53 protein-coding genes (1 of these 53 cut by a window edge) are annotated in these 55,081 nt (G+C 64.8%); 25 read left to right on the forward strand and 28 right to left on the reverse strand.

The annotated features are described in order from the left end of the window. Nucleotides 1-91: 91 nt before the first annotated feature. Nucleotides 92-640, reverse strand: coding sequence for a C40 family peptidase (locus tag EJV47_RS22740; protein ID WP_165903890.1), 549 nt, complete (start codon nucleotides 638-640; stop codon nucleotides 92-94). A gap of 201 nt (nucleotides 641-841) precedes the next feature. Here EJV47_RS22740 and EJV47_RS22745 point away from each other — a divergent pair, with 201 nt between their 5' ends. Then, a complete protein-coding gene (locus tag EJV47_RS22745) occupies nucleotides 842-2,647 on the forward strand; it encodes a M61 family metallopeptidase (protein ID WP_126695514.1) in 1,806 nt (601 codons plus the stop codon). Nucleotides 2,648-2,914: 267 nt separating this feature from the next. Here EJV47_RS22745 and EJV47_RS22750 read toward each other — a convergent pair whose 3' ends face one another. From EJV47_RS22750 to EJV47_RS22770, 5 genes are all read right to left on the reverse strand, one after another. Further along, nucleotides 2,915-4,477: a S8 family peptidase gene (locus tag EJV47_RS22750; RefSeq protein WP_126695515.1), complete on the reverse strand. Its 1,563-nt coding sequence runs from the start codon at nucleotides 4,475-4,477 to the stop codon at nucleotides 2,915-2,917. A gap of 364 nt (nucleotides 4,478-4,841) precedes the next feature. Then, on the reverse strand, nucleotides 4,842-6,812 hold the full coding sequence (locus EJV47_RS22755) for a KUP/HAK/KT family potassium transporter (protein ID WP_126695516.1): 1,971 nt from the start codon (nucleotides 6,810-6,812) through the stop codon (nucleotides 4,842-4,844). A gap of 93 nt (nucleotides 6,813-6,905) precedes the next feature. Further along, a complete protein-coding gene (locus EJV47_RS22760) occupies nucleotides 6,906-7,478 on the reverse strand; it encodes a hypothetical protein (protein ID WP_126695517.1) in 573 nt (190 codons plus the stop codon). Between the two features lie 163 nt (nucleotides 7,479-7,641). After that, nucleotides 7,642-8,265, reverse strand: a complete 624-nt coding sequence (bamJ, locus tag EJV47_RS22765; protein WP_126695518.1) for a BamJ family beta-barrel-assembly machinery protein — start codon at nucleotides 8,263-8,265, stop codon at nucleotides 7,642-7,644. A gap of 328 nt (nucleotides 8,266-8,593) precedes the next feature. Beyond that, entirely contained in the window at nucleotides 8,594-9,592 is a 999-nt protein-coding gene (locus tag EJV47_RS22770) for an alpha/beta hydrolase (protein ID WP_126695519.1), read from the reverse strand. 263 nt (nucleotides 9,593-9,855) lie between these two features. On the opposite strand from EJV47_RS22770, the gene EJV47_RS22775 reads away from it, so the two are divergent. The 3 genes from EJV47_RS22775 to EJV47_RS22785 are packed head-to-tail and all read left to right on the forward strand — an operon-like array spanning nucleotide 9,856 to nucleotide 15,471. Continuing rightward, entirely contained in the window at nucleotides 9,856-10,809 is a 954-nt protein-coding gene (locus EJV47_RS22775) for an ABC transporter ATP-binding protein (RefSeq protein ID WP_126695520.1), read from the forward strand. 27 nt (nucleotides 10,810-10,836) lie between these two features. Beyond that, complete coding sequence (locus EJV47_RS22780; RefSeq protein ID WP_243651284.1) at nucleotides 10,837-14,511, forward strand: ABC transporter permease/M1 family aminopeptidase; 3,675 nt, start codon at nucleotides 10,837-10,839, stop codon at nucleotides 14,509-14,511. 36 nt (nucleotides 14,512-14,547) lie between these two features. Next, nucleotides 14,548-15,471 carry a hypothetical protein gene (locus tag EJV47_RS22785; RefSeq protein ID WP_126695522.1) on the forward strand — a complete coding sequence of 308 codons (924 nt, stop codon included), beginning with the start codon at nucleotides 14,548-14,550 and terminating at the stop codon, nucleotides 15,469-15,471. A gap of 79 nt (nucleotides 15,472-15,550) precedes the next feature. Here EJV47_RS22785 and EJV47_RS28210 read toward each other — a convergent pair whose 3' ends face one another. From EJV47_RS28210 to EJV47_RS22800, 4 genes are all read right to left on the reverse strand, one after another. After that, nucleotides 15,551-15,688, reverse strand: a complete 138-nt coding sequence (locus EJV47_RS28210) for a hypothetical protein (protein WP_165903891.1) — start codon at nucleotides 15,686-15,688, stop codon at nucleotides 15,551-15,553. Nucleotides 15,689-15,800: 112 nt separating this feature from the next. Then, on the reverse strand, nucleotides 15,801-16,418 hold the full coding sequence (locus tag EJV47_RS22790; protein ID WP_126695523.1) for a hypothetical protein: 618 nt from the start codon (nucleotides 16,416-16,418) through the stop codon (nucleotides 15,801-15,803). A gap of 84 nt (nucleotides 16,419-16,502) precedes the next feature. Continuing rightward, the gene (locus EJV47_RS28950; protein ID WP_126695524.1) at nucleotides 16,503-17,168 is read right to left on the reverse strand and encodes a methylated-DNA--[protein]-cysteine S-methyltransferase; all 666 of its coding nucleotides are present in this window, start codon (nucleotides 17,166-17,168) and stop codon (nucleotides 16,503-16,505) included. Nucleotides 17,169-17,297: 129 nt separating this feature from the next. Then, entirely contained in the window at nucleotides 17,298-18,104 is an 807-nt protein-coding gene (locus tag EJV47_RS22800; RefSeq protein ID WP_126695525.1) for a polysaccharide deacetylase family protein, read from the reverse strand. Between the two features lie 217 nt (nucleotides 18,105-18,321). Between EJV47_RS22800 and EJV47_RS22805 the strand changes: the two genes are divergently transcribed. Together EJV47_RS22805 and EJV47_RS22810 are read left to right on the forward strand one after the other, a co-directional pair. Next, the gene (locus EJV47_RS22805; protein WP_126695526.1) at nucleotides 18,322-18,840 is read left to right on the forward strand and encodes a hypothetical protein; all 519 of its coding nucleotides are present in this window, start codon (nucleotides 18,322-18,324) and stop codon (nucleotides 18,838-18,840) included. Next, nucleotides 18,833-20,239: a M64 family metallopeptidase gene (locus EJV47_RS22810; protein WP_126695527.1), complete on the forward strand. Its 1,407-nt coding sequence runs from the start codon at nucleotides 18,833-18,835 to the stop codon at nucleotides 20,237-20,239. Before EJV47_RS22805 ends, EJV47_RS22810 begins: the two co-directional genes overlap by 8 nt. A 116-nt stretch (nucleotides 20,240-20,355) precedes the next feature. Here the strand turns inward: EJV47_RS22810 and EJV47_RS22815 are convergent, their stop codons facing one another. The 3 genes from EJV47_RS22815 to EJV47_RS22825 all read right to left on the reverse strand — a co-directional run bounded on the left by EJV47_RS22815 (nucleotide 20,356) and on the right by EJV47_RS22825 (nucleotide 22,737). Next, nucleotides 20,356-21,525, reverse strand: a complete 1,170-nt coding sequence (locus tag EJV47_RS22815; protein WP_126695528.1) for an OmpA family protein — start codon at nucleotides 21,523-21,525, stop codon at nucleotides 20,356-20,358. A gap of 94 nt (nucleotides 21,526-21,619) precedes the next feature. Next, a complete protein-coding gene (locus EJV47_RS22820) occupies nucleotides 21,620-22,108 on the reverse strand; it encodes a hypothetical protein (protein WP_126695529.1) in 489 nt (162 codons plus the stop codon). A gap of 53 nt (nucleotides 22,109-22,161) precedes the next feature. After that, a complete protein-coding gene (locus EJV47_RS22825; protein WP_126695530.1) occupies nucleotides 22,162-22,737 on the reverse strand; it encodes a hypothetical protein in 576 nt (191 codons plus the stop codon). 260 nt (nucleotides 22,738-22,997) lie between these two features. Between EJV47_RS22825 and EJV47_RS22830 the strand changes: the two genes are divergently transcribed. The 3 genes from EJV47_RS22830 (at nucleotide 22,998) to EJV47_RS22840 (ending at nucleotide 25,690) form a co-directional block, all read left to right on the forward strand. Beyond that, the gene (locus tag EJV47_RS22830; protein ID WP_126695531.1) at nucleotides 22,998-23,486 is read left to right on the forward strand and encodes a DoxX family membrane protein; all 489 of its coding nucleotides are present in this window, start codon (nucleotides 22,998-23,000) and stop codon (nucleotides 23,484-23,486) included. Beyond that, nucleotides 23,473-23,835 (forward strand): hypothetical protein, encoded by a 363-nt coding sequence (locus tag EJV47_RS22835; RefSeq protein WP_126695532.1) that lies wholly within the window; start codon nucleotides 23,473-23,475, stop codon nucleotides 23,833-23,835. The genes EJV47_RS22830 and EJV47_RS22835 overlap by 14 nt, the downstream gene beginning before the upstream one ends. A gap of 124 nt (nucleotides 23,836-23,959) precedes the next feature. Further along, complete coding sequence (locus EJV47_RS22840) at nucleotides 23,960-25,690, forward strand: tetratricopeptide repeat-containing sensor histidine kinase (protein ID WP_165903892.1); 1,731 nt, start codon at nucleotides 23,960-23,962, stop codon at nucleotides 25,688-25,690. A 142-nt stretch (nucleotides 25,691-25,832) separates the two neighbouring features. Here EJV47_RS22840 and EJV47_RS22845 read toward each other — a convergent pair whose 3' ends face one another. Both EJV47_RS22845 and EJV47_RS22850 read right to left on the reverse strand, forming a co-directional pair. Next, a complete protein-coding gene (locus EJV47_RS22845; protein ID WP_126695534.1) occupies nucleotides 25,833-27,524 on the reverse strand; it encodes an MFS transporter in 1,692 nt (563 codons plus the stop codon). A 258-nt stretch (nucleotides 27,525-27,782) separates the two neighbouring features. Continuing rightward, a complete protein-coding gene (locus EJV47_RS22850) occupies nucleotides 27,783-28,913 on the reverse strand; it encodes a hypothetical protein (protein WP_126695535.1) in 1,131 nt (376 codons plus the stop codon). Nucleotides 28,914-29,242: 329 nt separating this feature from the next. Between EJV47_RS22850 and EJV47_RS22855 the strand changes: the two genes are divergently transcribed. Both EJV47_RS22855 and EJV47_RS22860 read left to right on the forward strand, forming a co-directional pair. Further along, a complete protein-coding gene (locus EJV47_RS22855; RefSeq protein WP_126695536.1) occupies nucleotides 29,243-29,542 on the forward strand; it encodes a nucleotidyltransferase family protein in 300 nt (99 codons plus the stop codon). After that, nucleotides 29,532-29,873, forward strand: coding sequence for a HepT-like ribonuclease domain-containing protein (locus EJV47_RS22860; RefSeq protein WP_126695537.1), 342 nt, complete (start codon nucleotides 29,532-29,534; stop codon nucleotides 29,871-29,873). Before EJV47_RS22855 ends, EJV47_RS22860 begins: the two co-directional genes overlap by 11 nt. 342 nt (nucleotides 29,874-30,215) lie before the next feature. Here the strand turns inward: EJV47_RS22860 and EJV47_RS22865 are convergent, their stop codons facing one another. The 3 genes from EJV47_RS22865 to EJV47_RS22875 form a co-directional block, all read right to left on the reverse strand. Continuing rightward, on the reverse strand, nucleotides 30,216-30,518 hold the full coding sequence (locus EJV47_RS22865; RefSeq protein WP_126695538.1) for a helix-turn-helix domain-containing protein: 303 nt from the start codon (nucleotides 30,516-30,518) through the stop codon (nucleotides 30,216-30,218). Beyond that, nucleotides 30,487-30,843, reverse strand: coding sequence for a type II toxin-antitoxin system RelE/ParE family toxin (locus EJV47_RS22870; RefSeq protein ID WP_126695539.1), 357 nt, complete (start codon nucleotides 30,841-30,843; stop codon nucleotides 30,487-30,489). Before EJV47_RS22870 ends, EJV47_RS22865 begins: the two co-directional genes overlap by 32 nt. A 175-nt stretch (nucleotides 30,844-31,018) precedes the next feature. After that, nucleotides 31,019-31,852, reverse strand: coding sequence for an Rpn family recombination-promoting nuclease/putative transposase (locus EJV47_RS22875; protein ID WP_126695540.1), 834 nt, complete (start codon nucleotides 31,850-31,852; stop codon nucleotides 31,019-31,021). A 216-nt stretch (nucleotides 31,853-32,068) separates the two neighbouring features. Here EJV47_RS22875 and EJV47_RS22880 point away from each other — a divergent pair, with 216 nt between their 5' ends. Both EJV47_RS22880 and EJV47_RS22885 read left to right on the forward strand, forming a co-directional pair. Next, the gene (locus tag EJV47_RS22880; RefSeq protein ID WP_165903893.1) at nucleotides 32,069-32,491 is read left to right on the forward strand and encodes a tetratricopeptide repeat protein; all 423 of its coding nucleotides are present in this window, start codon (nucleotides 32,069-32,071) and stop codon (nucleotides 32,489-32,491) included. A gap of 108 nt (nucleotides 32,492-32,599) precedes the next feature. Further along, nucleotides 32,600-33,334: a hypothetical protein gene (locus tag EJV47_RS22885; protein ID WP_126695542.1), complete on the forward strand. Its 735-nt coding sequence runs from the start codon at nucleotides 32,600-32,602 to the stop codon at nucleotides 33,332-33,334. Between the two features lie 280 nt (nucleotides 33,335-33,614). Here the strand turns inward: EJV47_RS22885 and EJV47_RS22890 are convergent, their stop codons facing one another. Beyond that, nucleotides 33,615-33,992, reverse strand: coding sequence for a hypothetical protein (locus tag EJV47_RS22890; protein WP_126695543.1), 378 nt, complete (start codon nucleotides 33,990-33,992; stop codon nucleotides 33,615-33,617). A gap of 260 nt (nucleotides 33,993-34,252) precedes the next feature. Beyond that, nucleotides 34,253-37,717 (reverse strand): methylmalonyl-CoA mutase family protein, encoded by a 3,465-nt coding sequence (locus EJV47_RS22895; RefSeq protein ID WP_126695544.1) that lies wholly within the window; start codon nucleotides 37,715-37,717, stop codon nucleotides 34,253-34,255. A 122-nt stretch (nucleotides 37,718-37,839) separates the two neighbouring features. On the opposite strand from EJV47_RS22895, the gene EJV47_RS22900 reads away from it, so the two are divergent. Further along, entirely contained in the window at nucleotides 37,840-38,346 is a 507-nt protein-coding gene (locus tag EJV47_RS22900) for a hypothetical protein (RefSeq protein WP_126695545.1), read from the forward strand. Nucleotides 38,347-38,387: 41 nt separating this feature from the next. Here the strand turns inward: EJV47_RS22900 and EJV47_RS22905 are convergent, their stop codons facing one another. From EJV47_RS22905 to EJV47_RS22915, 3 genes are all read right to left on the reverse strand, one after another. After that, a complete protein-coding gene (locus tag EJV47_RS22905) occupies nucleotides 38,388-38,990 on the reverse strand; it encodes a Uma2 family endonuclease (protein ID WP_243651280.1) in 603 nt (200 codons plus the stop codon). Between the two features lie 66 nt (nucleotides 38,991-39,056). Further along, a complete protein-coding gene (locus EJV47_RS22910; RefSeq protein ID WP_126695546.1) occupies nucleotides 39,057-39,911 on the reverse strand; it encodes a carboxypeptidase-like regulatory domain-containing protein in 855 nt (284 codons plus the stop codon). A 50-nt stretch (nucleotides 39,912-39,961) separates the two neighbouring features. Then, nucleotides 39,962-40,828, reverse strand: a complete 867-nt coding sequence (locus tag EJV47_RS22915) for a carboxypeptidase-like regulatory domain-containing protein (protein ID WP_165903894.1) — start codon at nucleotides 40,826-40,828, stop codon at nucleotides 39,962-39,964. 252 nt (nucleotides 40,829-41,080) lie between these two features. Here EJV47_RS22915 and EJV47_RS22920 point away from each other — a divergent pair, with 252 nt between their 5' ends. Then, nucleotides 41,081-41,284, forward strand: a complete 204-nt coding sequence (locus tag EJV47_RS22920; protein ID WP_126695548.1) for a hypothetical protein — start codon at nucleotides 41,081-41,083, stop codon at nucleotides 41,282-41,284. A gap of 171 nt (nucleotides 41,285-41,455) precedes the next feature. On the opposite strand, the gene EJV47_RS22925 is transcribed toward EJV47_RS22920, so the two are convergent. Further along, a complete protein-coding gene (locus tag EJV47_RS22925; RefSeq protein ID WP_126695549.1) occupies nucleotides 41,456-41,809 on the reverse strand; it encodes a hypothetical protein in 354 nt (117 codons plus the stop codon). Between the two features lie 134 nt (nucleotides 41,810-41,943). Between EJV47_RS22925 and EJV47_RS22930 the strand changes: the two genes are divergently transcribed. The 3 genes from EJV47_RS22930 (at nucleotide 41,944) to EJV47_RS22940 (ending at nucleotide 43,670) form a co-directional block, all read left to right on the forward strand. Further along, entirely contained in the window at nucleotides 41,944-42,744 is an 801-nt protein-coding gene (locus EJV47_RS22930) for an AraC family transcriptional regulator (protein ID WP_126695550.1), read from the forward strand. A gap of 73 nt (nucleotides 42,745-42,817) precedes the next feature. Then, complete coding sequence (locus EJV47_RS22935) at nucleotides 42,818-43,252, forward strand: hypothetical protein (RefSeq protein ID WP_126695551.1); 435 nt, start codon at nucleotides 42,818-42,820, stop codon at nucleotides 43,250-43,252. Further along, nucleotides 43,152-43,670, forward strand: coding sequence for a hypothetical protein (locus EJV47_RS22940; RefSeq protein ID WP_126695552.1), 519 nt, complete (start codon nucleotides 43,152-43,154; stop codon nucleotides 43,668-43,670). Before EJV47_RS22935 ends, EJV47_RS22940 begins: the two co-directional genes overlap by 101 nt. A gap of 5 nt (nucleotides 43,671-43,675) precedes the next feature. On the opposite strand, the gene EJV47_RS22945 is transcribed toward EJV47_RS22940, so the two are convergent. Next, on the reverse strand, nucleotides 43,676-45,523 hold the full coding sequence (locus tag EJV47_RS22945; protein ID WP_126695553.1) for a glycoside hydrolase family 15 protein: 1,848 nt from the start codon (nucleotides 45,521-45,523) through the stop codon (nucleotides 43,676-43,678). A gap of 153 nt (nucleotides 45,524-45,676) precedes the next feature. Continuing rightward, complete coding sequence (locus EJV47_RS22950) at nucleotides 45,677-46,531, reverse strand: hypothetical protein (RefSeq protein ID WP_126695554.1); 855 nt, start codon at nucleotides 46,529-46,531, stop codon at nucleotides 45,677-45,679. 129 nt (nucleotides 46,532-46,660) lie between these two features. Between EJV47_RS22950 and lepA the strand changes: the two genes are divergently transcribed. Then, nucleotides 46,661-48,448 (forward strand): translation elongation factor 4, encoded by a 1,788-nt coding sequence (gene lepA / locus EJV47_RS22955; protein WP_126695555.1) that lies wholly within the window; start codon nucleotides 46,661-46,663, stop codon nucleotides 48,446-48,448. Nucleotides 48,449-48,508: 60 nt separating this feature from the next. Here the strand turns inward: lepA and EJV47_RS22960 are convergent, their stop codons facing one another. Then, nucleotides 48,509-48,919 (reverse strand): DUF5684 domain-containing protein, encoded by a 411-nt coding sequence (locus EJV47_RS22960; RefSeq protein ID WP_207895971.1) that lies wholly within the window; start codon nucleotides 48,917-48,919, stop codon nucleotides 48,509-48,511. Nucleotides 48,920-49,078: 159 nt separating this feature from the next. Here EJV47_RS22960 and EJV47_RS28215 point away from each other — a divergent pair, with 159 nt between their 5' ends. The 6 genes from EJV47_RS28215 to EJV47_RS22985 all read left to right on the forward strand — a co-directional run bounded on the left by EJV47_RS28215 (nucleotide 49,079) and on the right by EJV47_RS22985 (nucleotide 54,069). After that, the gene (locus tag EJV47_RS28215) at nucleotides 49,079-49,246 is read left to right on the forward strand and encodes a hypothetical protein (protein ID WP_165903895.1); all 168 of its coding nucleotides are present in this window, start codon (nucleotides 49,079-49,081) and stop codon (nucleotides 49,244-49,246) included. A gap of 29 nt (nucleotides 49,247-49,275) precedes the next feature. Next, nucleotides 49,276-50,187, forward strand: a complete 912-nt coding sequence (locus tag EJV47_RS22965) for a bifunctional 5,10-methylenetetrahydrofolate dehydrogenase/5,10-methenyltetrahydrofolate cyclohydrolase (protein WP_126695556.1) — start codon at nucleotides 49,276-49,278, stop codon at nucleotides 50,185-50,187. A gap of 210 nt (nucleotides 50,188-50,397) precedes the next feature. Further along, nucleotides 50,398-50,979 (forward strand): 7-carboxy-7-deazaguanine synthase QueE, encoded by a 582-nt coding sequence (locus tag EJV47_RS22970; protein WP_126695641.1) that lies wholly within the window; start codon nucleotides 50,398-50,400, stop codon nucleotides 50,977-50,979. A gap of 10 nt (nucleotides 50,980-50,989) precedes the next feature. Further along, nucleotides 50,990-52,930 (forward strand): OmpA family protein, encoded by a 1,941-nt coding sequence (locus tag EJV47_RS22975; protein ID WP_243651281.1) that lies wholly within the window; start codon nucleotides 50,990-50,992, stop codon nucleotides 52,928-52,930. 322 nt (nucleotides 52,931-53,252) lie between these two features. Further along, nucleotides 53,253-53,618 carry a hypothetical protein gene (locus EJV47_RS22980; RefSeq protein WP_126695557.1) on the forward strand — a complete coding sequence of 122 codons (366 nt, stop codon included), beginning with the start codon at nucleotides 53,253-53,255 and terminating at the stop codon, nucleotides 53,616-53,618. Between the two features lie 94 nt (nucleotides 53,619-53,712). Further along, nucleotides 53,713-54,069 carry a hypothetical protein gene (locus EJV47_RS22985; protein ID WP_126695558.1) on the forward strand — a complete coding sequence of 119 codons (357 nt, stop codon included), beginning with the start codon at nucleotides 53,713-53,715 and terminating at the stop codon, nucleotides 54,067-54,069. 138 nt (nucleotides 54,070-54,207) lie between these two features. Here EJV47_RS22985 and EJV47_RS22990 read toward each other — a convergent pair whose 3' ends face one another. After that, nucleotides 54,208-55,081 carry the 3' portion of a citrate synthase gene (locus EJV47_RS22990; protein WP_126695559.1) on the reverse strand. Its footprint extends 419 nt past the window's final position, so only the last 874 of its 1,293 coding nucleotides appear in the window; its start codon lies off the right edge, out of view; it ends in the stop codon at nucleotides 54,208-54,210.

Genomic DNA, 55,081 nt, shown 5'->3' on the forward strand with positions numbered 1-55,081 from the left:
TGGTCAAATGGCTGGATGGCTAAATGGCTGGTCGTTCAACGAAACCGTTAGAACGACCAGCCATTTAGCCATCCAGCCATTTGACCATTTATCACAGTACCCGCCGGATGCCCAGGAAGCGCCGCTCGTAGTCGGTGCCGTCGACCTGGCTGATTTTTACGCCCGGGTCGCGCTTGGAGGAGGAGGAGTGCACGAAGCGCAGGGGCTGGCCGGGCTCCGAGATGACGATGCCCGCATGGCCGGGCGTGGTGGCGTCCTTGGCTGTGCCGGTGAAGATGATCAGGTCGCCCTTGCGGGCTTCGGCGCGGGGTACGGCCGAGCCGGTTTTGTACTGTAGCGCGGAGGAGTGCGGCACGTCGATGTTGAACTGCCCGTAGACGTAGGTGAGGAAGCCGGAGCAGTCGAAGCCGCCCTCGGGGGTGGTGCCAGCGTAGCAATAGGCCTTGCCGAGCTGGCGCAGGGCGAAGCTCACGAGCTGGTCGCGGCGGTCCTGGGAGGCGAGGCGGCGGGGGGCGGTGGCGGCGCGGTATACCACGGCGCGCACGGGGGGCAGGTCGCCGCTGGCGGGCACGGGGGCCTCGGGGCGTAGCTGCTGCCAGCCGAACACGGCCAGCAGAATGGTCATCAGGGCTCCAAACATGAGCCAAACGATACGCATAATTCGGGCCAGCCCGGGCGCAGGTGTGGAGACGCCGGCCGGCGTTTGCCTAACGCAAGGCGCGCGGCGGGCGTTGCGCGGGGCCCCACAGACCCGCGGCAGTGGGGATTTTCCGGCGTATTTTGCAGCCCCGCGGCACCGGCGCCGTCAGTGGCTGCGGATTCACTCACTCCACCGTTTTTCATGCTCAATACCACTTTGCGCCGCCTGGGCGCAACGGCGGCGCTGGGTTTGCTGGCCTCGGCTTCGGCCCTGGCGGCCCCCACGCTGCGCTACGTGCTGGCCATGCCGGCCCCGCAGACGCACTACTTCGAAGTTGAAATGCAGCTCAGCGGCTTCTCCGGCCGCTCGACCGACGTGAAGATGCCGGTGTGGGCGCCGGGCTCCTACCTGGTGCGCGAGTTTGCCAAGAACGTGGAGGGCTTCACGGCCCAGGCCGGCGGCAAGCAGCTGCAGGTCGATAAAATCAACAAGAACACCTGGCGCATCACGCACCAGGGCCAGAAGGACTTTACGGTGCGCTACCGCGTGTACGCCAACGAGCTGAGCGTGCGCACCAGCTTCGTGGACGCCTCGCACGGCTACCTTAATGGCACCAGCGTGTTCATGTACCCCGAGGGGCAGAAGCAGCTGCCGGCCCAGGTGGAGGTGCGGCCGTTTGAGGGCTGGAAAGAGGTGTCGACCAGCCTGAAGCCAGCCACGCAGGCCGGGCCCTCGTTTACCTTCCTCTCGTCGAACTACGACGAGCTAGCCGACTCGCCCATCGAAATCGGTAACCACAAGGTGCTCAGCTTCGACGTGAACGGTACGCCGCACCGCATTGCCATGTACGGGCAGGCCAGCTACGACGAGCAGCGCGTGGTGGCCGACTTCAAGCGCATCTGCGAGACGGCGCAGAAAGTGGTGGGCCAGAACCCGCTGGACCGCTACCTGTTCATCGTGCACAACCTGGAGCGCGGCGGCGGGGGCCTGGAGCACCTGTACTCGACCACGCTGGAAGTCTCGCGCAACGCCTACACCACGCCGGCAGGCTACGAGGGCATTCTGGGGCTGGCCGCGCACGAGTATTTCCACCTCTGGAACGTGAAGCGCATCCGCCCCATCGCGCTGGGCCCCTTCGACTACGACAAGGAAAACTACACCCACATGCTCTGGATGAGCGAGGGTGGCACCGAGTACTTCTCCAACCTCATCGTGCAGCGGGCCGGCTTCCAGAAGCCCCAGCAGTACCTCGACCAGCTGGCCACGGGCATCACGCGGGTAGAAAACACGCCCGGCAATCGGATGCAGTCGGCCGCCGAAGCCAGCTGGGACGCCTGGATCAAATACTACCGGCCCAACGAAAACTCGCCCAACTCCACCATCAGCTACTACGACAAGGGCGAGGTTATCGGGGCGGTGCTGGATCTGATGGTCATCAACGCCACCAAGGGCCAGAAGAGCCTCGACGACGTGATGCGCTACCTCTACGACCAGTACTACAAGAAGCTGGGCCGGGGCTTCACCGACGCGGAGTACCAGGACGCCGTGGCCAAAGTAGCCGGCCGCCGCTTCGACGAGTTCTTCCAGCAGTCGGTGTACGGCACCAAACGGCTCGACTACGAAGGGGCCCTGGGCTACGCCGGCCTGCGCCTGGCCACCGCCACCGGCTCGGATGCTTCCCTGGGCGCCTCGGTTTCTACCAGCACCGGCAAGGCCGTGGTCAGCACCGTGCTGCGCGACGGCAGCGCCTGGCAGGGCGGCCTGAACACCGGCGACGAAATCGTGGCCGTGGACGGCATGCGCCCCCCAACGGACATCGTGCAAAGCCTGGCTGCCCGGCCGGTGGGCAGCTCGGTGCGCCTGCTCGTCACCCGCGACGGACAGCTGCGGGAGCTGACCATTCCGCTGCTGGCCAGCACCACCACCCGCTACCGCATCGAAATGGCACCGGAGGCTTCGCCGGAGCAGCTGGTCGTGCGCCGTAAGTGGCTGCAGCTGCCGCAGTAGGGCTTCGTTCTCATGGCTCAAAAAAGCCCCGTCGGAATGCTCCGGCGGGGCTTTTTGTTGGGGCTGGCGCCGGTTTAGCGAAACGCAGTGAAGCGTAACCGGTGCCTGTTATAAAGCAGGTTTTCAACCTGCGTGCGGCGTTGTGGTGTCGGTCCGGCAGAATCAGGCGGGCGCCCCGCGCAGGCTGAAAGCCTGCCTTATTTTCGGCACCGGTTACGCTCCTGCGGAGCTAAACCGGCGCCAGTTCCGGGCCAGTTCCGCACTGGCTTACTGCACTACGGCGCCCACGGCGCGGGCCAGGTTCACGCGGCCGTAGCCGAAGCTCGTGCTGCGGTTGCTGGCGTTGGAGCTGGCCGCAATCAGGCGGGCTTTGATCTGGTCCCGGGTTTCGGTGGGGTAGCGGCTCCAGACGACGGCGGCCATACCGGCCATGGAGGCGGTAGCTACGGAGGAGCCGCCGACGGTGCTGGGGGCGTCGCCGCTCATGGCCAGGGACAGGGGGCGCAGGTTGTTGCTGGTGCGCTGCATCACCACGGTGAATTCCACGTCGGCGCCGGTGTGGCACTCGTCGCAGCGGGTGGTGAGGTTGTCTTTGACGCCCGTCACGGCCACGGCTTCGCCCAGGCTGGCCGGGAAGATGACGCCCACCCAGCCGGCCGACCAGTCGAAGGAAGTGCCGGCGGCGCAGAAGATGAGCTTGCCGCGCCCGTAGGCGTAGCGGATGGCGTCGGCCATCTGGGAGGAGCTGGTCACGCGGCCCATGCTCATCGAGATGATGCGCACGTCGGCCCGATTGGCGGCCAGCGTGAAGGCGTCGGCTACGCCCTGCACCTCGCGCGAGGCATCGAGAAACACGTCCTCGGCGGCGCGGATGGTAATGAGGTTGGCGTTGTAGGCAATGCCCACCGAAGCCCCGTCGGTGCCGCGGGGCGCGGCGGCGGCGCCGGCCATGCTGGTGCCGTGGCCGCAGCCGTCGTTGGGGGTTTCGGCCGCGCCGTAGGGAATGCCGAAGAGACTATTGCGCGGCAAGGTCACCAGCCGCTCGATGGTGCGGCCGGTGCTCAGGCCCTGGTTGAAGGCCGCGCCCAGGTTGTCCTGCGCGTCGGAGGAGCCCGAGTCGATGATGACCATTTTGATGCCGCGGCCGGTGCTCTGCGTCCAGGCCGCGCGGATGCCGTGGTACACGTCGGCCTGGTTCCAGGAAGACTTGCTGCCGCCCGTCAGTACGGTGTAGTCGGAGCCGGCGACTAGGCCGGCGGTGGCGGTGTTGGAGCCGCAGCCGCTGCTGCTCAGGGTGCGGTTGGCCACGTCGCGGCCCGGCTCGTAGCCCATCGGCTCGGCGTAGCGCACCAGCGGGGAGCGGCGCAGGGCCTGCACCGTGGCCAGCTGCCGCACGCGTACCGTGAGCACCGGCAGCGTGGCCTGGTCGAACACCACGATTCTCTCGGCCGTCACCGTGGGGTCGGCGCGGCGCTCCAGCTCCACAATCAGCTGGAGCACCTGCTGGCGGGCCTGCTGGTAATCGGCATCGTCGGCGGCGCGTTCGGGCAGCTCTTCGGGGCTGGTGCCGGCCGGGGCGTAGCCCACGCTCAGCACCTGGTCGGAGCGCTGCAGGGCGCTCCACACGACGTGGTCGGAGGCTTGGCGCCAGTCGTAGCTACCGGTCTGGCGCACGCGGGCCCAGATCTGCTCGTCGAGCTGGCTGGTGCTCAGGGCTTCGCCGACTATTTCCGGCTCGGGCTGCACGCGGGCCATTTCTTCGTCCTGGGTCTGGCAGGCGCCCAGCCACAGCAACGCCGCGGCCGCGGCGTATCGGGTAAAGTTGGTCATAAAGGTGTTTTGGGTGAGAATGAGAACGTGCGGGTAAGTCACGAAAAATCCGTGAGTATTGCAACATGCATAACAGTTTAGGGCTTCATTTTTAGAATATTACCGCCTGATTACGGCCAGGTTAGATGCAAAAAAGGCCGCTCCCGGTACCGGGAGCGGCCTTTTTATGGGTCGTGCGTCAGTCGTAAGCGTCGTAGCGCGAACCGCAGGTCAGCGGAGCTAAGCTCTGCTTCGCGTATTCCGCGCGTTTGTCGCAGAACGAGTTCGACGCTTGCGGTTCAACGAGTCGTTCTGAATACGCGAAGCAGAGCTTAGCTCCGCTGACCTGCGGTTCGCGCTACGACGCTGGCGGCGTGGACGCCCGCTAGTACACCCGCTTCAGGGATACGTTGCGCGTCGGGGTGATGATGAGCGGCACCTTCTCAATTTTCACCGAGGAGGTGTCCAGCCCGAAGTACTTGTCCTCGGAAGCAATGAACTGCTTGATGTAGAAATAGGCCTGCATGACCAAATTCTCCACGAAGGGGAATTCGTTTTCGACCGAGAGGAACTTCTCCAGCACCACGAAGCGGAAGTCGCCGGTGACGTGCTGCTTGCTCAGCGACTCGTAGCGGGAGGTAATGTCCACTTCCTTGTTGCGCACCAGGTCCTCCACCACTTTGCGGAAGTACAGGTTGATGCGCTGCTCCACGCGGAAGCCGAGGCGGAAGGTCACGCGGAAGGCGTCGTTGGGGGCCAGCTCGGTCACTTTGTACTCCATCGTGTACGGCTCGTCGGTGGTGTCCACGTGCACAAACCAGTAGATGTCGGCGCGCTTGGGCCGTTTCTGGAAGATGGAGTAGATGATTTTCGACTCGATTTCCGTCTGCCGCTCGGCCGAGGACATGAACACCAGGTGGGTGGCGTACTTCGGAATCGAGTCGTCGTTGCTCAGCTCCTTCAGCGCGTCCATGTACGGGTCGATGCGGACGAATTCCGTCAGGCGGCGCTTGATGTAGTAGGCCCGCAGCCACACGTACATCACCGCAATCAGGCACAGGCTGATGGCCACCGATACCCAGCCGCCGTGCGGGAACTTGATGAGGTTGGCCACCAGGAAGGAGCCCTCGATGCCGCCGTACACCAGCACGAACAGCACAATCAGCGCCATGGGTACGCGCTTGGTGCGCAGCCACATGCTCAGCAGCAGGGTGGTCATGAGCATGGTGATGGTAATGGCCAGGCCGTAGGCCGCTTCCATGTTTTCGGACTTCTGGAAGTAGAGCACCACCGCAATGCAGCCCAGCAGCAGCAGGCGGTTCATGCTCGGCACGTAGAGCTGCCCCTTCACGTCGGTGGGGTAGTTCAGCTTCACCTTGGGCCACATGTTCAGGCGGATGGCCTCGGCCACCAGCGTAAACGAGCCGGTAATCAGCGCCTGGGAGGCAATGATGGCGGCAATGGTGGCAATGCCGATGCCGATGAGCAGGAACCACTCGGGCATCAGGGCGAAGAAGGGGTTTTTGCCGGCCAGGGCCTGCCCCTCGTGGTTCATCAGCCAGGCACCCTGCCCGAAGTAGTTCAGCAGCAGGCAGAGCTTCACGAAGGTCCAGCTGATGCGGATGTTGCCCTTGCCGCAGTGGCCCAGGTCGGAGTACAGGGCCTCGGCCCCGGTGGTGCACAGAAACACGGCCCCCAGCAGCCAGAACCCGCCGGGCGTGTTCACCAGCATGTTGTAGGCGTAGTAGGGGTTGATGGCCTGCAGAATGCCCGGGTACTGCGCAATGCCGTACACGCCCAGCACCGCCAGCATGGTGAACCACAGGAACATAATCGGTCCGAAGGCCTTGCCCACGATTTGCGTGCCGAAGCTCTGCAGCAGGAACAGCCCGCACAGAATGGCAATGACGATGTACTGCGTGGGCAGGTGCGGATACACCGTTTCCAGTCCCTCAATGGCCGAGGATACCGAAATCGGCGGGGTGATGACCCCGTCGGCCAGCAGGGCCGCGCCGCCCACGATGGCCACGGCCGAGAGCCAGCCGCCGCGCCGCCGCACCAGGGCGTAGAGCGAGAAAATGCCGCCTTCGCCGTTGTTGTCCGCATTGAGCGTGAGCAGCACGTACTTGACGGTGGTCTGCAGCGTGAGCGTCCAGAGCACGGCCGAAATGCCGCCGTATACCAGGTCTCTGGTGATGACGCCCGGCACGATGGCCTTCATCACGTACAGCGGCGAGGTGCCGATGTCGCCGTAGATAATGCCGAGGGCAATGAGCAGCCCGGCCGTCGAAATAGCCGTGTGGGCGTGGTGCGCGGAGCCGGCCTTGCCGTCCGCTAGGGTTTTGGTGTCACTCATGAGGGGCGCGACAACGAAGAATAGGAGGACCTCGGAAAAATGAGGCGGGCAAAGGTAATGAGCGGCCGCACTTTGGTCCGCGGCCGCGGGGCTTTAGGTGCCGCTCGGACCAGTTGGCGGCTCGTCGGTCGGAAAGTCGGGGTAGGGCCACGCAGCCGCTGCGGCGGCGGCCCGGGCGGCTTCTTCGGCGGCTTGCTGGGCGGCCAGCAGGGCCATAGCCTCCTGGGCGGCGCGCTGGTGGCGCTGGTGAATGCGCACGTTGGTTTCGGCGGCCAGGCGCTGCCAGGCCGGCAGCTCCCCGGGCAGGGCGTGGTGGGCGGCTTCCTGGCCGAGCCGACTCAGGCGTACCCGGTTGGCCCCGCGCCAGCCCCACATCAGCACCAGCAGCCCAAGGCCCATGCCCAGCATAGCCGTGGTGGTCCGAATCCAGTCCTGCAGAAACGCCAGCGTAGAGCCGCCCAGCACGAAGGCCCCCGTCAGCAGCCACAGCAGCCAGCGCACCCGCTGCACCGACACGCGCTCCAGCTCCAGCAGGCTGTAGTGGCGCCCGTCCAGGGTCAGCTCATCGTCGGTGAGGAGCCAGCGGCCGTCCTCGCTCTGCACGGGCGGGCGGGGCGGTGGCAGCGTGGGCGGGGTGTAGTAGCTGTAGAAGTCGGGCTGCTCCATGCGTTTTGGGTGACACGTAACACGTGACAGGTAACAGGTGATAGGGTTTGGGGGAGGCGTCAAGCGGTATGCCGCTTCGCCCGGTCGGCCATTCAGTCAGGCCCGCACCAGCCGCCCTCACCTGTACCTGTCACTTGTCACGTGTTACCTGTCACCCCAACACTTAGTTCACTTTCAGCAGCTCCACGTCGAACACCAAGGCTGAGTCGGGGCCGATGGCGCCGCCGGCACCGCGCGAGCCGTAGGCCAGGTTCGAGGGAATGTAGAGGCGCCACTTCGAGCCTTCGGGCATCAGCTGCAGGGCTTCCGTCCAGCCGGCAATAACCTGGTTGACGCCGAAGGTGGCCGGCTCGCCGCGCTGGTAGCTGCTGTCGAACACCTTGCCGTTAATGAGCGTGCCGTGGTAGTGCGTCGTTACGGAGCTGCGCGGGCCGGGCTTGGGGCCCGAGCCTTCCGTCAGCACCTCGTACTGCAGGCCGCTGGGCAGGGTGGTCACGCCGGGTTTCTTGCCGTTTTCGGCCAGGAAGGCTTCGCCGGCGGCTTTGTTTTCGCTGCCCGAGCCGGCGTCCTGCGGCTCTTCGTCTTCGCCCTGCATCATTTGCTGAAACTGCTGCATGGCCTGCTGCATCTGCTGGGGCGAGAGTTGGCTGGGCTTGCCGCTGAGGGCATCCTTGAGGCTGGCGGCCAGCACGTCGATGTCCAGGTCGAGGCCCTGCTGGGCGAAGTTACCGGCCAGGTCGCGGCCGATGATGTAGCTGATTTGCTGCTTGAGCGAGGTCAGTTCCATGGGGTTGGGGTTGGAATACACGGGGCCGTCGTGGCCGCCGCGGGTCGGTTATACGACTGAGGCCGCGAAGGTGCGGAAAAAAACGTGGCCCGCGGGTTTGGGGGCAGCACGTCATCCTGAGCCAAAGGCGAAGGACCTTCCTCGAACCCTGCACCGCCGCTACCAACGAAGTGCCGACGTTATGTCGTCAGCGCAAAAGAAGCGCAGCCACCTCGGCCCGAACGATTGGGCGTTGATGGCTGCGCTTTTCAGTTGGTGCGAGGTTGGAGGAAGGTCCTTCGCTGCGCTCAGGATGACGTTCTATGTGCCGACGCTACCACATCTGGGGCTACTTCCCGAACACCTTGTTCAGAAAATTCACCGTGTACTGCACCGTCGGCTCAAACCAGGGGTTGAACAGCGGAAAGGGGTGGGGCGCCTCCGGGAAACCTTGCACCTCGCTGTAAATGCCCAGCGCGTCGAGCTGCCGGCGCAGGTCGTCGCGGCCGGCGTGCATGCGGGCCACGCCGCTGTTGATGAACAGGATGGGCGGCGTCTGGGCCGAGACGTGGTTGAGCGGAGCCGCCTGCTGCCAGAGGTCGGGCCGCTCCGTTTTCGAGGCGCCGAACCAGAGCGTGGCCGCCGAGGGGCCCTTCCGGTCGTCGCCCTCCCCCGACTCGGGGTGAATGAAGGCCAGCGTGCCGTCGGCATCCACGATGGCCTGCACCCGGCTGCTGCGGCTGCGGTAGCAGGGGCCGGCCTCGAACAGCGGGTCCCCATTGGTGGTGCCCAGCAGCGCGGCCAGCTGCCCGCCGGCCGAGAAGCCCCAGCTGGCCACCCGCGTCGTGTCGATGTGGTAGCTGCGGGCGTGGGCGCGCAGCCAGCGGACGGCCGTTTTCAGATCCTGCACCGCCGCCGGGTAGGGCGCCTCGGTGCTCAGCCGGTACTCGGCCGTGAGGGCCACGTAGCCGCGGGCGGCCAGCTGCTGGGCCAGCGGGTGGTGCTGGGCCCGGTCGCCGCTGCGCCAGCCGCCCCCGTGCACGATGAGCACCGCCGGAAACTGCTGCCGGCGCTTCGCCTTGGGGTAGAACACGTCGAGCTTCAGCTCCCGGCCGCCGGGCAGGGTGCAGTAGGTCAGGCCCGGGGCCGTCCGCACGTTCTTGGGTACCGGCGGGCGGGCCACCGTGATGCTGGGGTGCTGCTTCTTCGCTTTTACGAAGGCGCTGTGCGTGGTAAAGGAGGTGTCGCGCGGGGCGGGAGTGAAGTGCTGGGCGCGGGCACTCAGGGCCAGTGTGAGCAGCAGGCCGGCCGCGGCCAGACGCGCAGCATGAAACGAAAACAAGGGCATCGGCAGCAAGAAAACGAGCGACGCTAAAAGTACGGCGCAAACGCCCGGCCGCCCAGGCTGGAGCTGAAGAAAGGCCCGCTCATTTTGCTCCCGGCTTTTGGCGAAGGGTAGGAGCTGCGAACAGTCCGCGTCTTCCTCTGATGTTGCCTGCCGGGGCCGCAGGGTCGAAAAGTTACATGCACGAATCAAAAAGTTACATGTGCGAAACCATCCTGCTTTAAAATACCTCACCTTGCAGCTGACGACCTAACTCTCTCAGCTGCATGGAACTCCGCATCCAACACCTCTCGAAAACCTACCCCAACGGCGTGCAGGCCCTGCGCGACGTAACGCTGACCATTCCCAACGGCATGTTCGGCCTGCTCGGGCCCAACGGCGCGGGCAAATCCTCGCTCATGCGCACCATTGCCACCCTGCAGGAGCCCGATACCGGCAGCATCCAGCTCGGCGACATCGACGTGCTGCGCGAGAAGGAAAAGGTGCGCCGGGTGCTGGGCTACCTGCCCCAGGAGTTCGGGCTCTACCCCAGCGTGTCGGCCGAGGTGCTGCTCGACTACTTCGCCGGGCTCAAGGGCATTCGGGCAGGGGCGGAGCGCAAGGCCGCCGTGGAGAACCTGCTGCAGCAAACCAACCTCTGGGACGCCCGCAAGAAAGCCGTGGGCGGCTACTCCGGCGGCATGCGGCAGCGCTTCGGCATTGCCGTGGCCCTGCTGGGCTCCCCGCAGCTCATCATCGTGGATGAGCCCACTGCCGGCCTCGACCCCACGGAGCGCAACCGCTTCCTCGACCTGCTCAGCGAAATCGGCGAAAACGTGGTGGTGATTCTGAGCACGCACATTGTGGAGGACGTGACCGAGCTGTGCCCCAACATGGCCATCATTGCTCAGGGCGAGGTGGTGGCCACCGGCCGCCCGAACGACGTCATCGGCGAAATCCGGGGCAAAGTGTACCGCACCAAAACCGAAAAGGCGGCCCTGGCCCAGCTGCGCGAGCAGCACGAAGTCATCAGCTCCAAGCTGGTGGCCGGGCAGCCGGTGGTGCGCGTGTTCAGCGAGACGCCCATCAACGGCATCTTCCAGCCCGCCGAGGCCACGCTGGAGGACGTGTACTTCCACCGGCTCGCCCGCAGGGCGAGAATTAATAATGAAGAATTAAAAATTAATAATGACGCGGGGGCAAAAGCGGGTCGGGCCTCCACGGGCACAGTCAATTCTTAATTATTCATTCTTAATTATTAATTGAAAATGTTCGCCCACATCTTCAAGTTCGAACTGCGCTTCCGCTTCACGCAGCCGAGCACCTACCTGTACTTCGGCGTCTTCGTGCTGGCCGGCTTTCTGTCGCAGACCGTCGACGACTTCGGCTTCGGCTCGGCCAAGGTGCACGTCAACTCGCCCGACGCGCTGGCCACGCTGCACATCGTTGCCTCCATCTTCGGCATGTTCATCACGGCGGCCATCCTGGGTACGCCCATTTACCGCGACGACAAGGACGGGCTGACCGGGCTGCTCTACACCACGCCGCTGCCCAAGACCAGCTACCTCGCCGGCCGGTTTCTGGGCTCGTTGCTGGCCATCTGGTTTATCATGACGGGTATTTCCGTCGGGGCGCTGCTGGGCATGCTCATGCCCTGGGTGGAGGCCAGCAAGCTGGGCCCGGTGCAGCCGCTGGCGCTGCTGGTGCCGTTGCTGGGCGCGGCCTGGACCAACGCCTGGTTTGCCGGCTGCATCTTCTTCGCGGCCTACCTCGTGTTCCGCTCCCCGCTGGTGGTGTATTTGGGCGGGGTAGTGCTGTTCGTGCTGTACCAGGTGTCGTTCATCTTCATCGACAAAATCAGCTCCGACCACCTGTTCGCCCTGCTCGACCCCTTCGGCCTCACCGCCAAGGGCACCGACACCAAGTACTGGACCATTGCCGAGCGCAACACCAAGTTGCTCGACTACCTGGGCGGGGAGCTGGTGCAAAACCGCCTGCTCTGGAGCGGGGTGGGGCTGCTGGTGCTGCTGGCCAGCTGCGCGTATTTCCGGCTGGGCCTGCCCCGCACGCGGCAGAAAAAACAAGCCGCCGAAGCTGCCCCGGCCGTGGTGGCCGGCGCCGGGCTGCGCCGCTCCCCGCAGGATTTCGGCGGCGGGCTGGGCTGGTGGCAGCTGCGGCGCCTCACGCGGGTGCAGTTTCTGAACGTCGTCAATGCCTGGCCGTTCCGGGCGCTGGCCCTGCTGGGCGTGATTTACGTGCTCTTCAACGCCTACTTCACCTACCAGGACCCGCGCGGCATTCAGATGCCGGTGACCTACCTCATTCTGAACCTGGTCAACGACAACTTCACGCTGTTCTTCCTCATCATCACCACCATCTACGCCGGCGAGCTGGTGTGGCGCGAGCGGGACGTGCGCCTGCAGCTTGTGTTCGACGCCTTGCCCTACGCCACCTGGCTGCCCTTTGTGAGCAAGGTGCTGGCCCTGCTGGGCGTGCAGCTGCTGCTGAGCCTGGTGCTGAGCCTGGTGGGCCTGGGCATTCAGCTCTACCGCGCCCCCGAGCTGGTGGAGCCGCTGCTCTACCTCAAGAACTTCCTGCTGCAGGCCGCCAACCTGACCGTGCTCTGCACCCTGGCCGTGGTGGTGCAGACGGTGGTGAATAACAAGTACGTCGGCCACGCGCTGATGATGGTGTACTACGGGGTGGTCATCCTGCTGGCCGATGCCCTGGGCCTGCACCACGTGCTGCTCAAGTTCGGCGCGGGCATACCCTACACCTACTCCGACATGAACGGCTACGGGCACATGGTGGCCCCGCTGCTGGCCGTCAACCTCTACTACCTGGCCGGGGTGCTGCTGCTGGCTTTGCTGGCCTCCCTGCTCTGGGTGCGCGGCACCGACACCAGTCTCGGCAGCCGCGCCCGGCTCTTCGGCCAGCGCCTGCGCACCCCCGGCGTGCGGCCCGCCCTGGTCGCCTGCCTGCTGGTGGCGCTGGCGGCCGGCGGCTGGGTGTTCTACAACACCAACGTGCTCAACGAGTACGTGACGCCCAAGGACCTGGAAGCCCGGCAGGCCGACACCGAGCGGAAGTACAAGCGCTTCGCCCGCCTGCCCCAGCCCAAAATCGTGGCTATCGACGTGGCCGCCGACCTGTACCCCACGGCCAGCCCCCGCGGCTACCGCATGCGCGGCACCTTTACGCTGCGCAACAAGGAAAACCGCTCCATCGACACGCTGCTGATCAACTACGACCCCAGCCGCAGTATCACCAACCAGCTGAGCCTGAGCCGCCCCGCCCGGGTATTGCGCGACGACCCCGTCAGCGGCATCCGGCTCTACCAGCTGCGCCAGCCGCTGCGGCCGAATGACTCCGTGGACCTGCGCTTCGATATCAGCTACCAGGCCCGCGGCTTCACCTCCCGCCTCAAGGGCACCGGCGTGTTCGACTGGGCCAGCATCTCGCCCGAAGACCGCCTCACCGCCAACGGCACCTTCCTCAGCGACGCCGGCCTGCGCATCGGCTACCAGGTGGGCGCCGAGCTGGAAGACGACAACGTGCGCCAGCGCAACGGCTTGAAACCGAAGGACCGCGCCCTGCGCCTGAACGACCCGCGCGGCCGCCGCATCGCCGACTTCGGCCCCGACGCCGACTACATCCGCTACCAGGCCACCATCAGCACCGATGCCGACCAGATTGCCGTCACGCCCGGCTACCTGCAGCGGGAATGGACCAAGGACGGCCGCCGCTACTTCCAGTACAAGGCCGACGAGCCCATGATGCCCATGACCGGCATCCTCTCGGCCCGCTACCAGGTGCACCGCGAAACCTGGCGGCCCCAGGGCGGCGGTCAGCCCGTGGCCATCGAAATCTACCACGACCCGCACCACCCCTACAACGTGCGCCGCATGGCCCAGGCCCTGCGCGACGCCTTGCCGTACTACGCCGCCGCCTTCGGGCCCTACCAGTTCCGGCAGATTCGCATCCTGGAGTTTCCGCGCTACAAGAGCTTCGCCCAGAGCCAGCCCAACACGGTGCCCTTCTCCGAGTCGGCCGGCTTCATCGACGACCCGCGCGACACCAATTCGCCCGACTATACCTACTTCATCACCAACCACGAGCTGGGCCACCAGTGGTGGGGCCACCAGCTCATCGGGGCCAACGTGCAGGGCAGCAGCATGCTCATCGAGTCGCTGGCCGAATACTCGGCCCTGATGACCTGCAAGCACCACTTCTCGCCCGCCCAAATGCAGCAGGTGATGCGCCGGGAGCTGGACCAGTACCTGCGCGGCCGCCGGCAGGAGCGCAAAAAGGAAATGCCGCTGATGCTGGTGGAAAGCCAGCCCTACATCCACTACTACAAGGGCGGTATGGTGTTCTACGCCCTGCAGGACTTTATCGGGGAGCAGAAGCTCAACAAGGCCCTCGGCGACTTTGTGGCCGCCAACCGCTACAAAACCGACCCGTACCCGAACTCGGCCGATTTGATGGCCTACATCCGCCGCGAAACGCCCGACTCTCTGCAGTACCTGATCCGGGACATGTTCGAAACCATCACGCTCTACAAAAACGAGCTGAAAACCGCCACCTACACCCCGCGCCCCGATGGTAAGTTCGACGTAGCCCTGACCATCAAAGCCGAAAAGCTCCGTTCCGACAGCCTGGGCAACGAAGCCGCCACGCCCCTGGTCGGCGACTACGTGGACGTAGGCGTGTTCGGGCCCGATAAGTCGGCCGGCGAGGCCTGGGACGTGCGCGGCAAGGCCCTGGTGATGCAGAAGGTCAAGCTCACCCAGTCCGAAACCACCCTGCGCTTCGTCGTCGCCGAGAAGCCCGCCAAAGCCGGCGTCGACCCCTACCAGAAGCTCATCGAGCGGTACTACTACGACAACGTGAAGCCGATGCAGGAAGAAAAACCGGCCGCCAAGCCCGTGGCCGTGCGCTAAACTGCCCGGCCTCCCAACTTCTGAAGACCTTCTGCCATGACTATTACCCGTTTCCTCCGCGCGCTGCTGCTCGGCACACTGCTGCTGGCCGCGCCCGTCCACAGCCACGCCCAGACAGCTGCTCCGGCCGGGCCCTTCGCCGGCCTGGTGGCCCAGAAAACCGCACGCCTGACCGTCTATGCCACGCCCGGCCACGAGGCCCGCGCCCGGCAGATGGCCGAGCTTTGCACCCGGGCCATCGGATACCTCCAGCAGCCCGCGCTGCTGGGGTTCGTCCCGCGCGTGACGCTGCTGGTGCTCGGCCCGGCCGACTGGAAAAAGTACGCCCGCATCCAGGCCTACGGCATGCCCCACACCGCGGGCGACACCATACTCGTAGTAGCGGCCGAAGACAACGCCATGTGGCGCGGCAGCGTACCCCCGGCCAAGCAACTGTCGCCGGCCCAGGCCCGGCAGGTGCAGCAGGTATACCGCACCGCCGACGGGTCGGTATCCATGATGAATTTTTTCGACCTGACGGCCGTGCACGAGTTGGGGCACGCCTTTTACCGGCAGGCCCGGCTAGGGCGGCCGCGCTACTGGCTGGAGGAGCTGTTTGCCAACGTGCTGCTGCACACCTTCGTGGCTACGCAGGAGCCCGCGCTGCTGCCCGCCCTGGAGCTGTTTCCGCAGGTGGTCGTCGATGGCACCGACCCCAAAACCTTGGGATACACCTCCCTGGCCGACTTCGAGCAGCAGTACGAAAGTATGCCCAGCACCAAGCCGTTGAACTACGGCTGGTACCAATGCCGGCTGCACCGCGCGGCGGCCCGTATTTACGGCCAGCAGGGCGCCACGGCCTTGCCGGCCCTTTGGCGGGCCTTGCGCCAGAACACCGTCACCTACGACGATGCGCAGCTGGCCGCGTTTCTGCAGACGCAGGTGGGGGCGGAGGTAGCGCGGGTACAAACCGGCTGGTAAGTTCAGCGCACGAAAAAGCCGGCCCCGCTTGCGCGGGGCCGGCTTTTTTATAGGTATTCCCGGAAAGAGCGGCCGCGGCTTAGCAGCAATAGTCGCTATAGTCCTCGTCGAGCGAGTCGATGCGCAGCGAGAAGTTCAGCGTACGGGCTGCCCACAGCCCCAGGCTACCGAGGCCACCCAGCAGCAACAGCGTCGAAACGGCGGTGGTCTTTTTCATGGTCTATTTTCTATGTTGGTGAATCCCACGTTCTTGCTGCAAAGATAATACGCAATTGTTACATAATTGTTAGGCATGCATCATTGTTTTCTGGGCGAGCTGGCTGTCGGGCTCAGCTTTTAGCGGGAAACGTCTTGCCGACCTTCTTGGTCAGCAAAGGCATCAGCAGGCTGTACTTGTACAGGTGATACTCCCGGAACTGGTCGACTACGTAGAAGTTGTTGGTCGTCAGGTCCTGCACGTACAGGTCGACGGTCGTAATATCCATCCGCTGGTGCGTGACGCCCCCGCTCATGCTCGTGTGGGTACGCACGCCCTGGTAGTCGTTGGTCAGGAAACTGTTGAACGAGTCGTGCAGCAGCAGGTATTTGTAGCCCTGGTCGCGGTAGTAGCCGATGGAATCCTGGGTGGTGATGCGGTAGGCAAAGGGGTATTTCTGCGCCGCTTTCCGCAGCTGCTCGGTCGACCAGCCGCAGTTCTGGTTGTGCCACCGCAGCCGCGTATAGGCCTCCGACGACATGCCCTGCGGCCGCTGGGCCGGCACTTCCACCGGGGCGAACCGGATGAACAGAATTTTAGCCTGGGGCAGGTCTTCCGGCAGCTTGTCTTTGAAGACCGTCGAGCCAAGCTGCTTGGCGGTTTTGCGGAAGTTGTCGGAAACCTGGGCCTGCGCTGTGGTCTGCAGCAGGGCCGTCAGGCCAAGACTTAATAGGAGGAAACGTGCATTCATGCAACGGGCGGCTGAAGGAGAAATAACGCCCGTAAGATAGCGGCGGAGCCCGGCCCGGCAAACCTGCGGCGGGCCCGGAAGCCGCTAAAACAACATAATCTGCTGGCCGGCCGTGGGCTGCCGGTGCTGCTGCTCCAGGGCCAGCAGCCGCTGCTTGCGCCACAGGCCGCCGGCGTAGCCCGTCAGCTTACCGTCGGCCCCGACGACGCGGTGGCAGGGAATGATAAGAGCAATGCGGTTCTGCCCGTTGGCGGCGGCCACGGCGCGCACGGCTTCGGGCTTCCGAAGGGCCAGGGCCTGCTGCCCGTAGCTGCGGGTGTGGCCGTAGGGAATCTGGCGCAGCTCCTGCCACACCTGCTGCTGAAAGGCCGAGCCGGGCGTAACGAGCGGCACCGTAAATGCCTGCCGCGTGCCGGCGAAATACTCAGCCAGCTCGGCGCGCAGCTGGCGCAGGTGGGCGTTGTCGCGCTCCACCACCCGGGCGTTGAAGCGCTGGGCCAGGTCCTGTAGCTCGGTTTGCAGCTCCTTCCGCTCGAAAAACTCCAGCAGGCAGACGCCCTCGGCCGTGGCCCCGGCCATCATCGGGCCCAGCGGGGTTTCCAGCCGGGCCAGCTCCAGCACGTGGGGCGCGGGGGCGGCTTCGTCGGGCGTGGGCAGGGGCCAGGGCCAGTCGGTGGGCGACGGGGCCGGGGCGGCCGGACGGTCGAAACGCAGCTCAAACTGGGCGGGGGCGGCTTTGGTAGCGGGCATGGGTGGGGCAGGGGTAGCGTCGGAGGGAAAGATACTGCCGAGCGGCCCTAATTGATTCGTCGGTAGGGCGTAACGTGCGGCCGGCCGCGCGAAAACGGCGCCTGGCCCGCCAGCCAAGCCGCCCGGCGTTTACCGGGCCGGAGTGCCCGCAGCCTGCTGAGCCTTCACGCTGGCGGCCACCTCCACCAGCGGCGCCACCCAGATGTCCCGCTCGTGGGCCTTGAGGTAGCGCAGCAGCTGGCGGTGGGCCCCGGCGTCGACGTTCAGCGCGTGGCCGCCGCCCACGCCGTGGAAGAGAAACACCAGCAGCGTGTGGGTCTGCTGGGCCTGCTTCACCAAATCCAGCATGTAAGCGGCCGACTGCCCGTTGATGGAGTAGCAGGCCACGTTCGTGAGGTCGACCTGGGCCGCGCTGGGCAGGCCGGAACTCACCCCGCGGGCAGCCACGAAATCGGCCTTCAGGGGCGCGTAGAAATCCTGGCCGGCTATGGTCCGGTCGCCGCAGGGGTAGGCGAAGGTGCGCGTGGTCCGGCCGTCGATGGCGGTGAGCAGGGTGTTGGTGGCCCGGATTTCCTGCACGGCCCGCGTGACGGTGTACTTGCTCAGGTCCGTGTCGGGGGTGACGAAGGAGCGGCCGGGCCGCGTGCCGTCGCAGGGGTGCATGAGGGCGTGGTTGCCCAACTCGTGGCCCCGCTTGGCCGCCCGCCGCCATTCCTCCAGCCGCCGGGCCACCACCGGCGAGGAGCCGATGAGGTAGAACGTGGCGCGCAGCCTGAGCGAATCCAGGGCCGGCACGACGCGGTCCAGGTCGGCGTCGAGGGCGTCGTCGTAGGTCAGCACCACGGCGCACTGCTTGCCCTGCCAGGGTGTCGACTGGGCTGGCGCGGCGGGGGCGGTGAGCAGCAGGGCTGCGGCGGGCAGGAGCAGGTGGCGCATGGCAGTTCGGACGGTAGGCAGTGGGAGCGGCAAAGCTAAGTAGACAGTCAGCAGTTGGTAGTTGGGTATAAAGATTCTACCAATCGATACCCGGAGCTAAGTCCGACTACTTAAGTGGCCGGGGCCGCAAGTCAGCGGAAAGAAAAGTGCTGCCCAACCCGGCCCGGCGCACGGTTTTATCTGCCAATTCGGATACCTTTAACCGTCTGTCGATTAAGTGAAAACGATGCCCGCCTTGTATTCTTGTTGGCCTCTGGTACTCCTCGTAGCCCTGGGCAGCAGCTGCCAGCGGCCCGCGGCGGCCGGGCGCTACCTGCCACCGGCCCCCACGCCCGCGCCGGCGGCCCGGCCGCAGATGGTGTTTATGAGCTTCAAGGCCACGGCCCAGCCGGCCGGCGCGGCCGCCATCGAGCTGCTGCAGAGCACCGTGGTGGCCGGGGCGCCCAAGCCCGCGGCCGCCGCCGTCCGGGCCGGGGAGCCGGCCTACCTGCGCATTGCCCAGCTCGATGCCAGGCGGCAGGTGGTGGCCGCAGTGGTGGTGGCGCACCCGCTGCGGCGCGCCGTGGAAACCTCGACGCCCGAGGGGGCGCTGCAGCGGCAGGCCGTAACGCTGCCCGAAGCCGAGTTTTTTGTGCGCCTGGCCCTGCTGCCGCAGGCGGCCGGGGTGCGCGTGGAGGAGTTCATCGACCAGCAAAGCATAGGTACCACCGATTTCCCTGTTCCAGCCCATGACTAAACTCTACTCCCTGCTGCTGCTGCTCGGGCTGCTGCTCGCTCGTCCCGCCGGCGCCCAGTCGGTGCCATTTCCGGTGGATACGCTCGTGAAAACCGGGCCGCTCAGCCAGCGCATCAACCTGGTGTTTCTCAGCGACGGGTACCAGCCCGCCCAGCTGCCGCAGTTCGTCAGCGACGTGCGCAACGTGGTGACGGGCATGTTTGCCCAGTCGCCCTTCCGCGAGTACCAGGGTTACTTCAACGTGTTTGCCGTGCGCGTGCCCTCCTCCGACTTCGGGGCCCAGCACCCGCGCACGGCTGCCGACTGCTCCGCCATGCCCCGGGCCATCATCAACACGTACTTCGGCAGCTCCTTCGACGTGGGCGGCATTCACCGGCTGCTGGTGCCCGCGCGCAACAGCGCCATTGCCAGCGTGCTGGCGACGAACTTCCCGCTCTACGACCAGGCCTTTGTGCTCGTCAATACCACCGAGTACGGCGGGGCGGGCGGCACGGTAGCCACGTCGTCCATCAACAGCAACGCCCGTGAAATCAGCATTCACGAAATCGGCCACTCCTTCGCCGATTTGGCTGATGAGTACTGGGCCGGCCCGCAGTACGCCGCCGAGGGACTCAACATGACGACCCAGACCAATCCCGCGTTGGTGCGCTGGGCGCCCTGGGTGGGCACCGGCGGGGCGGGCGTGTACCCCCACGCCGAATCCCCGGCCTGGCAGCGGCCGCACCAGAACTGCAAGATGCGCTACCTGGGCGTGCCCTTCTGCCCGGTGTGCCGCGAAGCCTTCGTGGAGCGCATTCACGCGCTGGTGCCGCCGGTGCAGGGCTTTAGCCCGGCCGCAGCCGCCGTGGTCGACCCCACCGCCGCCGTGCCCTTCGCCCTGAACCTGCTGGCGCCCGCGCCCAACACCCTGCGCGTGCTGTGGCGGCGCGACGGCAACCTGCTGGCCCGCAACACCGACCGCGTAACGGTACCGCTGGCGGCGCTGAGCGGCGGCTCGCACGTCGTGCGGGCCGAAGTAACCGACACCACGGCCTTTTCGCGCGCGGCCAGCCACTTCGCCCAGCACACCTACGTGACGGAGTGGACCGTCACCAACACCACGACCGGCACCCGCCTGCAGGCCGCCGCCTTCGACTACCGCCTGGAAACCTACCCCAACCCCGTGGTGGAAACGCTGAACCTGAGCTACACGCTCAGCCGCCCCGCGCCCGTCACGGTGACGGTGCTCGACGCGGCCGGTCGGCGGCTGCGCACCGTGCTCAAGCAGTCCACGGCCGCTACCGGCACGCACGAGTGGCACTTCAGCGCCGCCGAGCTGGGCCTGCGCCGCCCCGGCAGCTACGTGCTGGTGCTCGATATCGACGGCACCCGCGTGACGCGGCCCTTGGTGAAGCAGTAAGCGCGGCCCCGCACAAGAATAAGCGGCCCGCCACCGGTCTAACCGGGGCGGGCCGTTGTCGTTGGGTGCCCGGAGCATTGCGCCTGGGCGGCCGGGCCGGCACCTGCTGCTGAATCCTACTTCACCTCGGCCACTTCCACGCGGCGGTTGCGGGCGTCGGGCGAGGGGTAGAGCGGGCGGGTGTCGCCGTAGCCGGTGGTGCTCAGGCGCGCGGCGTCAATGCCGGCTTTCACCAGGTAGGCCTTCACGGCTTCGGCCCGCTGCTCGCTCAGCGCCTGGTTTTTGTCCGGCTCGCCCACGCGGTCGGTGTGGCCGGCAATCTGCAGCTTCAGCGCGGGCCGCTCCCGCAGCTGGGCGGCCAGCTGGTTGAGGGCGGGCAGGCCATCGGCGAGCAGCTCGGCAGTGCCCAGCTTGAAGAGCACCGTGGGCAGTACCACCGGCTTCTCGGTGACGACGGGCGCCGGCGCGGGCGTCGGACTTGGCGCCGGAGCCGGAGTACGGCGGGCGGTATCGAGCGGGGGCAGGGCGGGCTCGGCGGGGGCAGGCGTGGCGGCTACCGGGGGCGGGGTAGGCCTGGGGGCCGCGCCGCCCACTTTCACGGTGATGGGTACCACGGCGCTTTCGCGGGTGCGGTAGTAGCCCTGGGTGATGTAGAAAGTGGTGGTTTTGCTGAGCTTGGTGCGGTACTCGTTGCCGCTGGCCAGGGGCTGCTTGAGCTCGGGGTCGGCGTACCAGCGCACCTCGCGGCCCGATACGCGGATGGTAGTGGGCGTGGCCGCCGGCACCGTGGCGGCCGATTTCAGCCGGACGCGGTACAGCGTGAAGTTGCCGTGGTTACAGTCGCCCACCGGGTCGTAGGCGGCGCGGCCGGTAAGCTTTTCCTCCTTCGCGTCGTAGCTGAACACGATGGAGCCCTCGCACCAGTAGCTGAAAGGGCTCTGGCCGGTTTCGTTGAGCTTGCGCACCTGGTTGAGGCGCAGGCCGGTGGCCGTGCGCGAGGCCTGCACCTGGAAGGTAACCGTCACGTGGGAGCGGCCGCCAACTTCCTCGTAGAGCACCCCGAACAGGCTGTTGCCCTTGCCGTTCTGCACCCGCAGCAGGGTGGGCCAGGTTTTGCCCGGCTCGTCGGGGTCGGTTTCCACACCCTGCCAGATGCCGGCCAGGGATGCATCCTTGGAGGGAGTTTGGGCCCGCAGGGGCGTCGTCAGCAGCAGGGCCGCGCCGGCCAGCCAGCACGCGCGGCCGGGCCCAGCAAACGAAACGGGAAAAGCAGGGAGGAGGAACATCGGTCGGGAAAAACGCCCGCAGCGGGGCGGCTTGCTAACACGAGCGCAGCGAAAATGACTCCGCGGGGCCGGTCGGGGCTGCAAACGACGAACCCTAGCGCCGTAGTACCAGCTCGGCCTTGCGCAGCTGCACCGTGGCGTGGGGAATGGCTACCAGCCGGGCCTTGAGGGTGTAGGCGCCGGTGGCGGGCACCACGAAGCTGGCGTTGCGGCCCGTGAAGCTCCAGTTCACGTCGCCGTTGACGCTGGTCTTGACTTCCTTGAGGCTGATGTCCTTTTCCCGCGGGTCGAAGGCCAGGCGCTGCACCGGCTGCCCGTTCTGCAGCAGCTGCACCTGAAACTCCAGCTGCGCCTCGCCCTGGTAGCCCACATCCATTTCCGACCACAGGGCCACTTTGTCGCCCTGTTGCAGCTGCACGGTGGTTGCGCGCACCACGTCGCGGCCCGGGGCGCTGAGGGCGTTGACGGGCAGGCGGGCTACTTCCTTGCCCATCAGCGCGTCGCAGGCGCTGAGGAGGAAGGGGGCGAAGAGCAGGAGGGCGGAGGACGGGAGCCGGCGCTGAGCTAAACCTGGGATGAGCATGGGCAGGACTTGGAAAAAGGTGAATAAAGCACAAAAAGCCCGCCCGACCAGGCCTAACGGCTACCGGGGAGCTGGCGTAGCACCTGCGGCAAAAACGCCGCGGGCTCGGTCAGGTAGCGGGCCGCCTTCGACGCCAGTAGGGCCGGGGCCACTTCGCTGAGGGTGGCTGGCAGCAGGGCGCCGTCCTCGGCCAGCAGCAGCAGGTGGTAGCGCTGGCACAGAGCAAGCATGGCCGTGAGAAACGTGCGGGCCTTGGTCGGGTCGCGCAGGTCGGTGCGAAACTGAAATTCCTCCACCCAACCGGTAGCCGCATGGGCGCTAACGGAGCAGTCGTGGTCTTCGTCGCGGGCCAGGTCGCCCTTCCAGCTCAGGCCGCCCCAGCCGGCCCGCGGCAGGATGCCGTCGAGGTGGGCAGCCAGAGCAGCGGCCGGCAGCCGGGCGTTGGCCCACCAGCTGATGGTGTAGGCGTCCTCGAAGGCCGGGTCGGGCAGCGCGTCGCCGACGGGGATATTGGCCCAGTATTCCTGCCAGCCCTGGTGGTTGATGAACAGCCGGGCGGGCACGCTGCTGAAACGCCGCCGGATTTCGGCGGCCGGAATAGCCGTTAGGTGGTACTGCCAGATTGCCATGGCTGCAATAATAAAACCTCGGGCGCCATGCCCACCAGCCCGGGCCGGCGCAGGCGGCTGGTCCCGGGGTCGAGGCCCGGCCCAAATCCGCCCAAAAGGCCCCAGATCCGCTAATTAGCGGGTGTCAACTTATGATTTGGAGCACCGCGCCAGGTGCGGCGAAGCAGATTTGCCCCGCTTTCCTCGCCAGGCCGGCAGCCCGGTACCACGCCGCCGACGCCGGGTGAAAAGCCGAGTGGTTTCACCTTTTCAAATCTGCTATGCTTCGTTCCTTGCTCCGCCCACTGCTGCTGCCTCACTGGTGGCAGGATGCCCTGCTGCTGCTGCCCCGCCTGGTGTGCGGTTACCTGCTCGCCGCCGATTTTGGCGCCTCCAAGTTCGGCCTGCCCTGGTCGCCGCCCGACAACAACCTGGGCCTGTTCGAGGTGGCCTACTGGTTTCCGCAGGACGTGGCGGCCTACGGCGGGGTGTTTGCCCTGTTTCCGGCCTTTTTCGCCTGGATGGGCGCCTTCAGCGAAGCCGTGGGCGGGCTGCTGCTGGCCGCCGGCCTGCTCACGCGGGTATCGGCCGGGCTCATCATCTGCACCATGCTGGTGGCCATCTTCTGCCAGCAGCTCCCGCAGGGTACGTGGAACGCCCTGCCCGCCGCCGGCTTTCTGTGGGCCGCCCTGCCCGCGCTGCTGCTCGGCTCCGGCCGCTTCGGCCTCGATTACCTGCTCACCCAACCCCGCCGCCATGAACCCGCGTAGCCGCCTGGGCCTGCTCGGCACCGCCCTGCTCACCGGCTGCGTGCAGCCCGCCGCCGACAAAACCGTGGTGTACCTGCTCGACGTGAGCCACCGGCCCGACGTGCGGCAGGTGGGCCTGCGCGGGCGCGACCAGCCGCTGAGCTGGGAGCGGGATTTGCCGCTGACGCCCGTGGTGCCCGGGCGGCTGTACCGGGCCGTCGTCACCACCCGCACGGGCTACTTGTTTACGGAGGTGAAGTTTACCCTCAACGGGGAGTTTGAGCTGCCCAAGCAGGACAACCGGCGCGTGCAGTTTGCCGCCACGGATACCACCGTGTACCGCGCCCGGTTTGACCAGCTCCGGCCGTAGCGCCGCTCCCGCCGTCCGCACTTTTTGGCGCCGCCCGCCGATATTCGCGGATTCGTCATTCCCCGAATTTGCTTCTATAAAACTGCTGCGGGCTTGCTGGCTGGCTACGGGCTGCCTGCTCGCGGTGCTGCCGCTGCGGCCGGCCGTGGCGGGCGGCTCCGGCCTCGACAGCCTGCGCCAGCGCCTGCACACCGGCCCCGCCGATACCAACCGGGTGCTGGTGCTCGATGAGCTGTGCTGGCAGCTGAGCAACTCCGACCTCCGGCAGGCCACCGCCTACGGCAAGCAGGGCCTGCAGCTGGCCCGGCGCCTGGGCTACCGCCGCGGGCAGCTCAAGTGCCTCACCGACCTGGGCAACTGCGCCCTCTACAGCGCCGATTACCTGGCCGGCACCCGCTACTTCCTGGCCGCGCTCAAGCTGGCCCAGCAGCCGCCCGCCAACGCGCAGATTATCGGCTTTGCCTACAACGGCCTGGCCAGCCTGCACCTGCTGCAGAAGGAGTACCCCGAAGCCCAGCGCTACCTGGAGCAGGCCCTGGCCCAGGCCCGGCAGCGCCGCTCCGCCGCCGACGAAGCCCTGTTTGCCGGCAACCTGGGCAACGTGCTGCGCCTGCGCGGTCAGGTGGCGCCGGCCCGCCAGCAGCTCACCCGCGCCCTGGCCCTTTACGATTCCCTCGGCAACGCCCTGGGCCAGACCAGCTGCCTCACCAACCTGGCCCAGCTGGCCTACGACCAGCACCGCTACGAGCAGGCCCGGCAGTACGCCCAGCAGGCCATCCGCCTGGCCGCCGCTGATGATAACCTCTATTACCTGGGCGTCAATTACGCCCTGCTGGGCGGCATTGAGCAGGCGCTGGGCCACTGGGCCGCCGCCCAACAGGCCAGCCGCAAGGGCTTGGCCTACGCCCGCCACAGCGACAACACCGAGGTGGTGGCCGAGTGCTACGCCGATTTGGCCAGCCTCAGCCAGAAGCAGGGCGACTACCGCCAGGCCTACGCCTGGCAGCAGCGCTACCTAGCCGCCCACGACAGCCTGCTGAACACGGCCAAAACCGAAGAAATTGCCGCCCTGCGGGTGCGCTACGACACCGAGCAGAAGGAGCTGCGCATTCGCACGCTCACCCAGCAAACCCAGGTGCAGGAGCTGCGCGCCGGCCAGCAGCAGCGCAGCCAGCTGCAGGCTGTGCTGCTGCTGGCCGGCGCGGCGGTGCTGGTGACGGTGGGCGTGCTGGCGTACCTGAGCCAGCGCCGCCGCCTGGCCCGGCTGCTGCGCGAGCAGCACCTGCGCACCCGTATTGCCGCCGATTTGCACGACGAGGTGGGCACCCTGCTGGCCCGCGTGAGCATGCAGGCCGACTTGCTGCACCAAACCCAGCCCGCGCCCAACCCGGCCTTCGAGCGGCTGCTGACCAATGCCCGCAGCGCCGCCGGTACCATGCGCGACATCGTCTGGGGCATCGACGCGCAGGCCGACAACGTGGGGGCCCTGCTCGACCGCATGCGGGAGCACCTCGACCAGAGCGCCGCCCCCGCCGGCCTGCGCACCCACCTCGACGTGACAGGGCTCGACAACGGCGAGGGGCCGCTGGCCTCGGAGCTGCGCCAGCAGCTGTACCTGATTTTCAAGGAGGCCGTCACCAATGCCGTGCGCCACGCCCGCGGCGCCACCGCCCTGTGGGTGGACCTGCGCCGCCAGGCTGGCCGCCTGCACCTCTCCGTGCGCGACAATGGCCAGCCGCCCGCCACCGGGCCGCGCAGCATGCAGCGCCGCGCCGAGTCCTTGGGCGGTACGCTCACGGCCGGCCCCGGGCCCGAAGGCGGCTTCGCGGTGCGGCTCGACGTAGCGTTGGGCTAAACCAGGGGCCTCCGCTCCGCGTTGGAAGCGCCCCGGCGCCGCGCTGCCGAAACGAACGGCTCGGGGAGTCCCGGACGACTAGCGGTGCAGCTGCACAAGGAGTGTGGGCCGGATGGCGCCGGGGCAGGGCTGGAGCCAGCGGCTACTGCGCGCGCAGCCAGGTCTGGGCCGCGTGCATGTCCTCGAACAGGTAGAGGTCGAGCTGGTTGCTGATGCGCCGCTGCAAATCCTCGATGGAGAACTGCCCGAACACGTCGGGCGAGACGACCTGGCCGATGGAGCGCAGCCCGGCCGCGATGATAAGCGGCGTCCAGACCTGCTGAATCCAGTCGTTGGCTTCGAGGAAGGTGCCCACTAGGTCGCGGTGGTCGTTGAGCAGCTTGGCGCAGGGCCGCTGCCGGATCATGTCCAGGTGCGTCAGGCCGCCGCTCATCACGGTGCTCAGGGTTTGGCGGCCCGTCCAATGGGCGTGCACCCAATTGTCGGCCGGGTGGTAGTGCAGGGTCAGGAAGATGCTGCCGTCGCCGCGGCGCAGCGTTTGGTCCATGAAGTCGGGATGGGGTGGAAGTCGGCTGGGTAGGCTGAAAGGGCGGCGGGCAAAGGTAGCACGGCGGCGCGGACGGCGCCCGGCCGGGGCTACGCCTGCGGGGCGGGGTGTGGTCGGGCGCCTAGCTGCGCCAGCAAGCCCAGGGCGGGCCCAAGGGCGAGGAGCAGGTAGACATTGGGGCCGGATACTTGCCCGGCCAGCCAACGGGTGAGCTGAATGCTGACCACGGTAATAGCAAAGCCCAGGCAGTTGACGATGGTCAGGGCCGTGCCGCGGGTGGCGGCGGGGGCGTGCTGGGCGACCAGGCTGGAAAACATGGGTGAATCGGCCACCACGACCAGGCCCCAGAACAGCAGAAACCCCAGCAGCAGCGGTAGCGGGGCGCCGCGCAGCACCCACGGCGAGGCCAGGCAGCACAGCCCCGACAGGGCCAGCGCCGTGAGGGCCAGCCGGCGGGGGGGCCACCACCCGGCAGAGCAGCCCGCTGCCCACGCAGGCCAGGCTACCAACCCCAATCAGCCCGAACGACCAGGCGGCTACCGGCAGGGCGGCCCCGGGGTGGGCCTGGTTGTAGCCCGTGAGCATCAGCGGCACGAAGGCCCAGAACGTGTACAGCTCCCACATGTGCCCGAAATAGCCGAAGGCCGCCGCCCGGAAGGCCGGCAACCGAAACCCACTCAAAAAGGCTGTGAGCTGCAGGCGCTGCCCGGCGCGGCGGTAGGGCCCGTCGGGCACCAGCCGCCAGAGGGCCAGCCCGCCCAGCGCGGCCAGCACCGACGTGGCGCCGGGCAGCAGCTGCCAGGACAGCCGCAGCGCGCCGCTCTGGAGCAGGTGCGGAAACGCCGTGCCGAGCACCAGCGCCCCCACCAGGAAGCCCAGCCACTTGCCCAGCCCGGCGGGGGCGTGGTCGGCCGCTATTTTCATGCCCACGGGGTAGATGCCGGCCAGGAAAAAGCCCGTCAGGAAGCGGCCGGCCAGCAGGGCGCCGGTGGCGGGCAGCAGCAGGCCCAGGTTGCAGAAAGTGGCGGCCAGGGCGCAGAAACCGAAGACGCGGGAGGGCGAAAACCGGTCGGCCACGGCCAGCAGGGCAAACGTGAGCGTGCCGCTGATGAAGCCCAGCTGCACGGCGCTGGTCAGGTGGGCCACGAAGGCGGCGGGCTGCTGCAGGCGGGCGGCCAGGTCGGGGGCAATGGCGTTGCCGGCAAACCAGAGCGAGGTGCAGCAGAACTGCGCCACCACGATGATGGGCAGGGTGCGGGACGGGGTGGGAGCGGAGGCCCGGGGCATGGGTGGGAGCGGGGAGAGGTCGGGCCGCTAAGATGCACGGGTGAGTGGGATTCGACGTGCCTCAAGCGGCCCGCACGGCTCCGGGCGGCGCTGCAGCGGCTGGGGGAGTTGCGGATTACGAGGGCTTTACGTCTCTACATCGGCCAGACTGCCTCAAAACGCCCAGCGCCGCCCGGACGACTCCGCGCGGCGCGGTACCAGCTGGGGCGGCTGCGGACAGCTGCTTGAACGGCGCTGGCTGCCAGAGCCCCGGCTTGCTTAGTTGTACGTCGCGTAGCTTTTTAACTCCCGCAGCAAATACGCCTCCACCTGCGTGGGTTTCAGGTGCAGCAGCTGGCCTACCTGCCCGAGCAACGACTCGTAGGTATTGGCACTTTCCTCCAGTTTCGCAAACCCGGCAATGCCCACCTTCGCCCTGACCAGGGCATAAACGAGCGCACCGGCGGCATAGCGCGGGTTGTTATTGGTCTGGTTTCGATACTTGTTGTTGTAGATATCGGCGAAGCTGACGGTTGGTTTATTGAGCAAGTCCCGCGCTACGTCCCGCAGCGTCTGCTGGTAGGGGGTGTACCCGTCGACCCCGCCCAGGTAGGTAGCAATACCTTCGGCCAAAAAGTAATTGGGTACCGGGTGGTACATGATATGCACGAACTCGTGCAAGTGACTTTCCCGGCCGCGGGCGGAGAAAATTCGGTTGTGCGCCTTTTGGGTAAAGCCGGTGTTGTAGGCCAGCCAGTAATCGAAGTTGAACAAGCGGCCCAACTCCTCCTCACTGCTCATCAGGTAATAGTCGAAGGGCTTCGCGTCCGGGAGTTTCAGGGTAGTGGCCAGCGAATCACAAAAACGGCTGGCTTGTCGGGCTTTAGCCTCCGAAAACGCTAGCGTGGGCGGGTAATGGAAGCTAATCCAGCGCGTCTGGTAGGTCCGCCAGCGGGCCAGCTCGTTGCCCCAGCTGTTCTCCAGCTTCCAGGCGCCGCCGGCGTCGCGCGCGGCGTAGTAGCGCAGGATGTGGGGCGGATTCCACCGGGAATCCGTTATCCACTTGGGCGGGTTTTCCGCGTAAAACAACACCCGGACGAGGTATTTGCTGCCGACCGGCTCGATGCTGAGCACGGTGGGCTGGTACAGGGCCAGCATGCGGCGGGCCGGCAGGTCGGCAAATAGAAAGGGCGCCGCCAGGTCCACCCGCTCCTGGTGCCCGACCACCTGCCGCTGGACTTCCGCCGGCTGCCAGTCTGGGTTGGCAAATAAGCTGTCAGGGTGGTTGTTCAGGTAGCGGCCAACCAGCTGGAATACGCTTTTTACGTCCTTATTCGTCGTATCGACCCGCGCCGTCAGGCGCAGCGGGGGTTGGCCGCAAGCCGGGAGGGCATTCTGCAACAGGGTCATTAGCAGCCCGAAAAGTAGCGCGGGATACCGGCGGAACAGCAGTGGCCGCTTGGGGCCGCGTTGAGTAAGCTTGATAGGTGGCTTGAATGCTTCCATAAACTGATTGCGCAATGCTAGGGGAATAGCAAGGTAAGTCAGCAATACGTTCTGGGGTTAGCCAGCTGGCACCGACCCCAGAAGCCACCCGCGCCGCCCGGACGACTCCGCGCGGCGCGATACCGGCTGGCCGCTGCGGCGGCTTAGGGAGGCCTGGGGCTTTTACAGCAACCGGGCATTTCGGCCCTTCGCAGCTAATCAAAAGTGCCGTCGTGCCGTATCTTTCACCCGTTATGCAGACCAACGTAGACCTCGACGCCATCAAACAATTGTGCCAGCAGCACCGGGTGCGGCGGCTGCTGGTGTTTGGCTCGGTACTGACGGACACCTTTCGCCCCGACAGCGACATCGACTTGGTAGCGGAGTTTGAGCCCTTGCCGCTGGAAGACTACGCCGATAACTATTTCCGCTTCAAGTTCGCCCTGGAGGACCTGCTGGGCCGGCCGGTAGACCTGCTGGAAGCCCAAAGCATCCGCAACCCCTACTTCCGCCAGCGGCTGGAAGCTACTCAGCAACTTCTGTATGCAGCCTGAAATCCGCGCCTGCCTGCACGACGTGCTCCAAGCCATTGAAGAAATCGAAAGCTTCTTCGCTGGGCAACCGCTGGACTTCACCCGCTACCAGCAGGACGTGCGTACCCGCCGCGCTACCGAGCGCAACCTCGAAATCATGGGCGAAGCCGTGGGCCGCATGCTGAAATTCGACCCGGCGTTCCAGCTTCCCAACGCCCGCCAGATCATTGCCACCCGCAACCGCATCATCCACGGCTACGATTCCGTGTCAGATGAAATGGTGTGGAGCATCGTCGTGCGCCACCTGCCGCAGCTGAAACAGGAAGTAGCGGCGTTGCTAGCGGCCGAGTAACCGCTGAAACAATGCCGCGCCACCCGGACGACTCCCAAGCGGCGCGGTACCGGCTGGCCGCCGGGGCGGCTGAGGGAGGTTTAGGTTGCTGCAAAGGGTAATAGTGCCGCCGTGTTACCTTTGATCCAACGTACGGTAAACACCCAGCCAACACGGTCGCCTATGAACGGCGAAACCCCGGCTGTTGGCGCAACCGGGGTTTCAAGAAGTGGGTGAGGCAACGCCCATCTCCTTAACCAATGGGCAAGTGTCATGTACGCTCGAAGCGGGCCAAGGCAAAACGCCTGCTTCGGGAAGCCAAGCCCCTGCTGTTGCAGGTGTTTGGCGCCGTCGTGAGGGAAGCTAGAACTTGATGGAAAGCTCCAGGTGGCCGCCCAAGCCATCCGTAATAATGCGCTGCAATGTGGATAGGCGCACGTCCTTCAAATCCTTTTCCAGCTTGGAAATATAGGCTTTGTCGGTGCCGGCCAGGTCGGCTAGCTGTTGCTGGGTAAGGCCCTTGGCTTGGCGGGCCTGTTGGAGGAGGGCGCCGAGCTTGAACGCTTCGTAGCCGGCTTCAAACTCTTCCCGGCTCTTGCTGCCGGCGGGGCCGTGTTCCTGCTCGATGAACTGGCTAAGGCTGGTCAGGTTTTCGTTGGCTGGCATAGTATTCGGCTTTGAGGACGGCCGCGCGGGCCAGTTCGTTCTTGGGCGTTTTGGGTGTCTTCTTCGTGAAGCCGTGGCCTACTACAATCAGATTACCTCTGTCGAAAAAGCAAAAGATGCGGAAAATGTCATTGCCGGACTGCACCCGTAGTTCATACAGGCCGTCGGTGCCGGTGAGGTGCTTGAAGTAGGTTTCCGGTATCTGGTCCAACTCCTCTACCAGCTTGAGCGTCCACAGAATCTTCTGTTTCACTTTGGGCGTCTGCGCATCGTAGAACTCCTTGAAGTACGTCTTGAAGAAGAACAGTTCGCGTTTCTTGGCCATTGGCTGAAAGCTACGCAAAGTTGTCTAATTGGACAACTCCGGCTGGTGGGTTTAGGTTTCAACAGAAACACCCCGCGCCGCCCGGACGACTCCGGGCGGCGCGGTACCGGCTGGCCGTTGCGGCGGCTGAGGATTAGGGCTTCTGCGTTATAGCTTGAGGTTGCTACCGGGAAACCTATTCGTCGTTCAGATTTTGAAGCAGTTCCCGCACATAGTCTATACTTACCTCATTGATCTGAGCAATCTGCTCTACCGTTAGGCCTAGTTGTAGGCTCCGCTGAATCACGCCGCTGAGGCGGGCCCTTTCGGCATTTACCGCTTCGGCATTGATGGCTGTATAGCGGGCAAACTGGAAACGCTCCTCCGGCGTCATCTTGCGCGTGTTCAGCTCGTCGATGGCCCGTTGCAGCCACTCTTCGTTCCAGAACGTGGGCCACTGCACAGGGTCGGCGGGGGCATTATGCAGCGTCTTCATGGTATAGATTAACTTGTCGAGGTCAGAGGAAACCACGTCGGCGGACTTGTCGAATTTAGCCAGTTCCACCAGAATCAACGTCAACTGCTCATCAATCGGTTCGCCCTGCTCGTTGCGCAGATTGGCCAGGGTGTGGTACTGCGGCGTGGGCAGCACGCTCTTTTCCAGAAAGGCGATGCAGTAGATGCGGGGCAGATTGGCGTACAGAAACCGGCCCCGCTCCACCACGGTGTTGAATTTGTGCAGGGCGTAGAACTTCATGCGCTGCACAAAGTGTGGGGCGTGGCCCAACTGCATTTCCACGATGAAGTGATTCCCCAACTCGTCGGTGCAGGCCAAATCGAAGATGCCGCTGCGGCTGTCCAGCGTCAGGGCCTCGAAGGCATTCTTTTCCAGCTGCGCCTGCCGGATGGGTACCGGTGACTTGATAAGCGCTTGCAAGGCCGTGCGCAAAAACAAATCGTTGGTTTCGTTGCCAAACGTGGCCTTGAAGCCATAGTCAGAAGTAAGCGGAATAAACGGCCCGATTTCCATACCGTGAAAATAGTAGTCAGGCTCAAAACCCAACCCGCGCCGCCCGGACGACTCCGGCGGCGCGGTACCGGCTGGCCGCTCGGGCGGCTGGGGGAGGTTACGAGCTACACTGAGCTAGGTACGCCAGATGCAGCTTAGATTTTGGTGTCAGTAGCAGAGAAGAGTATATTTAAGAATGTCTTGCCTCAGTTTCCGCTTCTCTCGTGTATGTCAGCCATGATTACGCCCGAACAGTTCAACCAGATAGGCGACTTGATATGGGAAGCACAGGGCTTGCATCTACGTGGTAAGTCGGCCGGCGCCATCAAGCGCTACCACGAGGCTCTTGCGCTGCTTGGGGACGCGGCAACTGAATCGGTGGATGCCACCACCATCTATTTCAACATCGGCGAGATTTACTGGCTGCGGCGTGATGTAGGGCAGGCACTTGAGTATTTCCGTAAGGCCGTCCACAACAAAGGTGGATTGGGTATTGCCGTGCTACATCTGCGCCTGGGACAAATCCGCTACGAGCAAGGCGAATTAGCTAAAGCGCAGGATGAGTTGATGCGCGCTTACCTGGGCGCTGGTGCGGCTGTCTTTGCCGACGAAGACCCCAAGTATTACGCCCTTATCCAGCCGCATATCGAGCGTACTTAAATCGAACTGTCCCGAAACGCCCCGCGCCGCCCGGCCGACTCCGAGCGGCGCGGTGCTGGCTGGCCGCTGGGGCGGCTGACCAACGAGTTTTACCACCCATCCTACACCATGAGCAACGAGGTCGACCACCCATCCTACAGCATGTTCAACGAGTTTATTCGAATATTGCTCGATGCCGGCAACCGGTGCGGGGAGCTGTTCGTGCTGCGGGAGTCCGAAGGCGGTTCGCGTCCCCGCCCCAAAGCCTGGGCCAAGATTCCGCACGCCGAGTGGATTCCGCAGCAGGTGATGGACTACGGCCTGCAACTCAACGGCTGCGTGGTTGAGTGGGTCAGTCCCGATGACGACTCCGGCCGGCCCAAGGCCGTTGGGCGGTTCCAGCTGCTGACGCTGGACGACATCTACAGCGACTGGAGTAAGGAACTAGGCCTGCACCACGAACCGGCTGACTCACGCCTGCACCACTTCAAGGTGGTCGACCTGGCCTACACGGACGTGTGCGTGGGCCTCTACCACGACGAAGCGCAAGACCCCGGCCTGTACGTATTTCGTCCCGCCAGCGGGGAGCAGCCCTACCCGCTGTACCTGGATTTGCTGGGCTATGCGCGCCTGCTGACCAAGTCGCTCGGCTATCAGAACTGGCAAATAGCCCTCCTGCAACTGTTGCCGGACGACGGCATCAATATCGGCCATCGGCTGGAGCCAGAATACCCTGAGCTCCGGGAAATGATGAGTGCCTGGGTTCCTGAGTTTGATTACGAGGCTTTTGTGGCCCAGTACCAGGAGCTGCAGCTGCGGAATTATACGCCTTCCGGGCTAGCAACGAGTAGTTCTTCGACCTGACCTACTACTGGGGTGGTGCCGGTAGTACAGTTGCTTGTGAGCCAGCCGGTGCCGACGTACTGCGGAGTCACATTACTGCCCGGAAACGCGCCGCGCCGCCCGGACGACTCCGCGCGGCGCGGTACCGGCTGGCCGCTGCGGCGGCTTTGGGAGGCTGGGGCTTCTCGGTTATGGCTAGCCATGAGCTGCGCTGAACTCGCGCCAGTTGACGGTCTGCGTCATTGACGAAAAGGCCAACCGAGCATAAAGCTCGCATCAATTGTTAAACTCTAAATACCTCTTACTGGTTGGTTGAAGGAAGTTCTAGTAGTATTTTCTCATAACAAGGTTGTATGATTCGTTCTAACTTCTTTCTTTGTTCATGATCTATTTTATGGCCATATCTTAAGATTGTACGTGTCGCGTTTATTGCTATTTCGATTAATAGCTCTTTTATAACTTCATATTTATCCTGCCCGCGAGACAGAACCCTGAAAGTTGTTTGGTTTAAGAATGCTAACCTGCCGAAACCTGAGTTTCCTATTTTTTGCGCAGAAATTAAGAATACGTGTGCTGAGCCAAGCCAGTCTTGTGGAATATTGCGAATTACTACAGAAATGTCCTGCTTCGTTACAGAATGGAATGGCTCCTGATTTACGGTTTCGACTAATATTTTCATTTGGTTCGGTGCAGTGTTATTCTCAAGTGAAAAATTTCTGGCTTGCAGCAGGGACAGCGGTGGAGGTGTAGCTTCCGCGTCGAGACTGATTGTGAGCTACACTATGCTAACCCTGATCTAGGCATAGCAAGTGATAATAGCTGCGCTATGCTTCTTTAATGTATTTTATTGATTAAGAGTCAACCTAAGTAAACAAAAAACGGGTGCTACCTCGCACAAGGTAGCACCCGTTTGCATTCAGCCAAAGCAGCCGCAGCAGCTTACATATTCCGCCGGTACTGGCCGCCTACTTCGAACAGGGCGTTGGTAATCTGGCCGAGGGAGCAGGACTTCACCGTTTCCATCAGCTCCTCGAAGAGGTTGCCGTTTTGCACGGCCACCTGCTGCAGGCGCTTCAGGGCGGCGTCGGCTGTGGAGTGGTTGCGGGCGTGCAGGCGCTGGAGCATACTGATCTGGTACTGCTTTTCCTCCTCGGTGGCGCGGATAACCTCGGCGGGCTGCACCGTGGGCGAGCCTTTGGAGGAGAGGAAGGTGTTCACGCCGATGATGGGCAGCTCGCCGGTGTGCTTCTGCATCTCGTAGTAGAGGCTTTCCTCCTGGATTTTGCCGCGCTGGTACATGGTTTCCATGGCGCCCAGCACGCCGCCGCGCTCGGTGATGCGGTCAAACTCCAGCATCACGGCTTCCTCCACCAGGTCGGTCATTTCCTCGATGATGAAGGAGCCCTGCAGCGGGTTTTCGTTTTTGGCCTCGCCCAGCTCCCGGTTGATGATGAGCTGAATGGCCATGGCCCGGCGCACCGATTCCTCGGTGGGCGTGGTAATGGCCTCGTCGTAGGCGTTGGTGTGCAGGGAGTTGCAGTTGTCGTAGATGGCGTACAGCGCCTGCAGCGTGGTGCGGATGTCGTTGAAGTCGATTTCCTGGGCGTGCAGGGAGCGGCCCGAGGTCTGGATGTGGTACTTCAGCATCTGCGAGCGGGCGTTGGCCCCGTACTTCAGCTTCATGGCCTTGGCCCAGATGCGGCGCGCCACGCGGCCCATCACGGCGTACTCGGGGTCCATGCCGTTGGAGAAGAAGAAGGAGAGGTTGGGCGCGAAGTCGTTCACGTCCATGCCCCGGCTCACGTAATATTCTACGAAGGTGAAGCCGTTCGAGAGCGTGAGGGCCAGCTGGGTGATGGGGTTGGCCCCGGCCTCGGCAATGTGGTAGCCCGAAATCGACACGGAGTAGAAGTTCCGCACCTTGTTGGTGATGAAGTACTGCTGCACGTCGCCCATGAGGCGCAGCGAAAACTCCGTGCTGAAGATGCAGGTGTTCTGGGCCTGGTCTTCCTTCAGGATGTCGGCCTGCACGGTGCCGCGCACCTGCGAGAGGGTGCGGGCCTTAATGGGCTGGTACACCTCGGCGGGCAGCACCTGGTCGCCGGTCACGCCCAGCAGCATGAGGCCCAGGCCGTCGTTGCCCTCGGGCAGCTGGCCCTGGTAGCGCGGGCGCTTCTGGCCCAGCTCCCGGTAGATGGCGTCGATGCGCTGGTTGACCTCCGCTTCCAGGCCGTGCTCCTTGATGTACAGCTCGCACTGCTGGTCGATGGCCGCGTTCATGAAGAAGGCGGCCAGCTGGGCGGCGGGGCCGTTGATGGTCATCGACACCGACGTGACCGGGTCGGCGAGGTTGAAGCCGGAGTAGAGCTTCTTGGCGTCGTCGAGGCAGCAGATGCTCACGCCGCTGTTGCCGATTTTGCCGTAGATGTCGGGGCGGTGGTCGGGGTCTTCGCCGTAGAGCGTGACGGAGTCAAACGCGGTGCTCAGGCGCTTGGCGGGCAGGCCGGCCGACACGTAGTGGAAGCGGCGGTTGGTGCGCTCCGGGCCGCCCTCGCCCGCAAACATGCGGGTGGGGTCTTCGCCCTCGCGCTTGAAGGGGAACACGCCGGCGGTGTAGGGAAACTCGCCGGGCACGTTTTCCTGCAGCATCCACTTCAGCAGGTCGCCCCAGGCTTCGTAGCGCGGGGTGGCCACCTTGGGCACTTGCAGGTGGGAGAGGGTTTCGGAGTGCGTCTTGATGCGGATTTCCTTGTCGCGCACCTTAAAGACGAACTCCGGGGCTTTGTAGGCGGCTACCTTTTGCGGCCAGGTTTCCAGGAGTTTCCAGTTTTGCCCGTCCAGCCGGAGTTTGATTTCCTCGAAGGTTTTCTCCAGGCCGGTTGCGAGCTGATCGGGCTGGAGTCCGTCGCGGCTGCTCCCCCCGGCTCCGTTTGCGGCGCCAAGGCTCCGGACGGCGTCAAGGCTTTGGCGGAGTCCGTAGAGCTGCTGAGCGGTTTCGGCTTGTTTATCGACCCACTGGTCATATTGGCGGATGGTTTCGGTGATTTCGGAGAGGTAACGCGTGCGGTGGGGCGGAATGATGTACACCTTCTCGCTCTGCGCCTCCGTCGTTTCCAGGGTGGAGTGGAAGGGCGTACCGGTTTTCTGCTCGATGGTGCTGAGCACGGCCCGGTACAGGCGGTTCATGCCCGGGTCGTTGAACTGCGAGGCGATGGTGCCGTAGACGGGCAGCTCGTCCAGCGGCCGGTCCCAGAGCTGGTGGTTGCGCTGGTACTGCTTGCGTACGTCGCGCAGCGCGTCCTGGGCACCGCGCTTGTCGAATTTGTTCAGGGCAATGACGTCGGCGAAATCGAGCATGTCGATTTTCTCCAGCTGCGTGGCCGCCCCGTACTCGGGCGTCATCACATACAGGCTGGCGTCGGAGTGCTCGATGATTTCGGTATCGCTCTGCCCGATGCCGGAGGTTTCGAGGATGATCAGGTCGAAGTCGGCGGCGCGCACCACGTCCACCGCGTCCTGCACGTAGCGGCTCAGGGCGAGGTTGCTCTGGCGGGTGGCCAGGCTGCGCATGTACACGCGCGGGTTGTTGATGGCGTTCATCCGGATCCGGTCCCCGAGCAGGGCGCCGCCCGTCTTGCGCTTGCTCGGGTCGACCGAGATGATGGCAATGGTCTTGTCGGGGAAGTCGAGCAGGAAGCGGCGCACCAGCTCGTCCACCAGCGACGACTTGCCCGCGCCGCCGGTGCCGGTGATGCCTAATATGGGGGCTTGGGGGCTTGGGGTCTTGGGGGCTTGGGTTTCGTTCTGGCTGCCTTCCGACTTCTGGAAGTCGGCTACCAGCTGCGTCTTCACGCGCTCGAATTCTTCCGGGAAGTTTTCGGCGGCCGAGATGAGGCGGCCGAGCGAGCGGGCGTCCTTTTCCTTGACGTGGCTGGCTTCGCCGTTGAGGTTCTGGCCCGTGGGGAAGTCGGCTTTTTCCAGCAGGTCGTTGATCATGCCCTGCAGGCCCATGGCGCGGCCGTCGTCGGGGGAGTAGATGCGGGTGATGCCGTAGCCCTGCAGCTCCTCGATTTCGGCGGGCAGGATGACGCCGCCGCCGCCGCCGAAGATTTTGATGTGCCCCGCGCCGCGCTCCTGCAGCAGGTCGTGCATGTACTTGAAGAACTCGTTGTGGCCGCCCTGGTAGGAGGTAATGGCAATGGCTTGGGCGTCTTCCTGGATGGCGCAGTCCACGATTTCCTGCACCGAGCGGTTGTGGCCGAGGTGAATGACCTCGGCCCCGCTGGCCTGGATGATGCGGCGCATGATGTTGATGGCCGCGTCGTGGCCGTCGAACAGCGCCGCCGCCGTGACGATGCGGACGTGGTTCTGGGGTTTATAGGGAGCTACGGGAGCTGGGTGCATGGTAGAATCCGGACGAGTGGGAAATGGGCGGCTAAAGTACGAAAAACGGGCGGCGGCGGCTTACAAGTGTTAGGCGCTTGCAATAGCATTCTTTATCATTGCGAAACTCAACACGTAGCTTTATGTCAGCTGACGGAATAACTTCTGTAATCATTGAGTGGAAAGGTCCTTACACCCTGGAGCAGGTCAAGGAACTTGGAGTAGGCAACGGGATATATTTATTGACTGGTCAAAAGAAGCGTAGCCGTTCTTATCGTGACCAGTTGCAATACTGCGGAATAACTGAGCGGGGATTTTACGACCGATTGTGCCGTAACCACCCAAAGCGAGAGATGATTCGACCCGACTCACTTGGAATATGGCTAGGGCAGGTATTGCATCCAATCAGCGCCGATAGGAGCTATCTGGAGCACATAGAGCACTGCCTCGTTTCGTTTTGGGCAGTTCATATGAACGAGAAAAAGCGTGCAACCAATCCTAAAAAGCCGATTTGTCTTGTGTCGCGCTGGATGCGGCCAAATGATAAACCATATATCCGGTTTCCCGAGCCTATTCAGCCACTGGAAGACGTATTGTGGTGGGATACCAAGCATTGGCGTGTTGGAGATTTAAAGGTTGTAGCGAACTAACGGTAGGACTTAAGAGAACTGCGGCTGCAAGCCGGGACTTGTCACCGCAGCTCCGCCAGCCGCAGCCGGAAGCCGGGCAGCACCGCTTCGCCGGACAGCTCGTGGTCGAAGCCCTGCACGGTTTCGGGCTCGGGCTGGCCGGGACGGTAGATATAGGCGGTTTCGGTATCTGGGTCGAGCAGCCAGGCCAGCTGGGCGCCGTTGCGCAGCCAGTCGTGCATTTTGGCTTGCAGGTCTTTCAGCACGTCCGTTTTCGACTTCAGTTCTACTACGAACTCCGGGCACACGGGCGCGAACTTGTCCTGCTGCGCGGGCGTAAGGGCGTTCCATTTGGCGGCCGATACCCAGGAGGCATCGGGCGAGAGGATGGATGTATCCGGTAACGTGAAGCCAGTGTTGGAATCGAATATCTCGCCAAGCTCAGCGTGTTGGCTAAACCAAGCGTAGAGCTGCCCGTTCAGGCGGGCGTTGCGTTTGCCGGAGCGGCTGCCGGTGGGTGACATGAGCAGGATTTCGTGGTGGGCGGTGCGCTCGATGCGCAAGTCGGGGTGCTGCTGACAGAAGTCGAAGAACTCGTCGTCGGTCATGCGGCCCAGGTAGGAGCCGCCCAGCAGAATGCCACCGTTTTCCAGGGAAGTACGCATAGCTACAAGTACGCGAAAGTTGCGCGAGAAGTGCCGGTTGGGGCTGGCCGAAAGCAGCACGGCCGCCTACTCCGTCAGTAGGGAAAAGTACAGGCTGGGCTGCAGGGGGTGGATGGTCCACAGGGCCTGGCTGTTTTCGCGCTCCACCATGATTTGCTTGGCCTCCCGCTTCACGGGGATGCTGAAGTATTTGTTTTCGGGCCGGGTTTTCTCGCTCTGCAGCCACTGCACGGTGGCCACCACCGGCTGGGCCGGCAGGCTGATGGCGTAGGGCCGCAAATCCACCGTCACCCAGCCTTTCTGCCAGCGCACCACCGTCAGCTGCACGTCCTGGCTGAGCAGCGGGCGGCCCGGGCGGCCGTTTTCCCAGGCGTAGAGGTTGAGGCGGAAGCGCAGGTTGTCGTAGGTGTTGTCGAAGAAGAACACGTGGAACTCTTCCAGCAGGGCAGGGGCCGCGGGCGTGAGCACGGCGCCCAATTCCCAGCCCCACTCCGTATCGACGACTTCCTGGCCCGAGGAGCCGGCCATCCAGCGCAAGTCCCCTTTTTCCTTGCTGCGGCCCAGGGTGGCCGGGTGCACCGGCCGGTGCGCGATGTTGACGTTCTGCAGGGTCTGCTCCTGGGGCGTGAGCCGGAACACGCGCTGCCCGGCGGCCAGCGCGGCCGGCGGCACCACTTCCCGCCCGAAGCCCACGCTGGTGACGATGAGCGTGTCGATGAGGGCGGGCAGGCGCAGCACGTAGCGGCCCTGCTCGTCGGCCACGGTGCCCAGGCCGCGGCGCGGCACGCCCAGGGTGGCAAAGGGCACGGGCTGCCCGGTGCGGGCGTTCAGCACCTGGCCTTCCAGGGGCGGGGGCGTTTGGGCGGCCCCAAGCAGCGGGAGCGTGCTAAGGGCGAAGCTGGCCAGGAACCGAAAAAGCATGGCAGAAGCAGAGCAAGCCGGAACCGGTAAGTGCCGGGTGGACCGCGAAGTTACTGGTATTGCTGCACGGCCAGGTACATGCTCACGTTGACCGGCAGCAGCCGCCACGGCGCCTCGCTCTTGTCGCGCAGGGCCACGCGGTGCCCCAACGACGGGTAGGCGCCCGGGCCACCGAGGGCTTCGGTGGCGCTGGGCAGCTTCTGGCCCTGCAGCCACTGGATACCGGCGGCCACGGTCTGGCCCTTGGGCAGGTGAATGTTGTAGCTGCTCAGGTCCAGCGTGGCCCAGCCGGTTTGCTGCGGCGGCACGGTAAACTGAATGTCCCGGGTGAGCAGCTGGCGAGTGGGCAGGCCGTTTTCCACGGCGTAAAGCGTGAAGCGCAGCCGCACCGGCCCGAAGCCATTCTGCTCCAGGTACAGGTGAAACGCGTCGAGGTAGCAGCTGTGGCGCACGGGCAGCACGGTGGCAATTTCCCAGCCCCGCTCGTCGGTGGCTACCGGGGTGGTGTCGCGCAGCTTGGTGGTCCAGTGCGCCACGCCGCCGGTTTCGCGGCGGCCCAGCACGGCGGGGGTGAGGCGGCCGTGGCGCACGGGCACCTCGGCCAGGGCCTGGGCAACGGGCGTCAGCGGCCAAGTGGTTTCGGCCTGCACCTGCGCTACCGTCAGCCGCCGGGCGCGGTAGCCGATGCAGGAAATAATAACCGAGTCGGTGGGGAGCAGGGTGGCGGGCGTGGCGAAGGCGAAGCGGCCGGTTTCGTCGGCGGTGCTGCCCAGCGGCTGGCCCTGCACCCCCACGGTGGCGAAAGGCACGGGCTGCTGGGTGCCGGCCACCGTCACGCGGCCGCTGAGCTGCTGGGCAGTGGTCAGCAAAGCCGGCAGCAGGGCGGCGGATAGCAGCAGGAAGCGGGGCAGGAGCACGGGGCAGAATTGGTGGTAACTGCCTGGTAGATGCCCAAAAGGACCCGCGTGGTTGCGCGCGGACCGCATAAAGTCCCGGTTGGACCTGGACCTTACCCAAAACTCAAAAGCCCTTCCGACCAACTGGTCGGAAGGGCTTTGTTGCGTGGTTACCCACCTGAGTTACTCCTTTTCAGGCCGTTTCAGCCGCCCCGAAAATGCGTTTGTTTCACCTGCGATAATCTGAGTGAACAATTGGGTTAGTTTAGGAGCATGAAGCTTTACATCGCGCTGGCCATCTTGTTCATGCCCCTCTTCGTGATGCTCTATGCCGTAATCACGGCCCCTCCCGAGGAGGGGGGGCCGAAGAGGACCTACACGGTCTGGTCGGTGTTGGCCGGGCTCTTCGCGCTCGTGTTTGAGGTGTTTTCCAGCGCTTTTGCCAGGCGCCGGAACAAGTACAAAAACTGGGAGTAAGGCGGGAGTACAATAATTCGATGGTGTCCCCGGCATCAGTCGATACCCTCATGCCCATCACCTACGAAAAAGCCGCCCCGGTCAAGTGACCAGGGCGGCTTGGCGTTTGGGGTAAGGACAAGGCAGGGCCGGGGCTCCTGGTGTTGCGGAGGCCGCGGGCCGGGGCGAAATTTACTTGGCGGCCTGCTTTTCCAGCAACTGCTCCAGCTCGTCGGCGGCCCGCTCGATATCGTGGTAGCCCTGCTGGGCGGCGCGCTCCTTGGCGGCCAGCAGCCCGTCGCGGTGCACGGTCTTGAAGTCGCCGAAGGGAAATTTGTAGCGGCCCTTGGTATCCTCGCCCAGCGTAGTGTCCTCGCCCAGGTGCCACTGGGCGTACTCCTCGATTTCGTGCCGGTCGAGAAACTTGTTTTCGGCGGCCGTGTCGGGGTTGTGCTCCCGCCAGTGGCCGGCGTCGTTCTTGAATTTGCCGGCCTGAATCAGCTGCTTCGCGAAGCGCACGGCGGCGGGGTTGAGTTTGACGGACATGGGCGGGAGGCGTTAAGTATCAGCAGTAGCCTACGCAGCCGGCCCGCAAGCGTTGGCCCGCCGCTCCGCCCGGGGCCGTACGAATCACGACCAGCCGCCGCCCTGCGTGACCCGCCGAAGCCGTATTTTGCGTCATGCAGCACTTGCCCCGGGTTTTGATTGATGCGGTGCCCACGGCCACCTTTCAGCGGCAGGAGCCGGCCGAGGAGCTGCGGCCCTACGTGGCGTTTTTCTGGCAAAGCCAGCCGGCGGCCGAGCTGCGCAGCTTCGTGCTGCCCAACGCCCAGGGCGTGCTCAGCTTCAACCTGGGCCGGCAGCCCTGGTACTCCGACGCGCCCCCGCACCCGCGCCGCGTCTTTGCCCGCAGCCAGGTGTTCGGCCACCTCACGCGCCCCTGCTGCTGTTGCTACCCGGCCGGCACCGAGCTGTTCGGCGTCACCCTGCAGCCCGGGGCGCTGGCCCTGCTGCTGGGCGTGCCGGCCCCCGCGCTGGCCGATCTGGCCGCCGACCTGACCGCGCTGCTGCCCCTGGCGTCGCTGGAAGCGGAGCTGCGGCGGGAGCCCGCCTTTGCCGGGCGCGTGGCGCTGCTGCAGGCCTGGCTGCGGGCGCAGTTCCGGGGCGCCCCCGTCGATTACCGCTACCAGCTGGTGCAGGCCGCCGCCGCGCGCTTCGGCCGGCCCGGGGCAGGGCAGTACGTCGTTGAGCAGGCCGCCGCGCAGGTAAGCGTCACGCCCAAGTCCCTGACGCGGTACTTCCAGCAGGTAGTGGGACTGGGGCCCAAGCGCTGTGCCCAGCTGGCCCGCTTCAAGCTCGCCCTGGCCGCCTACCGGCAGTACGGCAGCGCCTGGGACTACGAAGCGGCCGGGTACGCCGATTTTGCGCACTTCGCCCGCAGCAGCCACCGCCTGCTGGGCCGCGGGCTGGCCGGGCTGTAGGATTGTCCGTTTTGTCCACCGCCGGGAAGCGCGGCGGGTGGCACCTTTGCGGCCGTTACCAATGCCTGCGCCCATGATTCCCGCCGCCCACCAGCAGTTTGTTCACCACGCCGTAGCCGTGCTAAGCCGCACGCCCGGCATCGTCGGTGTGGCCATCGGGGGCTCCTGGCAGGAGCAGGCCCTCGACGAGTTTTCGGACCTGGATCTGGTGCTGGTGCTCGACCCGGCCGCCGCGCCGCGGCTGCTGGCCGAGCGCCCCGCCGTGGCCGCTTCCCTGGGCCGGCTGCTAGAGTGCTTCACCGGGGAACACGTGGGGGAGCCCCGCCTGCTGATCTGCCTCTACGACGAGCCCCTGCTGCACGTGGATCTGAAGTTCGTCGCCCTGCCCGACCGACCTGGCCCGGCGAGTGGAGGACCCGGAGGTGCTCTGGGAGCAGGACGGCCTCGTCAGCGCGGTGCTGCGGGCCACGCCGGCCCGCTTCCCGGAGCCCGAGCGGCAGTGGATTGAAGACCGGTTCTGGATCTGGGTGCACTACGCGGCCACCAAGCTGGGGCGGGGCGAGCTGCTGGAAGTGGTGTCGTTCCTGGATTTTCTGCGCAGCACGGTACTGGGGCCGCTGCTGGCGCGCCGACAGGGGCGGCCGGCCCGGGGCGTGCGCAAGCTGGAACAGCTGCTGCCGCCCGCCGAGCTGGCCGCCCTGCGCGCCACGGTGGCGCCCGCCGAGCCGGCGGCGTGTGCGGCGGCGCTGCGCCAGGCCATTGCCATGTACCGCAGCTTGCGGGCGGCAGCGCCGGCCCCGGGGTTCGTGGCGAAGACCCTGGTAGAAACCCGCGCCACGGCCTACCTGGAGGCCGTTATAGCCGCGGCCGTTCGCCCGGACTCGCCGCTTCCGGCCGGCACTGATAATCCGGCGCGGCAGGCGTAACGCCGCTACACGTACTGGTGCCCCCGGTCGGGGCCGTTGCGGCGGGCGTCCAGGTCGCGGTTGAGCTGGAAGGCGGCGCTGATCAGGGCCAGGTGGGTAAAGGCCTGCGGGTAGTTCCCGATCTGCTCCCCCTCGGGGCCAATCTGCTCGGAGTACAGCCCCAGCGGCGAGGCAAAGCCCAGCAGCTTCTCGAACAAGAGCCGCGCCCGGTCGACCTCGCCGGCGCGGGAAAGGTTTTCGATGTACCAGAACGAGCACATGGTAAAGGTGCCTTCCGCGCCCTGCAGGCCGTCGGTGGCCCCGTCCTCGGCCCGGTAGCGGAACATCAGGGAGTCGAGCACCAGCTCCCGGCCGATGGTGCGCAGCGTGGCCTGCCAGCGCGGCTCGGCGGGGCTGAACATGCGCATCAGGGGCAGCAGCAGGGCCGAGGCGTCGAGCACCTGCCCGCCCGCGTACTGCACAAAGGCCTGCCGCTCCTCGCTCCAGAAGTTGTGGTACACCTCCTCGTAGATTTCGTCGCGGATGCCGAGCCACTCCACCACCGGGGCCGGAAACGACCGGTCGCGGGCAATGCGGATGGCGCGGTCCAGGGCCACCCAGCACATGAGCTTGCCCGAGAGAAACTGCCGCTGCTCGTCGCGCACTTCCCAGATGCCGTGGTCGGCCCGGCGCCAGTTCCGGGCCACGAAATCGACCAGCCGGCACAGGTGCTGCCAGAAGTCGTAGGTAATGGCCCCGCCGTGGCGGTTGTAGAGGTACACCGTGTCGAGCAGCTCCCCGTACACGTCGAGCTGAAACTGCCGGGCGGCCCCGTTGCCGATGCGCACCGGCCGGGAGTCGCGGTAGCCGCGCAGGTGCCCCAGCTCCAGCTCGGCCAGGTCGGGGTTGCCGTCGACGGCGTACATCAGCTGCAAATCCCCCGCGTCCTGCAGCTGCACGCAGCGCTCCATTATCCAGCGCAGAAAGGCCTTCGACTCCTCCATGAAGCCCAGGCGCAGAAAGGCGTACATGGTAAAGGCCGCGTCCCGAATCCAGGTGTAGCGGTAGTCCCAGTTGCGCGGCCCGCCCGGACTTTCGGGCAGGCTGAACGTGGCGGCGGCCACCGTGGAGCCGTGCTGCAGCGAGGTGAGCAGCTTCAGGGTAATGGCCGAGCGCAGCACCGTTTCGCGCCAGCGGCCGGTGTAGGTGCTGCTCTCCACCCAGCTTTGCCAGAAGTGCAGCGTGTCCTGAAACGCCGCCTCGGTGTAGTGCGCCAGGTCGCGGGCAATAAAGTCGGGGTTGTCGACGGGCGTAGCCTCGATGACGAAGCTGGCCACGTCGCCGGCGCGCAGCGTCCAGCTCCCGTGGGCGGCCCCGTCGGCCACCGCCAGCGGCTGGTCGGCCAGCAGGCGGAACTGCAGCCCGTCGGGGCCCAGGCTGCGGAAGAGCAGGCTGCCGTCGGGCTGGGGCTGCACCTCGTGCGGGGCGCGGGCGTAGTCGAAGCTCGGGGCGCAGCGCACCTCGAAGTCCAATTCGCCCTTCACCACGCGCAGCTGCCGGACCACCGCGCAGTTCTGCCCGCGGTGCTTGATGGGCATGAAATCGGTCAGCTCGGCAATGCCGGCCGGGCAGTAGAAGCGGGTGAGCAGCACGCCGGTATCGGGCAGGTAGAGTTGCTTGCTGCGCACCGCCGCGTCGGCCGGCCCGATGCGCCAGGAGCCGCCCTTTTCCGCGTCGAGCAGGGCGGCGAAGATGGTGGGGGAGTCGAAGCGGGTGAAGGGCAGGTAATCGAGCGAGCCGGCCTTGGAGACCAGGGCCACGGTGTGCAGGTTGCCAATCAGGCCGTAGTCTTCCAGCGGGGTGGAGTGCTTCATGCGAGAAATACCGACGTATATGAATCGTCCCTGCTCTACGCACGGCGCCGGCAAACTGCCGGGGTGCCGGGCAGAATCACCCCAAAAACGCGGCGGCCGGCCCCTCCGCTGAAGAACCGGCCGCCGCTGCGGATGGGTATGTTGCCGGCGGGCTCAGCCAAACAAGATGCCGGGGCCGCCCAGCGCCAGGCGGGCCACCACCAGCACCACGGCCAGCACCACGACTAAGCCCCAGGCCACGCGGGTTTTCTGCGGCACCGGCACCGTAAACTCGAACAGCTCGTTGGCGCTGGCCAGGGCAATGGGGCCCAGGGCCAGCAGCAGCGTCACAAAGCGCAGCTCCTCGTTGATGGTCAACTCGGGGTAGCGGAAGGCGGCCAGCAACAGCGAGCCGGCCAGCCAGGGCGTGAGCAGCGTGGCCAGCAGCAGGCGGCGGCGCTGCGGGTAGCGCATGAGCGTGCGCGAGTCGTGGCTCTGCAGAAACAGGGGAGTGGTGAAGTAGCCCAGCACCACGAAGACGAGGCCGAAGAGCACCGCCAGCGCCACCGTCACGCCGTTGCCGGCCAGAAACAGCCAGGCCGGCACAAACCAGAAGCCCGAGCGGGTAAACGTGTCGGCAATCAGCGCCCCGAAAAACAGGTTGAAGCCGTGCAGCACCAGCCACACCAGGTACTGCTTCAGCAGGCCCCGCCGCTGCCGGGCGCGCCGCCAGCACCAGAGCCCGGCGCCCACGGCCAGCAGCAGGCAGGCCAGCGGCCCGGCGCTGTACACGGCCACCACCGCGTTGCGCCACCAGTCGGCGTCGGCAATGCGAAACTGCACCCGGCCCAGGTGCCAGGCACTCGGAATATGCAGCTGCGCGGCCGTCAGCACCATCAGCAGGCGCGAGAGGAAATCGGCCGTGAGGTAGGCCAGCACGTACAGGATGGTGGCGTTGAGGGCGGCAATGCGGGTCTTGTCGCCTAAAGTCTGGGAAGCCTCCAAGGTGGTGGGTTGGGTGAGGGGCATGGCGCGGGAACTACGGCTAAAGCTAGCGGGTTGCCCGCGTACCGCCAAGGAGCCAAACCGGCCCACCGGTAGTTTTTGCGGCCCAAAAACGCTACCTTCGCGGTTGCAACACGCCTTTATACCCGCCGAGTGAAGAACATTCGCAACTTCTGCATCATCGCCCACATCGACCACGGCAAAAGCACGCTGGCCGACCGCCTGCTGGAATTTACCAGCACCGTGAGTCAGCGCGAGATGCAGGCGCAGCTGCTCGACAACATGGATCTGGAGCGGGAGCGGGGCATCACCATCAAGAGCCACGCCATCCAGATGCAGTTCCCCTACAAGGGGGAAATGTACACGCTCAACCTCATCGATACCCCCGGCCACGTCGACTTCAGCTACGAAGTGTCGCGCTCCATTGCCGCCTGCGAAGGCGCTCTGCTGATCGTCGACGCCTCGCAGGGCATCGAAGCCCAGACGATTTCCAACCTGTACCTGGCCATCGGCGCCGACCTGGAAATCATCCCGGTGCTGAATAAAATCGACCTCCCGCACGCCATGCCGGAGGAAGTCACCGACGAAATCGTGGACCTGATCGGCTGCAAGCCGGAGGATATCATCCACGCCTCGGGCAAGGCCGGCATCGGCATCGAGGCCATCCTGAACGCCATCGTGGAGCGCGTTCCGGCGCCCAAGGGCGACCCGGAAGCCCCGCTGCAGGCCCTGATTTTCGACTCGGTGTTCAACTCCTACCGCGGCATTGAAGTGCTGTTCCGCATCAAGAACGGCACCATGCGCAAGGGCGACAAGCTGCGCTTCATTGCCACCGGCAAGGAGTACGGCGCCGACGAAATCGGGGTGCTCAAGCTCAACCAGGAGCCCCGCGACGTGGTTTCGGCCGGCGACGTAGGGTACCTGATTTCGGGCATCAAGGAAGCGCGCGAGGTGAAAGTGGGCGACACCATCACCCACGTGGCGCGCCCCACCAAGGAGCCCATTCACGGCTTCGAGGACGTGAAGCCCATGGTCTTCGCCGGTATCTACCCGGTGGATACGACCGAGTACGAAGAGCTGCGCTCCAGCATGGAAAAGCTGCAGCTCAACGACGCCTCGCTGGTGTGGGAGCCCGAAACCTCGGCGGCCCTGGGCTTCGGCTTCCGCTGTGGCTTCCTAGGCATGCTGCACATGGAAATCGTGCAGGAGCGCCTGGAGCGCGAGTTCAACATGACCGTAATTACCACCGTGCCCTCGGTGCAGTTCCGCGTCACCACGAACCGCGACGAGGAGCTGATGGTATCGGCCCCGAGCGAAATGCCCGAGCCCAACCTGATCAAGCACATCGAGGAGCCCTTCATCAAGGCCCAGATCATCACCGCGGCCGAGTTTGTGGGCCCGATCATGACCCTGTGCATGGAGAAGCGCGGCATCATCAAAGGGCAGTCGTACCTGACGTCCGAGCGGGTAGAACTGGGCTTCGAGCTGCCGCTGTCGGAAATCGTGTTCGACTTCTTCGACAAGCTCAAAACCATTTCGCGCGGCTACGCCTCGCTCGACTACGAGCTGATCGGCTTCCGTCAGTCCGACATGGTTAAGCTCGACATCATGCTCAACGGCGAGAAGGTCGACGCCTTGTCGGCCATCGTGCACCGCTCCAAGAGCTACGAGTGGGGCAAGCGCCTCTGCGAAAAGCTCAAGGAGCTGCTGCCGCGCCAGATGTTCGAAATTGCCGTGCAGGCCGCCATCGGGCAGAAAATCGTGGCCCGCGAAACGGTGAAGGCCCTGCGCAAAAACGTACTGGCCAAGTGCTACGGCGGCGACATTTCGCGTAAGCGCAAGCTGCTCGAAAAGCAGAAGGAGGGCAAGAAGCGGATGCGCCAAGTGGGCTCCGTGGAAATTCCCCAGGAGGCCTTTTTGGCCGTGCTTAAGATTGATTAATGAAGAAGGGGGCGGCTCACCAGAGCCGCCCCCTTTTAGTTGCTGCTAGCCGAGCGGCAATTAGTACGTGGGGTTGACCACGCCAGCACCCGCGGCGGCACCTTCAACCGGGCCTACGTAGCGGACATCGGAGGAAAAGCCCAGGTACGGAATGTAGATGAACCCGAAGAAAATCATGGCCAGGTAGCTCCCAATACCGGTTTTGCCATAAGCTTTGCACAGGCTCACATACAGCGTAATGAGAAAGTAGATGTTGACGAAGGGAACGAACATCCATATGATCTTCCACGTCTCGCGCCCCACGATTTCGTGCATCACGATGATGTTGTAGATCGGAATGATGGCGGCCCAGCCGGGCTTGCCGGCCTTCTCAAACATCTTCCACATGCCCGCCACCACCAAAACCAGAATGGCCAGGTACACGAGCCCAAAGATGCCAGCGAAAATTCCTCCTGCGGCGTTGTCTTCCATAATACTAGCGAACTGAAAAAGTGTGAAATGGTTGAGGTTCGCTGCAATATAGAACTTCCCATATAAGCACAATGCCGCTACTTAAAATCATAGAACTGAGTACCTTCTTTCTTCCTTCATGCAATTCTTGCAAAAGCGCTGTGTGATAAACCCCAGACCATGAACGACGCGCTGACCAAGAACTGCACGAGCGAAACCCAACTCGAAAAAATCCGCCGCGGCCAGGAGCTGCGCTTCCGCTGGCGCGACGACTGGCCCGTCATGGAACAGGCCATCCTGAAAGCCGGCCGCGAAGCCATTGCCCGCAACTCTGAACGAAACTCTTAATCCAAACGCGTCCGAACCGGAATAACCGCATGACCACTGCTCCCGAAGCCACGACCTACAAGCTCATCGACGGCAAGCAGACCGCCGAGAACATCAAGCAGGAAATTGCCGCCGAAGTAGCCGCCCGCAAAGAAGCCGGCCAGAAAGTGCCCCACCTGGCGGCCATCCTCGTCGGCCACGACGGCGGCTCCGAAACCTACGTGCGCAACAAAGTGCTGGCCTGCGAAGCCGTGGGTTTCGGCTCCACGCTGCTGCGCTTTGAAAGCGACATTACCGAGGCCGAGCTGCTCCAGCAGGTCGACGATTTGAACAACGACCCGGAAATCGACGGCTTCATCGTGCAGCTGCCGCTGCCCAAGCACATCAACCCCGACAAGGTCATCGAGGCCATCAAGCCCGAGAAGGACGTCGACGGTTTCCACCCGATGAACATCGGCCGGATGGTGGCCGGCCTGCCCGCCCTGCTGCCCGCTACGCCCTCGGGCATCGTGGAGCTGCTGCGCCGCTACGAGCTGCCCACCGACGGCAAGCACTGCGTGGTAATCGGTCGTTCCAATATCGTAGGGACGCCCGTTAGCATATTGCTGGCTAAGAACTTGGAGCCTGGCAACTGCACCGTTACTTTATGCCACTCGCGCACCCAGGATCTGCCCAGCATCACCCGCACGGCCGACATCCTGGTAGCCGCCATCGGCCGGCCCGGCTTCGTCACGGCCGACATGGTGAAGCCCGGCGCCGTGGTTATCGACGTGGGCACCACCCGCGTGGAAGACGCCAGCAAGAAGGCCGGCTGGGCCCTGCGCGGCGACGTGGACTTTGCCGGCGTGGCCCCGCTGTGCTCCTACATCACGCCGGTGCCTGGCGGCGTCGGCCCCATGACCATTGCCATGCTGCTGCTCAACACCCTGCGCGCGGCCAAGGGCGAGGTGTACCCGCGCTAACGGCCCGGGCGGCCCCGGAATTAGGCAATCCGGGCCGCGTGTGCTATTTTTAAGGTCGGGCCGCTGGCAGGCCGGAGGAACCCTAAAGCGGGGAAACTCCGTTTACCACGCGGCCCGGCCTTTTTCTTGCCCTACGTTTCCGCTTTGCTTTACCCGCTGCCCACCCTGTTGCCGTCCAATTCTGCCGCTGCCCCCGCCGCCCTGCCGGTGATGGAGCAGTTTTACACCATTCAGGGGGAAGGAGCCAACGCCGGCCGCGCCGCGTACTTTATCCGCCTGGGCGGCTGCGACGTGGGCTGCCACTGGTGCGACGTCAAAGAATCGTGGGACGCGGGGGCGCACCCCAGGCTGAGCATTGCAAGCCTGGTAGAAGCCGCTGCGGCGCACCCGGGCCGCAACGTTGTCATTACCGGCGGCGAGCCGCTGATGTACGACCTGGGCCCGCTCACCGAGGCCCTGCACGCGGCCGGAATGCAGACCTGGATGGAAACCTCGGGCGCCCACCCGCTCTCGGGCCAGTGGGATTGGATCTGCGTCTCGCCCAAGAAATTCAAGGCCCCGCTGCCCGAGGTGCTGCGCAATGCCCACGAGCTGAAAGTCGTTGTGTTCAACAAGAGCGACTTCGCCTGGGCCGAGCAGCACGCCGCGCAGGTCGGGCCTGAGTGCCGCCTGTTCCTGCAGCCCGAGTGGGGCAAGGCCGCCCAGGTCACGCCGCTGATTATCGATTACGTCAAGCAGCACCCGCGCTGGCAGGTGTCGTTGCAGACGCACAAGTACCTCGACATTCCCTAGCCGCTCCTCTATGCGCCGCGTGTTGCTGCCCTTGCTGGTCGTAGCTGCGGGCTACCTGCTGCCCGTGCAGCCGGCAGCCGCGCAGGCCAAAGTCCCGATTACCAACACCAAAGCCAAGAACCTCTGGGAGAAAGCGCAGCAACAGGAGAAAGACCGGGAGTTCGGCAAGGCCATCGAAACGCTCAGCCAGCTCAACCAGAAATTTCCCTCGCTGGGGGAGCCGTTTCTGCTGAAAGGCAAGCTGCACAAGGCCATGGGCGAGATGCGCCCGGCCTACGAAGCCTACCGGCAAGGCGTTGAGAAGATGCCCTTTGACCCCGGGCGGATGAATGATTACTTCACCCTCGGGGAGCTGGCCCTCGGCTTCGGCGAATACCAGCCGGCGCTGGAGGCTTACCAGAAGTTTCTGAAGGTGGCGCCCAAGGGGCAGCGCTACATTCCGCGGGCTCAGCAGCAGGTGCTCAACTGCGAGTTTGCCCTCAAAGCCATGCAGAGCCCGGTGGGCAAGGCCCCCGAGCGGCTCGGCGCCCCGCTCAATACCTTCCGCTTCCAGTACTTCCCCGCCGTCACGGCCGACAACCGCTTCCTGGTCTACACCGCCCGCAAAACCGGCGAGTCCGACGAGGACATCGTGGTCAGCCGCATCGACAAAGAGGGCGCCTTCGGGGAGCCGCAGCTGATTTCCTCGGCCATCAACTCGCAGTTCAACGAGGGCGCCGGCACCATCTCGGGCGACGGGAAGACCCTGGTATTCGCCTCCTGCGACCGGCCCGGCGCCGTCGGCAACTGCGACCTGTACATCTCGCGGCGCACCGGCAACTCGTGGAGCAAGCCGCGCAACCTGGGCCGCAACGTCAACTCCGTGGCCTGGGACTCGCAGCCCACCCTGTCGGCCGACGGGCGCACCTTGTACTTCACCTCTGACCGGCGCGGCGGCCAGGGGTTGGAAGACATTTACGTGACCACCCTGCAGGCCGATGGTACCTGGAGCCTGGCCCGCAACCTGGGGGCGCCCGTCAATACCGCCGGCAAGGATATGGCCCCGTTCATCCACGCCAGCGGCACCACGCTCTACTACGTCTCCGACGGCATGGTGGGCATGGGCGGCCTCGACGTGTACCGCAGCATCCTGGAGAAGGATAAGTGGGCCGCCCCGAGCAACCTGGGCTACCCGCTCAATACCTTCGAGAACGAAGCCTCCCTGTTTATCAGCTCCGACAACCGCCGGGGCTTCTGCTCCCGCACCCGGCCCGCCGAGGCCGCCGTGCCCGAGCGCGACCGGCCGGTGGAGCTGTTCAGCTTCGAGGTGCCGGCGGCCATCCGCTCCCAGGAGCAGAGCACCTACACCCAGGGCCGCGTGTTCGACGCCGTCACCAAAAAGCCCCTGCAGGCCGACGTGCAGCTCTACGACCTGAAGACCGACGAGCTGGTGCAGGGCGTGCTCAGCGACCCGGAAAGCGGTGAATACACCGTGGTGCTCAACGAAGGCCACCAGTACGGCATGTACGCCGTGGCCGACAAGTACCTCATGCGCAGCCTGAACTTCGACTACTCTGACAAGCGCAGCTTCGACCCGCTCACGCTCGACATCTACCTGGAGCCCGTGCGCGCCGGCCGCGCCATCGTGCTGAACAACCTCTTCTTCGACTCCAAGCAGTACGCCCTCAAGCCCACCTCCCGTACCGAGCTCAACCGCCTGATTAAGTTTATGAGCCAGTACCCTGACGTTCAGGTGGAAATTTCGGGCCACACCGACGACGTGGGTACCGACGACGACAACATGGTGCTGTCGAAGAACCGGGCCAAATCGGTGTACGATTACCTCACCCAGCACGGGGTGAAGGCCGAGCGGCTGCGCTTCCGCGGCTACGGCGAGACCAAGCCCCTGGTGGCAAACGACTCCGACGAGCACCGGCAGCAAAACCGCCGCATCGAGTTCCGGATTCTGTAGTCCGACCCCGCCTTTTCGGCCCGTCCAATGGCCCGTCATTGACCTAATGACGGGCCGTTGGACTTTTTTTTGTGCTATATCTGCGCTTGGTGGGGTGAGTGATATTGATAAGACAATCAGAGTTTTGTGGGTATTTAATGGAAGTATTCTTATAGAATAGTTACAAAATTTCTTTTTGGAATTTCATTTTCCTTCTCTCACATTTGGACCGGACCCCAAGCAGTTCCCGGCCCGCTTTCGGCGCGCTGGATACAGGGGCCCGCCGCGTGTCTTTTCCACTTAAACCTTTCCAACCATTGTCCAACCTCCACACTCCCGTCCCATGAAAAAGCTCCTTTCCCTGGCTGTTCTGGCCGTTGGGCTGCAAGGCGTAGCCGCCGCCTCCGACCCCGAAACGGATAAACTGAACACCCGGGCCACCGCGCTGACGCGGGCCATGACCAGCAAGATGCAGCTCGACGAGGGCCAGTACCTCCGCCTGAAGTCGCTCAATCTGCGCATGCTGGAAACCATGGAAGACCTCAAAGTGCGCTTCGCCGCCGACCCCGAAATCCGGGACATGCGCATGGCCGAAGCCCAGACGAGCTACCACATGGAACTGGCCCTGATGCTGCGCCCCTCGCAACTGACGGCTTATAAGCAAAGTCAGGAAAGCATGACCGCCCTGGGCCTGCCCGGCACCCGGTAATGCTGCCCCGCACGCGCCCCCGTCGCCGCTCACATCGGCGGGGGCGTCGTGCCTGCCGCAACCTTGATCATTCCTAACCTCCACTACCACCGCCATGAACAGACTATTTCTGTCAGCTGCCATGCTGACGTACTCGCTGTCGGCTAGCGCCGGCCAGGAACCCACCTTGAACGACCGGGCCACCACGCTCACCCAGCAGCTGGCCCACAAAGTACCGCTGAACGAAGCCCAGTTCGTGAAGGTGCGCCGGCTCAATCTGCAGCTGCTGACGGCCACCACCGACCTGCAAGCCCAGTTTGCCAACGACCCGGCCACCCTCGACCAGCGCCTGGCCGAGCTGCAGGACAACTACGACTGGGACATGGCCGCCATCCTCTGGCCCCGCCAGCAGCTGGCCTACCGCCAGTACCGCAGCAACATGACGGCCATGGACGCGCCCACCGCGCGCTAAGCCCGCCCCAGCACCACAAAACGCCATTCACTCACTCACTCACTCACTGCGCGCATTCACTCACCTGCGCCTTATTCCAAACGCAAAAACGCCAGCCTTTGTGGGGCTGGCGTTTTTTATTGGGGCAGCGGAGGCGGACTAGGCGCGCTCGTTGATCGGCACGTAGTTGCGCTCTTTCTCGCCCACGTAGATCTGGCGCGGGCGGCCGATGGGCTCCTTGTTCTCGCGCATCTCCTTCCACTGGGCAATCCAGCCGGGGAGGCGGCCCAGGGCGAACATCACCGTGAACATCTCCGTAGGGATGCCCAGGGCTTTGTAGATGATGCCCGAGTAGAAGTCCACGTTCGGGTAGAGCTTGCGCTGAATGAAGTACTCATCGGTGAGGGCGGCTTGCTCCAGCTCCTTCGCGATTTTCAGCAGCGGGCTGTCCTGCAGGCCCAGGGCGGTCAGCACCTCGTCGGCGGCCTTCTTGATGATGGTGGCGCGCGGGTCGAAGTTCTTGTACACGCGGTGGCCGAAGCCCATCAGGCGGAAGGAGTCGTTCTTGTCCTTGGCCTTGGCGATGAACTTGCTGGTGTCGCCGCCGTCGCGCTCAATGGCTTCGAGCATTTCCACCACTTCCTGGTTGGCGCCGCCGTGCAGCGGGCCCCACAGGGCGTTGATGCCGGCCGATACCGAGCCGTAGAGCGAGGCGTTGGCCGAGCCCACCAGGCGCACCGTCGAGGTGGAGCAGTTCTGCTCGTGGTCGGCGTGCAGGATGAGCAGCTTGTTCAGGGCGCTGACAACCACCGGATTCAGCTCATACTTCTCCGTGGGGAAGCTGAACATCATGTGCAGGAAGTTGGAGCAGTAGTCCATGTCATTCCGCGGGTAGTTCAGCGGATGACCCATCTGGTTTTTGTAGGTCCAGGCCGCAATGGTGGGCAGCTTGGCCATCAGCCGGATGACGTTCAGGTCGATTTCCTCCTTGCTCAGGTCCGGCGACACGCTTTCGGGGTAGAAAGCCGTCAGG

This window comes from Hymenobacter gummosus (assembly GCF_003970915.1).
Lineage (GTDB): Bacteria > Bacteroidota > Bacteroidia > Cytophagales > Hymenobacteraceae > Solirubrum > Solirubrum gummosum.

Bases quoted from the DNA above. Each gene is read 5' to 3' on its own strand.
- EJV47_RS22785 (WP_126695522.1), top strand. From the start codon at position 14,548: ATGACTATTACCCGTTTCCTCCGCGCGCTGCTGCTCGGCACACTGCTG.
- EJV47_RS28210 (WP_165903891.1), bottom strand. From the start codon at position 15,688: ATGAAAAAGACCACCGCCGTTTCGACGCTGTTGCTGCTGGGTGGCCTC.
- EJV47_RS22945 (WP_126695553.1), bottom strand. From the start codon at position 45,523: ATGAAGCACTCCACCCCGCTGGAAGACTACGGCCTGATTGGCAACCTG.
- EJV47_RS22965 (WP_126695556.1), top strand. From the start codon at position 49,276: ATGACCACTGCTCCCGAAGCCACGACCTACAAGCTCATCGACGGCAAG.
- bamJ (WP_126695518.1), bottom strand. From the start codon at position 8,265: ATGGAACTGACCTCGCTCAAGCAGCAAATCAGCTACATCATCGGCCGC.
- EJV47_RS22880 (WP_165903893.1), top strand. From the start codon at position 32,069: ATGATTACGCCCGAACAGTTCAACCAGATAGGCGACTTGATATGGGAA.
- EJV47_RS22835 (WP_126695532.1), top strand. From the start codon at position 23,473: ATGAACCCGCGTAGCCGCCTGGGCCTGCTCGGCACCGCCCTGCTCACC.
- EJV47_RS22780 (WP_243651284.1), top strand. From the start codon at position 10,837: ATGTTCGCCCACATCTTCAAGTTCGAACTGCGCTTCCGCTTCACGCAG.
- EJV47_RS22760 (WP_126695517.1), bottom strand. From the start codon at position 7,478: ATGGAGCAGCCCGACTTCTACAGCTACTACACCCCGCCCACGCTGCCA.
- EJV47_RS22985 (WP_126695558.1), top strand. From the start codon at position 53,713: ATGAACAGACTATTTCTGTCAGCTGCCATGCTGACGTACTCGCTGTCG.
- EJV47_RS22970 (WP_126695641.1), top strand. From the start codon at position 50,398: ATGGAGCAGTTTTACACCATTCAGGGGGAAGGAGCCAACGCCGGCCGC.
- EJV47_RS28950 (WP_126695524.1), bottom strand. From the start codon at position 17,168: ATGCCCGCTACCAAAGCCGCCCCCGCCCAGTTTGAGCTGCGTTTCGAC.
- EJV47_RS22740 (WP_165903890.1), bottom strand. From the start codon at position 640: ATGTTTGGAGCCCTGATGACCATTCTGCTGGCCGTGTTCGGCTGGCAG.
- EJV47_RS22935 (WP_126695551.1), top strand. From the start codon at position 42,818: ATGATTCCCGCCGCCCACCAGCAGTTTGTTCACCACGCCGTAGCCGTG.
- EJV47_RS22815 (WP_126695528.1), bottom strand. From the start codon at position 21,525: ATGTTCCTCCTCCCTGCTTTTCCCGTTTCGTTTGCTGGGCCCGGCCGC.
- EJV47_RS22825 (WP_126695530.1), bottom strand. From the start codon at position 22,737: ATGGCAATCTGGCAGTACCACCTAACGGCTATTCCGGCCGCCGAAATC.
- EJV47_RS22770 (WP_126695519.1), bottom strand. From the start codon at position 9,592: ATGCCCTTGTTTTCGTTTCATGCTGCGCGTCTGGCCGCGGCCGGCCTG.
- EJV47_RS22905 (WP_243651280.1), bottom strand. From the start codon at position 38,990: ATGCGTACTTCCCTGGAAAACGGTGGCATTCTGCTGGGCGGCTCCTAC.
- EJV47_RS22980 (WP_126695557.1), top strand. From the start codon at position 53,253: ATGAAAAAGCTCCTTTCCCTGGCTGTTCTGGCCGTTGGGCTGCAAGGC.
- EJV47_RS22930 (WP_126695550.1), top strand. From the start codon at position 41,944: ATGCAGCACTTGCCCCGGGTTTTGATTGATGCGGTGCCCACGGCCACC.
- EJV47_RS22960 (WP_207895971.1), bottom strand. From the start codon at position 48,919: ATGGAAGACAACGCCGCAGGAGGAATTTTCGCTGGCATCTTTGGGCTC.
- EJV47_RS22790 (WP_126695523.1), bottom strand. From the start codon at position 16,418: ATGAATGCACGTTTCCTCCTATTAAGTCTTGGCCTGACGGCCCTGCTG.
- EJV47_RS22745 (WP_126695514.1), top strand. From the start codon at position 842: ATGCTCAATACCACTTTGCGCCGCCTGGGCGCAACGGCGGCGCTGGGT.
- EJV47_RS22820 (WP_126695529.1), bottom strand. From the start codon at position 22,108: ATGCTCATCCCAGGTTTAGCTCAGCGCCGGCTCCCGTCCTCCGCCCTC.
- EJV47_RS22865 (WP_126695538.1), bottom strand. From the start codon at position 30,518: ATGCCAGCCAACGAAAACCTGACCAGCCTTAGCCAGTTCATCGAGCAG.
- EJV47_RS22895 (WP_126695544.1), bottom strand. From the start codon at position 37,717: ATGCACCCAGCTCCCGTAGCTCCCTATAAACCCCAGAACCACGTCCGC.
- EJV47_RS22900 (WP_126695545.1), top strand. From the start codon at position 37,840: ATGTCAGCTGACGGAATAACTTCTGTAATCATTGAGTGGAAAGGTCCT.
- EJV47_RS22870 (WP_126695539.1), bottom strand. From the start codon at position 30,843: ATGGCCAAGAAACGCGAACTGTTCTTCTTCAAGACGTACTTCAAGGAG.
- EJV47_RS22850 (WP_126695535.1), bottom strand. From the start codon at position 28,913: ATGACCCTGTTGCAGAATGCCCTCCCGGCTTGCGGCCAACCCCCGCTG.
- EJV47_RS22855 (WP_126695536.1), top strand. From the start codon at position 29,243: ATGCAGACCAACGTAGACCTCGACGCCATCAAACAATTGTGCCAGCAG.
- EJV47_RS22755 (WP_126695516.1), bottom strand. From the start codon at position 6,812: ATGAGTGACACCAAAACCCTAGCGGACGGCAAGGCCGGCTCCGCGCAC.
- EJV47_RS22845 (WP_126695534.1), bottom strand. From the start codon at position 27,524: ATGCCCCGGGCCTCCGCTCCCACCCCGTCCCGCACCCTGCCCATCATC.
- EJV47_RS22750 (WP_126695515.1), bottom strand. From the start codon at position 4,477: ATGACCAACTTTACCCGATACGCCGCGGCCGCGGCGTTGCTGTGGCTG.
- EJV47_RS22890 (WP_126695543.1), bottom strand. From the start codon at position 33,992: ATGAAAATATTAGTCGAAACCGTAAATCAGGAGCCATTCCATTCTGTA.
- EJV47_RS22810 (WP_126695527.1), top strand. From the start codon at position 18,833: ATGACTAAACTCTACTCCCTGCTGCTGCTGCTCGGGCTGCTGCTCGCT.
- EJV47_RS28215 (WP_165903895.1), top strand. From the start codon at position 49,079: ATGAACGACGCGCTGACCAAGAACTGCACGAGCGAAACCCAACTCGAA.
- EJV47_RS22925 (WP_126695549.1), bottom strand. From the start codon at position 41,809: ATGTCCGTCAAACTCAACCCCGCCGCCGTGCGCTTCGCGAAGCAGCTG.
- EJV47_RS22920 (WP_126695548.1), top strand. From the start codon at position 41,081: ATGAAGCTTTACATCGCGCTGGCCATCTTGTTCATGCCCCTCTTCGTG.
- EJV47_RS22975 (WP_243651281.1), top strand. From the start codon at position 50,990: ATGCGCCGCGTGTTGCTGCCCTTGCTGGTCGTAGCTGCGGGCTACCTG.
- EJV47_RS22885 (WP_126695542.1), top strand. From the start codon at position 32,600: ATGAGCAACGAGGTCGACCACCCATCCTACAGCATGTTCAACGAGTTT.
- EJV47_RS22860 (WP_126695537.1), top strand. From the start codon at position 29,532: ATGCAGCCTGAAATCCGCGCCTGCCTGCACGACGTGCTCCAAGCCATT.
- EJV47_RS22875 (WP_126695540.1), bottom strand. From the start codon at position 31,852: ATGGAAATCGGGCCGTTTATTCCGCTTACTTCTGACTATGGCTTCAAG.
- EJV47_RS22775 (WP_126695520.1), top strand. From the start codon at position 9,856: ATGGAACTCCGCATCCAACACCTCTCGAAAACCTACCCCAACGGCGTG.
- EJV47_RS22800 (WP_126695525.1), bottom strand. From the start codon at position 18,104: ATGCGCCACCTGCTCCTGCCCGCCGCAGCCCTGCTGCTCACCGCCCCC.
- EJV47_RS22950 (WP_126695554.1), bottom strand. From the start codon at position 46,531: ATGCCCCTCACCCAACCCACCACCTTGGAGGCTTCCCAGACTTTAGGC.
- EJV47_RS22830 (WP_126695531.1), top strand. From the start codon at position 22,998: ATGCTTCGTTCCTTGCTCCGCCCACTGCTGCTGCCTCACTGGTGGCAG.
- EJV47_RS22910 (WP_126695546.1), bottom strand. From the start codon at position 39,911: ATGCTTTTTCGGTTCCTGGCCAGCTTCGCCCTTAGCACGCTCCCGCTG.